The organism is Lactovum odontotermitis, from assembly GCF_054658595.1.
Genome location: NZ_BAAGGQ010000010.1, coordinates 1 through 57,671, shown reverse-complemented (window position 1 = coordinate 57,671; position 57,671 = coordinate 1). Strand labels below are relative to the sequence as shown.

Below are 57,671 nucleotides of genomic sequence, written 5' to 3'. Positions count from 1 at the left end.
CGAGCGACAGCAGCTATGATATCTACGACGCAAGTATCTTTTCATCAAACGGCAACAATTTTCTGATTTATTCGACTCAGCGCTCAGCCGGCCGTGCCAACTGGATTGTCCAGCTGTCTTCTGACGGCTTGAGTGTCGCGGGCACACCAGTTAAGCTGCTCGATTCAGCTGAGATTACTGATTTTTATACAAAACAAGCTTCGAGCCGTGTTGAAAGTCCAGCCTTGACGCAAGCACCAGACGGGACATATGTCATGTTTTACGGCGCAAATGACGCGGACAAGGATACAGGCTATACAGGCTACGCAACAAGCAGCAGTATTGCAGGACCTTATACAGACCATGGGGCAGTGCTGCGCACGATGAATGTCGGCGTGGGCGGCCCGGACGAAATGCAGCTCTTCATGCAGAACGGCGTGCAGCGCATGTACTTCAACGGCTGGGACGGCCCGCATAACAGCTGGCTAAGCTCAACCGGACACGGCCGTTCCGTATACAGCATTGACTTTCATTGGGCAAATGGACATACGCCGATTGTGGAGGCCAATTTAGACTAACGACAACTCATTAATGAAAATTCTTCAAAATTTTATTTTCCCCGAGAGCGAAACTTTCGGCTCCCAAGAAAAATACCTTCGTACATCCGGCGATGTGCGCATATCGGACAAAAAAATGCAGATGGGAGCTTTCTCATCTGCCCTTTTTGATACCTATTACAATGCTTTTTCAATCTCACTTTGGCGTGAAAAGGTTGGTATTAAGCAGTTCAGCTTGACGATATCAGGCCAAGGCCAAGTCTTCATCGAGCTTTGCCAATTTACAGAAGCTAGTGAAAAAACACTTAAAAAGCTTGAAATTTCTCTAACAAATGCGAACCAGCCTGTCTTTGAGCTGAACACTGAAGATTTTGACGGCATAGTTTACCCGAAAGTTACAGCGCAGGAGAAAGCCTCCATTACCGCACTCAGTTGGGAGACAGCTGACAACATTCGCCGTGCAGTCAAACTGGGGGTTTCCATCACGACCTTCAATCGTAAAGACTATGTCATTCCAGCGATTACGCGGATAAATGAGCAGCTCCTCGGCCTCCCATTCTGGCATGAAAGAATTGAATTAGTTGTAGTAGACAATTCCTCGAATCTGACCAAAGAAGAAGCGTCAGGCGTCAAAGTCATTCCAAATGAGAATACCGGCGGCTCCGGCGGCTTCATGCGCGGTTTCCTGCATTACAAGAATGAAACAGACGCAACCCACGTGCTCTTCATGGATGATGACGCTGCACTCGAAATCGAGTCAATCAAGCGGGCCTACCAGATTCTCAGCTTTGCCCGGCAGGAAAACACAGCCGTAGGTGCAGCTCTGTTCTATGACGATGCGCCCGATAACTTTTTAGAGTGCGGCGCATCCCTAGGAAAATACTGGGTCAAAGTCGAATTTCAGAAAGAAGATTCAACAGATGTCGACGTTGTGTTAAAAACCGAGAGAAACTGGGAGAAAAAGACGCCGGATTCCGCCTTTGCGGGTTGGTGGTTCAATGCTTTTCCGATAAAGTCAGTCGAGCACCTGGTGCCGCCCTTCTTCGTGCGGAGCGATGACATGGCCTTTGCGCAGTTCAATGACTTCAATCTCATCTGGGCAAACGGCATCGCAAGTTATGCAGAAGATTTCCAGAAAAAAATGACCGCCCTGACAACCTACCTGGATGCCAGAAACATGCTGCTTTATTACGCTTTGTTCAGCAAAAATATCCTGTCAATCAGCTATTACATTGCCATGAACCGTCTTATCAGCCTGCTGGCGGCGCGTTACGAGCATCATCAGCTCGAGCGCCTGGCACTCAACGATTTTCTGAAAATGACGCCCGAAAAGTGGGTCGAAGCTGCTTCCTTAGCGGAAAAATTGCCGGAAATCAACAATATCCTGAAGAATGAACGGCTCAAACCAATTGACATTGACAGCCCGACATTTGTCAGTCCTGAAGATAAAAAGGAAAGCACGCTAAAAAGCCTGCTGAAAATGATTTTTCTGCCCAGAAAAAACCGCACTGTCAAGAGTGAATTCCTGATGCTGCCGCATTTCAGCCAATTGGCAGGCTCAAAGCGAATTCTGTATTATCTGGGCGACAAAGGTTTCATTGTGACAGTGCGCCCCTGGAAGCTGTTTTCCGGCTTATTCATGCTGGCAATTGACTCGCTGCGGCTGATTTTCGGCTTTGGGCGCGTGCGCAGGCGTTTGCTGGCAAAATTTGACTATCTGACCAGTGAAGAAATGTGGCAGGAAATATTCGGAGGAAATCAGCATGGTAAAAGTTAGTCTGATTATTCCGATTTATAATGTCGAGAAATATTTGGCAGAGTGTCTAAAATCTGTGGCAGAACAGACCTATCAGGATTTGGAAATTCTGCTGGTCAACGACGGCTCAACTGACAATTCCCGTGAAATTGCCTTGCAATTTGCTGCAGAGAATTCCCGTTTTCAGCTGCTTGACAAAGAAAACGGCGGCCTGTCCGATGCGAGGAATTTCGGAATTGAACATTGCCGGGGCGAATATATCATATTTATGGACAGTGATGATGTCATCAGTCCCTATTATGTCGAAAATCTGGCTGCCGCAGCCGCTCAAACGGGTCTGAAGCTGGCCATGTGCAAGATGACGCGGATTCAATCTGAGCTGGGAAATCAGTCTGTTAGTAAAGTTGAATTCATTTCCGGGAGCTTTGAGAAACGCATCAAATCTCTGGGGATGAATCTTGACCATATGCCGAATGATGCGGCTTGGGATAAGATTTACCATCGTTCACTTTTTGGCAAAATTCGCTATCCGAAGGGACAGGTTTTCGAAGACAGCAGCGTCATTTTCCCGTTGATTGATTTAGCGGGTGATTATGCGATTGTGGACAGTCTGGATTATTTTTACCGGCCGAATGCTGCAAGTATCACAGGCCAGCAGCAAATACAGACAAAGAACTTTGATTTGTTTATAAAAAATCAGACACAAATTGACTTTTTGTCGGAAAAGCATCCGGAGGCGCTGGATTTTGGTTTATTAAATGTGCTGAATGCCAATGATTACTGGGCGCAAATCGCAGTCAAGGACAAATCGGCTTTATCTGGGAAGTTTTTTGAGCAGCTTTGGCAGCAGAATAAGGCTTTTTCGAGGCATCTGGGGCTGCGGAGAATCATTTATTCACGTAGAAGCGTTTATCGGCTGCTGATGCTGATTATTTCCCGGGTTTACAGTCACAGTTTTTTGAGAAATTTACTGAAAAGCTTTCTCATGAGAAATTAACGAAAATATAGTAAAATAGGTTTGGAGGTTGTATGAATTTTAATACAAAAAATTATGATTATCTGATTGTGGGCGCGGGGCCTTACGGGGCGATTTTTGCGCATGAGGCGGCGCTGCGGGGCAAGCGGAGTCTGATTATCGAGAAGCGCGCGCATGTCGGCGGCAATATGTATACGCACAAGGAGCACGGCATCAATGTGCATGACTACGGCGCGCATATTTTCCACACGGATAACAAGGCGGTCTGGGACTATGTCAATCAGTTCACCGAGTTTAACGGCTATATCAATCAGGTGGTGGCCAACTACAAGGACGAGCTTTACAATCTGCCTTTTAACATGAATACTTTCTACCAGATGTGGGGCGTGAAGACGCCTGAAGAGGCGGCGGCTAAGATTGAAGAGCAGAGAGTGGCGGCTGGAATCACTGGAACGCCCAAGAACCTGGAAGAGCAGGCCATTTCGCTAATCGGCACGGATATTTATACAAAGCTCATTAAAGGTTATACAGAGAAGCAATGGGGCCGCAAGGCGACCGAGCTGCCGAGCTTTATCATCCGCCGTCTACCGGTGCGTTATATTTTCGACAACAATTACTTCAATCACCGCTATCAGGGTGTGCCGGTTGACGGTTACACAGCGATTTTTGACAAAATGCTGGACTCTGAGCTGATTGATGTCCAAACTGGCGTTGACTTTTTTGGACACAAAGACGAATATTTGGCCGAATTTCCGCGTATTGTCTATACCGGTATGATTGACCAGTTCTTCGACTATCAGTTCGGCGAGCTGGAATATCGCTCGGTCCGCTTTGAGTCAGAGACTTTCGAGTCCGACAACAAGCAGGGCAATGCCGTGATTAACTATACGGACGCCGAGACGCCCTACACGCGTGTGATGGAGTGGCGTCACTTTGACCAGAAGGCTGACGATGGTTACACGATTCTGACAAAGGAGTATCCGCAGGACTGGGACCGCACGAAAGAAGCTTATTATCCGGTCAATGACGAGCATAATTCAGCGATTTTCAGGAAATACAAGGAAGAAGCTGTCAAGCTGGACAAAGTCATCTTCGGCGGGCGTCTGGGCAATTATCAGTATTATGATATGGACCAGGTGTTCAATGCGGCGCTTAAGGCAGTGGCAGCAGAATTTGATAAATAGCAAAAAAATAAGCTCGCGTTGAGCTTATTTTTCTCTGAAAACCAGGAACTTCGCAAAGAGGAAATTCAACACAGTGGAGAAAATCTGCAGCGAGATGGACAGGAGGAAAACCGACGTTTTCAGGCTGACGCCAAGGAGATTGGTCAGCAGATGCGGATGCGTGTCGACCAGGAGCCAATTCAGGAAGACTGCCAGTACCGTCACGAAAATGCGCGTCGCGCTGAAGGCAAATAATTCCCGGGCAATATATTTTGACTTGCTTTTGAAAACAAATGTTCGATTCATGAAATAACCGAAAAGCGTTGTCAGAACTTGCGCAATAATTTCTGAAAGCACACCGCTTTTCAGCAAAGTAAAAGAGCCCATTTTCAGTGAAATGAAAACGAGGGTTGATGCAAGCCCAACCAGCAAGTAACGGGCGGTTTCTGAAAGTGAAAATTTTTGACTTCTCATCGCTAATGATTATTATAACATTAATTTTAGGGGAATCTAAGCGAGATGGTAAATTGCTATGGAAAATTTTCCTGAAAAATTCAGAAAATTTGATATAAAGGAGATAGTGGTGTCCTTCCCAAAAATGTGTTATAATTCTAGTATTATGCAGAAAAAACCAAACCTTGCAATTGTAGTTGTGACGTTCAAACGCCAAGAGCTACTGCAGCTTTTGATGGATTCGATAAGCGCACTGCAGACACATCCAGCGGCTCTGGTCGTGGTGGACAATGAAAACTCCGCAGAGACGAAGCAGATTGTAGATTCGGTCGTCCTGCCTGAAACTGATGTGCATTACGTTCCGATGATGGAGAATACCGGCGGCTCCGGCGGTTTTTCAAAAGGCATGGAGGTTGCTTATGGCCTGGGGACGGACTGGGTCTGGATGATGGACGATGATGTCAAGATTTTTCCGGATTCGATTGAGCGCCTAGCGCCTTGGCTGGACAAGGCCGTTGACAATAATACTTTGGCTGTGCAGATTCGCCGGAAGAATTTTGACGGTTCAGATTTTTACTGGCAGTATGATTTCAGAAATCATCTGGGCATTCCAAATCCGGTGGCGCCTTCAGGTTTCGCAGAGGGTGAAACTTTCAAGAAAATCAACACGATGTGCTTTGAGGGCGGTCTTTTTCACCATGACCTCGTGAAGCAAATCGGCCTGCCTGATAATCGTTTCTTTATTTACTGGGATGACACGATGTACGGTTATTTAGCCAGCAAAGTGACGCAGCCCGTTCTGATTAATGAAACCCTGATGGCGCGGACGCGTCCGCTGGAAAATATCAAAATCGGCCGTATTCGCAAGCTCAATTCAACTTCGGATATGACGCGTTTTTGTATCATGCGCAATCGCGGTCATATGGCGCATTATTTCAAACTTCATGGCGATTACAATCCGGTTATCTTTACATTCGGCACCTTTTTGACTTTTACAAAAGAAGTCATTCGTCTGGTTTTTGTAAAGGAAAAAATGAAGAGCTTTAAGATTTTGCTCAAAGGCATGAAAGAGGCTAAGAAACTGCGTAAGGACAAGACTTGGCAGCCGATGCCGAAACTGTAAAACATGACAGAAAAACTAATTTCAATCATCATTCCGGTCTATAATGCGGAAAAATTCATTCGCCAAACTGCACAGTCTGTCCTGAATCAGACTTATCAGAATCTGGAGCTAATCCTGGTTAACGACGGCTCGAAAGACCAGTCTGGTCAAATCTGTGACGAAATCGGAGCGGCCGATGCGCGCGTGAAAGTCTTTCACTGTGAAAACGGCGGAATTTCCGCGGCGCAGAATAAGGGACTCGACGAAGCGCAGGGAGAATACATCAGCTTCTGCGACAACGATGACCGCTATCATCCGCAGTATCTGGAGATTTTGAGCGGGGCACTGGAGACCACTGGGTCTGATATGGCCAAAGGCCGCTGGCAGCGGCCGGGCTTATCTGAGCTGTCGAATTTGACTTTTGAGAGTTATAACTTTGATTTACAGAAAATGACGAGCTTTACTGAGCCTCTGGCCAAATACCAGACGATTTTTCCTAAACTGCTGAGGAAGCTGAAACATCAGGAAGCTTATTATTTCAATGAGTCAAACTGGTGCAAGCTTTATAAGCGTGAGCTGTTTGAGGGCATTCGTTTTCCTGAAGGGCGCTTTGCACAGGATGTGGCTGTGATTGGACCCATTCTCAGCCGGGTTAAGAGGGTTGCGGATGTTGACTGCGTGCTTTATTATTGGCTCCAGCATGCGGATTCGGTGACGCATCACCGGGATAATTTCAAGTTCCTAGATGATAATATTCAGGCTGGGATTGAGAATTTTGATTTGGCTGTTCAGCTGGGGATTCCGCCTTATCGGACTTACTACTTGCTGGCGGGTGTGATTCGTGATATTCAGAAATTGGACGGGAATCATGAAGATTATATCCGGAACATAAAGAGAAACTATCTGAGAAAAATGCCGCACCGGGCGCATGCAGCTCTTCTTTATAGGTTAAGATTATTTGAGAATGTCTTTTATGACAGAATTTACCATAGGAAAAAATAAATAGATGAATATATTTGAAAATCGTAATTGGATTTTGCTGAAAGGCCTTGTCAAAACTGACTTTAAACTGCGTTATCAGGGTTCGTTTATCGGCTATCTCTGGTCAATTTTGAAGCCGATTCTGCTCTTTCTGGTCATGTACATGGTCTTTGTGCGTTTTCTGCGTCTGGGTGGTCTGGTGCCGCACTTTCCGGTTGCGCTCTTGCTCGGAATTACGCTCTGGAATTTCTTTGGCGAGTCTACTAGCATTGGTATGACAACGATTGTGGCGCGCGGCGATTTGCTTCGAAAGATTAGTTTTCCTAAGCCGATTCTGATTTTGGCCGTGGTTATGAACGCACTGATTAATTTCGGGATTTCCTTGATTGTGGTTATTATTTTCGCGGTCTGGAACGGCGTTCATTTCAGCTGGACGCTTATTGCGGTGATTCCTTTGTCTGTCGAGCTGGTGATGTTTACTCTGGGCGTAGCTTTGCTCTTATCAACCATCTACGTCTACTTTAGAGATTTGGCGCCGGTCTGGGAGGTTGTGATGCAGGCCGGATTTTATGCGACGCCGATTATTTACCCGATTTCTCAGATTACCGATGTGATGCCGGGCTCGGCGGGGCAGACGATTGCTCGTATTGTCATGCTCAACCCGATGGCACAGATTGTCCAGGATTTCCGCTACGTGCTGACTTACAGCAACAACATGAATCCGACGGCCTGGCAGCTGTTCAACCACTGGTACTACGGCTTTATACCGGTTGCGCTGTCGATATTCGTCTTTCTGCTTGGCTTGCATGTCTTTAATAAACGGGCCAAGAAATTTGCGGAGGTGGTTTAATGTCTGAAAATAATATCGCTGTAAGAATTGACCATGTCAGTAAATCTTTCCGCCTGCCGACAGAAAGTTCGACCAGTCTCAGGACCACGCTGATTAATCTGGCGCGCGGTGTCAAAGGTTATAAAGAACAGCATGTTCTAAAAGATGTCAGCTTTACTGTTGAAAAAGGTGATTTTTTCGGGATTGTCGGTCGTAACGGCTCTGGAAAATCAACACTGCTTAAAATTATTTCACAAATTTATGAGCCTGACCAGGGCGCTGTTGAAGTCAACGGAAAACTCGTGAGTTTCATCGAGTTAGGCGTCGGCTTCAATCCGGAATTGACAGGGCGCGAGAATGTTTATCTGAACGGCTCGATGCTAGGTTTTTCTGTAGCTGAGGTTGATGCCATGTACGATGAAATCGTTGAATTTGCCGAGTTGAATGAATTCATGAATCAGAAGCTGAAGAATTACAGCTCAGGCATGCAGGTGCGCTTGGCTTTTTCGGTGGCGATTAAAGCACGCGGCGAGATACTGGTGCTGGATGAGGTCTTGGCCGTTGGTGATGAAGCTTTCCAGCGCAAATGTAACGATTATTTTCTAGAGCGCAAGAAGTCCGGGCAGACGACGATTCTCGTCACCCATGACATGAATGCAATCAAGAAGTATTGTAATAAAGCAATATTGATTGACCAGGGACTCGTCAGAGTATCCGGCGATGTCAATGAAGTGGCCAACCAGTATAGCCTCAACAGTCTGCAGGGAATCACAGCGAATTCGGAAGAAAAAGACGACGCAGAGACAGAAAGTTCTCTGATTACCGGATTGAAAGTTGAGCTGCTTTCAGACGCGAAAATTACGCCGGAGACGCCGGTCAATTTTGAGGTCCACTACAATGTGATGCAGGATATTAAAACCTACATCGCCTTTTCACTGACGGATGCTGACCGTAATATCTGGATTTACAATGATAATTCCCTGGATAATTTAACCGAGGGAACAGGCGAAAAAGTCGCGCGTTACACGTGCTCACTTGACATGGTCAACGAACTCAAGCTCAAACTGCAAGTCTCTGTCAGAAATGACAAGGACCAGATGATTGCCTATGCCAGCGATGAAAAGGTCATTATCATAGCGCGTAACGATTTGGCCGCAGCCAGTGCCAGTGAAAAAGATTCAGCAACAGGTCTGATTCGCAGGAATGGTAATTGGGAGTTTACTGACTGAAAATGGAAGAAAGAAGAACGAACTATCGTCGAAGCAGGTCAAGAACTGAGCAGAATCTGAGTGAAAAGCGTACGGAGAACAGCTCTGTACGAAGGATTTTTTCGCAGAATCAGACTTTTCAAAAGTTGACAGGTGTCAAGCCAGAGTCCATTTTTCTTGTTGTGGCAGTTGTCATGGGCATGATTTTTGCCATTTTTCAGCCGCTTTTTATTGAGCCGGATTCGAGTTTTCATTTTGAGAAATCGTCTTATATTGCAAACACCGTGGTTGACCGCTCGAAAATCGGATTTTTCGGCGAGGACTATGGAAATGTGACCGTAGACCGTGATAGTTACGGCTATACCGGGCCATTGAATATTTCTGACTGGAAAAAGGGTGTCAGCTGGATAAGCAAGACGGCTGAAAAGGGAACCTATTTTAAGCTTTTCTTTCAGACAAAGCTGCCGACGATTGATAAGGACAAGGTACAAGATAACCGCGTTAAAGGTGCGACTTGGCTGAATGATATTTCTCATGATGTGCCTGCGCTCGGCATCATGATTGGTCATGCCCTTTATCCGTCACTCGGCTCAATGGTCATTACTGCAAGAATTCTCAACTTAACTTTCTTCGTTTTATGTCTTTATTTTATTATTAAAAGACTGATTGCTTATAAGCTGCTTTTTGTCTTTGTGAGCCTGAGTCCGACTGTCATCCAGCTGGCAACGAGTTTGAGCTATGATTGTTATGGTTATGTTGCCTTTGCTCTGGCGGCGGCCTGTTTAATCAATACTGCTTTTCACATGAAAAATGACAAGAAACTCAGTTTCAAACAGGCGGGCATTAGCATTCTTTCTCTGGCATTTTCCAGCCTGGCTTTGTATTTTGCCAAGGCAAATTTCCTGCTGCTTTACGTTTTAATTGCTTTGGTTGTTCTCGTGGTTCTTCTGCGTATTCTTGGACTGCGGGCAAGTCCGCAGCAGACGGCTTATCTGGGGATTTCGCTTTTGGTCTTGGGCGGCGTCGGCTCAATCGTTGTTCTGAATAGTAAGCTTTTCGTCTTTTTGCCGAAGCTTTATATGTCTTTGCTTGAGCCTTATTATACGATACTTTCCTCACAGGTCCTATCAGGTACAGCGGTTGCTGGTTTACCTGGCTGGGCGGTACTTGTTCAATTTGCTTTGCTTATTCTGGTACTTTTGTCCCAGCATAAAGAAACGCTGCCGAAATGGTTTGCCTGGTCAGGGATGCTGCTTTTCGTGGTCAATTTGTTCGGGGTTTTATATTCTTATTCACAGATGTCAAAAGAATTTCCCGGAAATATCATTTTGGGCCCTCAAGGCCGTTATTTCACCCCGTTTATTTTACTGCTTGCCCCGTTCTTTACGCTTTTAGCAAAAAAAGTTTCTGTGGCGGCGGGTCATTGGCTGAAACGTCTGGTTATTTTCGGCTCAGTTCTGTTTTTAGTTCTTAATTTTGCTGTGCTGGCCACTCGATTTTATGTGCTTCACCGGCCAATGGACGAATACCGCTCAGGTGTTCAGCATTATATTTTATATGAAGATAAAAAAGATTCTGGAAAATGAGTGAATGATTTAATATGAGAAAGCAAAAGCCGATTAAGAAGTTCGTTGATTTAGCAAAAGAAAAGAAGAAGCAGATTCTTTTGAGCTTTTCTGTTTATTTTGTGGCCTTATGTTCGATTGGAATTGTAAATTATCCCTATATTGATGACACTGTTCGAAGATTGAATGGACGTCCGAATTTCGGGCTGCATTATTCGAGATGGGGAAGCGAGTTTTTCTCATGGCTCTTTCAAGGAACCCGTCATTTGACAGACCAGGGACTCATGCCTTTTATTCTTTCGGCTTTGATACTGACCGCGACAAGTTTTATCATTCAGTCAGCGCTCTTAGGAGAGAAAATAAACTATCTTTCATCACTGGCTTCTGTGATTGTAGGTCTTAATCCCTGGTTTTTAAATGCAGTTGCTTTTAGATTTGACGGGCCTCTTATCTCACTGAGCCTTTTGTCAGCGGTTGTGCCTTTCATCTGGTGGAAAGATAAAACAAGGTTTGGAATCATCAGTGTGTGCGCTGTGTTCCTCATGTACAATTTTTACCAGGCCTCATCCGGAGTTTTCTTCCTTGTCGCTTTCGGTCTGCTGTTCTTAGAGCTGCTGAGGGGGAGAAGCTTAAACAAAGTGCTGCGAAGACTTTTACTGCTCATTGTTTCTTTTATGGCTGCAACATTCTTTTATCTGATTCAGCTGATTTTTCTGCCGGCAACTGCTGGTAAGAATACAGAAATAATGAGAGGCTGGATTGTTGATGACATCTTTACTAACTTGACCAGCTATATTCAAACAGTTCTTTCTGACAGCACAAAACTCTGGAAGTTTCTGATTATTGTTCTGCTGATTCTGTTTGTTTTTTCAATGCGCCGGCAGAGTCGTGTTTCACAGATTAAAACTTTCGGGCTGTGCGGCATTTTCTTGCTGATAAGCTTACTTGCGTCGTTTGGAATTTATAGTTTTTTAGAGAGTCCAATCAGTACCGAAGCGCCGCGTTATAATTACGGCTTTGGCGTCTGGCTTGCAATTCTATGTGTGCTGGTCAGCTCAGATTTGGCATTGAAAACCTTCAGTGCTGTGAAAGCGGCTGTTGTTATTTTCTTTACTTATCAGATTGTTCTCTTTGTCTTTGTTTTCTCGTCAATGCTTCAGCTGCAGAAGGACACTTTTATTTCACAAAGTAATCTTTTACGCTCAAATCTCATGACAGTCTATCTATCAAATGATTCAGTTTATCTGAAAAACGGTTTTTTCAGAGATTCTGAAGTCCTTTTATCAGCCGGGAAAAATTATCCGATTTTGCGTAAAATTGTACCAAGCAATGCCCCCTCTTATTTTCCGAATAAGTTTTGGTTCAAAGAAGTAACAAATATTTCGATTGAAAAAGAAAATGACAAAGAGACTCTAGCACTGACAGATAATCCTAAAAATCTGGCGGTTAGTAACGACAGCTGGGATATTTATAAGTCCGGCAAGAAAATAATTGTCGTGACAAAGTAAGCAAAGGATGAAATTCTTAAGGAAGGCAGATATCATGAATAAAAAGGTTTCAGTAGTGGTTCCCTGTTATAATCACGGAAAATATATTTCTCAATGCCTGCAGAGCCTTTTTTCACAGACCTATCAGAACATTGAACTTTTAGTTTACAACGACGGCTCAACCGATGACTCTGCCGAGATAATTAAGTCGCTGCTGGAAAAAAGCCCTTTTAAAGAAACTTACTTTTTTGATGAGGCCAATCGTGGTGTGAGCGCAATCAAAAATGATGCGCTGGACCGGATTTCTGGAGATTTTTTACTCTTTGTTGACAGTGATAATTGGTTAAACAGCAATCACATTGAAATCTTACTGGCGAAGCTGGAAAGCACAGGCAAAGATATTGCTTACACACAGCTCTGGGACTTTGAAAATCAGCGAGACGTCCTGCAGAGTAATCTGGAGTTTTCTTTGAGGCAAGAGCTTGAAGGAAACCTGATTGATTCTTCGTCACTGATTCGTCAGGCTAAGATAGGCAGGGCCAAATTTGATATGGCTCTGAATAACCGTGCGCTGGAAGATTATGACTTTTGGCTGAATTTGATTCTGGAAAATCAGGCTGCACCTGTATTTGCGGCTGAGACAAAACTGAATTACCGTGTTCATCAGGATTCAAGGTCTGACCGCGGCAACTGGGCTGATTATTATCAGAATTATTTTTATCTCCTTAACAAACATCGGGAAAAATTTCCGGAAGAAATTGATGAGGCGAAGAAGGATAACATTCTGCATTGGATTACGACTTTTGACGAATGCCTGGAAATGCTGCATGAGCGGACTTTTCAAAAAGAGGAGCAGGACAAGCAAATCAAGCTTCTTGAAGAACAAGTCAATTATTATCAGAACTCCTACAGTCGCAGTTTAAAAAATCTAATCAGCATCCCGCTAAGAAAGTTAAGGAAAAATGGCTAAAAATTTACTACTTTATGTTCATTTTAATCGAGAGAACAAGCTGGCTGAACATGTGCTCTACCAGCTTCAGCATATTCGTCCGTTTTTTGATGAAATCTGCCTGATTTCGAATAGTCAATTGTCTAGCGATGACCAGCAGCTCTTGCAGAATCAGCAGCTGATGGAGCGCTTTATTCAGCGTGAAAACAAAGGCTATGATTTCATGGCTTGGAGTGAAGCCATGCTGGCATACGGCTTTGAGGCACTTAAACAGTATGATTCCGTTACTCTGATGAATGACACCTGTTTCGGCCCGATTTTCGATTTGAAAGCGATTCTAGACAAATTTAATGCTGATGAGCAGGTGGACTTCTGGGGCATGACAAATAACCGCGCCCATGTCGTTGACCCGCATGCAGACGGTCATAAAGTTCAACTGCCGGCTCACATTCAAAGCTACTTTATCAGTTTCAAGCAGCAGGTCGTCAAGTCAGAAAGCTTCCGTGATTTTTGGTCAAACATTCAAGTATTAGATGAAGTCGTTGATGTTATTGTCAAATATGAAACAGGCCTGACCAAGCATTTTGAAGATGCGGGCTTCAAGTCTGGCGTGGTTTTTGACACACGCCAGGAAGACTGGTCACAGATGCTGGTGCACGATTTCTCTGTCTTTAACATGTCCTCAATTCTTGAGCATCGCATTCCCTTTCTGAAAATCAAGGCTTTTGCCATAGGTGCTCAGCATCCGAGCACGCCGATTACCGTTGAATACTTGCAGAAATATACAGACTATCCGCTGCATCTCATCGTTGACCACATGACCTGGTACGATTACCCAGATAGGCCGTATATGCTCAATAGCAAGATGATACAGGCTCCTGTGCCGGCTGAACCAAGCGAGCATCCCAAAGTCGGCATTCATTTGCATGTCTACTACAAAGATTTGCTGGTGCACTATCTCGAGCTGTTTGACCGCTATGTCAAAAACTATGACCTCTATATCACGACTGATAGTCAAGAAAGCAAGCAAACCATTGAAGAGCTGTCGAATCATCATCCCTCTATCAAAGAGATTATGGTGGTAGGAAAAAAAGGCCGTGATGTATTGCCCTGGATGAAAATTCATCAAAAGTTGTCAGATTACCCGATTGCCGGCCATTTCCATACAAAGAAATCGGTTGAAAACTGGTGGATTTTAGGTGAAAGCTGGCGGACAGATTTAGAAGAAAATTTGATAGAAACTGCCCAAACTTTATTTGAGGCCTTTAAGCAGGATGAAAAGGTTGGACTCATCATTTCCGATGTACCGGCTTTCCAGCAGAGCTACCACGGACCTCTTTGCACAGAAGAAGAAAAAGTCTGGCCGCTGATGAAGCATCTCTGGGGAATTGTGGATTTTCACTATCGAAAAGGCCTGCAGGAGCAGCCTTCTTATATCATGAGTTACGGCACGATGGTCTGGTATCGTCCAGCAGCCCTGGACAATTTACTGGCAATCAATGTTGAAGCAGAAATTCCGGAAGAACCGCTGCCGGAAAACAGCATTCTCCACGCCTTCGAGCGCCTGCTTGTTTATGTAGCCTGGGGAAACAATTATGACTTCAGGATTGCGCACCGTGCCAGCTACAATGGGTTCTGGAATAACCACTCCACCAACCAGGTACTGAACGACTATCTCACAGCAATAAAAAAAGATGGGGGTGCCAAAGACAATATTATTCGAGTGAGAGAAATTTGGAATATGCTCATTGGCCGATTGCATTATCTGGCAAAATATCATGCCAAGAAGTTGCTTAAACGGCATTAATGTAAAAAGTAAAAAGCACCTTGGGTGCTTTTTTAGAGCTCATAAGATCATAAGAGCCTGAGACGGATTCACAAAATAAAAAACCAACCCTTTTGAGGTTGGCTTTACAAGCGTACTAATTATTTGAAATTAATTAGTAGCCTGAAGTACCATGAATTGGAGTACCTGGTGTTGAAGTAGATGCTGATGCATCAGCAGGGGCAAAGATGTCACCGTTTGAAGTAACACCATCACCAGTCAAGCCTTCAGCAGATTTAGCACCGAATGAAGTACCAGCAGCTGCCAAGTGGAATGCAACGGCATTCAAGCCGCCAGCATTGTGCCATCCAGCATCAATCAGAGAGTTCTGCTCAAAAGCAGAAGTAGTGAAGTTATGTTGGCTGTTGTTAGCGTTGTAAGCTGCGAATACAGGAACTGAACCAGCATCGATGAATGCAACACCTTCGTCAGACCAGCCTTTAGCTACCAATTGACGTGCTTCATATTCTGAAGCTGTGTAGTAGTGAACACCTGCATTCTTGTTGTAAAGACGGATAACTGAAGAACCGCTAGCAGCTGTTGTGCCAAGAGTTCCCTCATAGTTCCAGCCAGTCATAAGCAATGAAGCTGCTTCGAAAGAAGAAACTGTGTAGAAGTGCTCGCCGTTGCCTGGGTTGTACATACGATAAAGAGCAAGACCGCCAGCAGGATTTGCCTGAGCCTTAATATCTTTCAATGCATCAAGTTTAGTAACATCTTTAGTTGTTGCCAAGAATTGACCAACATCACCTTGAGTAGCAGTGTTCAAAGTAACATCAGCAAATGCTGTACCAGTAGAAGCAGCAACACCGCCAAGAGTCAAGGCAGCTACTGCTGCAGCAGTAATTTTTGTAAGTTTCATAAATTGAAACTCCTTTCTTTTATTATGTAGAGCTCTAACACTACAAAGACATTATATCGCGATAAACTTTTTTTGTCAAGGATTTAGTTAAAAATCAATTGAAAAAATCAGCTAAATTTACTCTAGTCTCTTAATTGTCAAAGTACGCCGTTGTTCTAGCATTCTATTTAATAAATTGAATTTCCAGATTATTGGGGGCAGTGACAGTGAAAACTTGTGTTGTGTCATTAAGGCTGTAATTAAGATTTGTCAAATCGAGTGTGAGTTCGTTGAGCTCGATGCCTTCTTTGAGCTTGAATTGTACTGCGCCCAGGTCCCAGGTGTCTGTTTCAGACACAGAGTCTCCCGGAATCGGTACCGCATGGATATATTTAACCAGGAGCGTTCTTTCATAAAAATCACCAGCGTCTGGAGAGGCAATCATGCTTGAGACAACTGTCATATCAGTGACGCCAGCATAGTAATCTTCACCGATTGCTAAATCAGCTTTTGGAATTTCAATAGCTGGGCCGGATTCTGACGTCATGACGGTGAAAGAGTCTCCATCAGGCGAAACGGTGTTGAAAGCATAACCGGCTTCACTGCAGAAGATTTTCTCCATCTTGTCCTTGTAACGGGCAATCAACTGTCTTAGTTCTGCCTGCGGAAGTTGCAGAAGTGTCACAATATGCCGCTTTTGCCCTTCAGCCTTGTGAAAATCTAAGCTTTCAGGAGAAATTGCACAAATGATACGAGTTTGCTCAATTTTATGAGTTCCAAACTCAAGCATGAAACTGTTTTCTTTAAGCAGTTTTAATCCAAGTACCGTTGTGTAGAAATCGACCGTCGCATCACGGTCAGAAACGCGGAAAACCGGCCGCATTTCTTTAATTTGTTCTATTATATTAGTCATATGCCTATTTTATAGGAGGAAGGGGAAAAAAGCAAGAGAAAAATCAAATTTTCGAGCATTTTTGTCATATTGAATGTCAAGAATGCTCATTAAGATTGATAAATAAGAAAAGGAGATAAAAATGTCAAGTATTAGATTGCAAAATAGAAAGGGAAGAATTACGGCTACTGTGCGTCAATCTACGCAAACCGTCGCAGTCAGAACTTTTGATTCAAAGGATGAAGCACTGCTATGGGCGCTGAAAGTAAAAAATAATATTAATTCGGGGAAACTTAACTTAGATTTTGCCGGAAAAGAGGTCTATCTACACGATTTCTTTTCGGATTATCTGGAAATGACGCAAAAATATAGGAACTCTAAGGGAAGTATAAAGTTATATGAGCAGGCGTTAAAACACATGAAAACTTTTTTCGGCAGCGTTTCAGTTTACAAAATTTGCCATAATGATTACCAGAATGTCATTAACTATCTGGGTGAAAAATGGGGGAATGCCTATTTGAACAGATTTAACGGTTATGTCAAAAAAGCGATTGAATATGCTGAAGGTGAAAATTTTCAGCTGAAAGATTTTACGACAGGGACTGTATTTTTGTCCAAAAAGAAGCCGAAAGCAGAGAAAAACAAGTATTTATCTGATGAAAAAGAATGTCGGACATTGTACAGCTATTTGAAAAAGCATCTTGACGACAAGGAGAACGATTTTCTCAATTATTTACTTTATTTTTCGCGGTATGGCCTGCGGCCCAGAGAGCTTTACGGCATGAAATGGAACCATCTGTTTATAAATGAAAAAGGTTTTCCCTATTTTTGGACAAGTTCCTATGATTTGGAGAATCATCAAGAATCGTTGAGGAATAAAACGGAGCTTCGAGACCAAATTCCCATACCCTTGACAGTAGAGGATTATCAGCTTTTGCAGGTCTTAAAATCGAAACAGGAAAAGGCTTACGCACTTTTTCCGAAGCAAAGAAAAAACGAAAATCAGCTCATTTTTGCAAGTCCGAAGTATAAATACGGCCTCCCAACCTCAACCGAAACAATCAATCGCAGATTGAGAGAATGTCTCGGGGCACTCGGCTTGAATACCAATTTGACACTTTATGCCATGCGGCATACAACGGAAAGTATCCTGGCTTCGAAAGTACCAGACACAGCCAGTGCCTACAAAGCGGTTGCCGAGCAATGGGGGCATTCAGAAATTACATTTAAAAACGTTTATTTTCATACTCTGAACCATGATAGAAAAATGATTGAAAAAATTATGCGTGAGGACCTTCGCGAAGATTTTTGGGAGCAAAATGGGAACAAGGTCGGAAAAGTATCTGCTGGAGGGCTTGACTGACTGCTTCAAATTCCTGGCGTTTCAATTTATGAAACTTACAAAAATTACTGCTGCAGCAGTAGCTGCCTTGACTCTTGGCGGTGTTGCTGCTTCTACTGGTACAGCATTTGCTGCAGGTCCTACAATCACCGGTACACAACCTCCAGTACATATCGGAGGAAATGACGCATCAATCGGCCAGAAGTTTTTCACTTCTGACAAGTCAAAACAGGCTGCTTTGAACCATATTGCAGATAATTCTTTGACAGCTGCAACAGATGTAGACCCTATCTCTATTTTCCGTATGTATAATCCAAATACAGGTGAGCACTTCTACACAACTTCTTCTTATGAAGCTGCTTCATTGCTTATCAATTCAGGATGGAACTACGAAGGAACTCTGGGTACTACCTATGTTACAGGTGATACAGCTGTAACTCGTTTGTATAATCCAAACGCAGGTGTTCACTATTATACTTCTTCAGAGTATGAAGCACGTCAACTGATGGATAAGGGCTGGAAGGACGAAGGTGTATCTTTTGTTGATGCTGGTCAATTTAATGTTTATGCTTCTTATAATGCTAACAACAGCCAGCATAACTATACGATGTACTTGGCTGAGGAGAATTCATTGCTTGGTGCTGGCTGGCAGGCTGCCGGCGGTATGGGTAACGTTGGCTTCCACTTAGCAGGTATGGGTGTTCCATTCCCAGCAGCTGATTCAGGCTACTCAGGCAGCGGGACAACTTCAAACGGTTCACCATTAGGTGATACCTCGAACGCTGATACTCCAAGTACTGGAACAGCTCCAAATGAGACAATCATTGGTGATAATGCCAAATAAGCTCTAATGCAGGAAACGAATCTTCTCGGAGGTTCGTTTTTTTTATTTTGGGAACAGAATTGGAACAAATTTTTGTACAGTCAAGATATAAATAAAAGAAAGCGGAGAAATTTTGCTCCCCGCTTTTTTTGTATAATTATTAGCCGAACGATTTATTCTCCGTACCAGGCAATTCCTTCATCACGCCAGCCGGCATTGAGCAGATTCTGCTGCTCGAAAGGTGCAGTCGTGTAGTTGTGCGCGCCAGCCTGTGCATTTGGATTATAAGCACGGTAAAGTGGTGTGTTTCCGCCGGAATGGAAGGTTACACCTTCATATTGCCAGCCGGCCTTAACAAGCTCATCTCTTTCAAATGGAATCAATGTGTAGAAATGGTCACCAGCATTTGGATTATAGAGGCGATAAACTTCGTTTCCGGAATCTGGTGCTGTCCAGCCGATTCCTTCGTATTTCCATCCAGCGCTTACGTCTGAATTTGCCTCAAAGGCGCTCTGGGTGTAGAAGTGCTCGCCGGTATTCGGATTATAAAGCCGGAAGACTGAGCCTGGTCCCCCGATAACGGCAGGGCCTGTTCCGCCGCCAAAGATATTTTTATAATCAATTGAGACGTCCAGCGGTTTAGACTGACTCATATTTTTGAAATACATTCGGCTGGAAAATTGCCAGGCGCCATATTGTGTGTTTTTGAGGTCGTTAAAATACGGCTTGCTTGTCGGATATTGTGCGACCCATAAGTTTTGATAGCCAAGCTTAGCAGGTTCAATATAGCCTTTTTTTATCCAGTTGGCACTGGTGTAGTAACGGATATTTGAGTAACCGACGGAAGCCATTTTGTTGGCAAAGACCTGCACAGCTTCTGTCCAGTCAACTTTGGCTTTATTGACAGCATTACTTTCACAGTCAAGTACCATAACAGTTCCGCTGCCCAAACCATAATAACTGGCTGCATTGACAAACTTTTGCGCTTCCGCCAGGGCACTTTTGTTGGCAGTGTTCTGGTCTTGCGCGTCTCCTAAATTAAGGTAATGGTAAGCAGCGACGTTTAAGCCAGCATTGGCTGCATAATTGATTTCTTGCCGGGCGTAGGGATTGTCATACCAGTCGCCTTCGGTTAATTTGACGATGGCAGTACGTACACCTTGAGCTTGGAGCTGATTGAAATCGGATTGGGTCATCCACTTTTGGTAGCTCGCAACGTCGACAGCATCAACGCGCGGAAGTGAATTGTCATCAGAGTAGATATTAGGTACGCCGTCGGAAGTGATTTCTTCAGCTTGAACCGTCTGTACAGGCATCATACTGAAACCAACTGATAAAATAGAAACTGCAAGCAGCGGCAGAATTTTTTTCTTTTTCATAATCACCTTAGGATACCATATTTACAAAGTTTTGTAAAACGTTATAAGTTATGCTACAATTGGTTCATGGCTGATTTCATTAGGGAACAGGGAATTTCAAAGATTATTTTAACTATATTTTATTTTCTTATCTTTTTGGTTACAGCTGTTTTGGGCATCCGAATCTTGCTGGGCTATTGGCAGTCTTTATTTGGGACAAGCAGCCATAGTTCGTCAGATTATGTCAAACAGGCAATCATCTTGGTGGCTGTGCTTCTTGGGCTTATTGTCGTCGCTAAAATCTGGTCATTTTATAATAGACGGCTGGAAGAGGATAGGGCAATGGAGGCTGAAATGGAAGAGGCTTTCAATTCGGCTGTTCCTGTTAACGTAGAGGAAAACGATTATCAGCCTGAGCAGCGCCTGAGACGCAGTTCTGTTAGGCAAGAGCCTGCTTTTTCAAGAGAAGCGAAAATGCCTGCCGGCGCCGATTTGAAAAATGCTGTGGCGCTTTCTGAGCTTTCTGAAAGAGGAGCATGGAGTGACCAGTCTTTGGAACTCCTAGAAAGCTGGAGTTTAAGCGAGAGTTTGGGCCTGAGGTCATCGGCTTCGTCTGCGCTTTCGCCTATTCAAAGACTGCAGGTTATTGAGTCGCCCAATCTGAAAGTGAAAAGCGAATCTTCTTTTTCTTCATTGTATGAGTCTGAGTCTGAAATCCCCAATATACGGCCGCATGAAATTGATGAACGGCAGCGTGTGCACGACCAGGCAAGGGCTTTTACAGAGTCTGCGCGTAATTCTCAATCAATTTCAGAAGCTGAGAATTTGCGGATTCAGGGAAGTCTGCGCTTTTCTGAGTCTATCAGCCAGGAGCTGCTTATGGCTGAGTCAGAGCGTCGGCAGAGTCAAAGCTATTCTCAGAATGAAAGTTATTCACTCCGTTTAAGTGAGCAGCAGCAGAGTAATTTCTATTCAGAATCATTTTCTGCCAGTCAGCGCATCAGCGAACGAGAGCATATTTTTGTATCGGCTTCACTTTCCCAGTCTTTTGAAATGTATTCTGCTTCGGCTGGAATACCGCCTGTCGAACCACAATTTCCGGAACAGGTACGTGATAATGTGATTTCTGATAGTCAGGAAATTGAGAAAATTTATCATTCTGAGTCTGTTCAGCCAAGTGCCCGCGATGCAGTCGAGACGGCTGAAAAGACTGATTTTGATTCAATCATCAAGAGAATTGAGCAGTTGCTGGATGATGAGTCATAAAGTATATTTTCTAAATTAAAAATAAATCCTATTTTGACTATCCAAAATAGGATTTATTGGTATGACAGAAAAATCAGTCATAATCATCTCCCTCACGTCCGTAATGAGCGACCCAAGGGACAAGCAGCAGCAGAATGAGAGGAATATAATATCTTCCTTGAAAGCCCAAGAGGTCTTTAAAGCCGAATTTATAGGTAAATGTCCAAGTGGCAAGAAGTGCAGCGTTAGTAATGAAAAGTGAAGCAAAGGCAGCGAGAACAGCAAAAAGGAAAAGTTTCCAGTTGGCCCGATTTCTGAGAAAGAACAGATAAATCAAAAGCCAGATAATTCCAATGACAAAACAAATAATGACTGGATAAAGCAGCTGCTGGTTGATAACTTTGACCTTGCCTGAGAAGATTTTGTTCCAGTATTTAATCACATCTTTAGGCTGGATTACATTGTTAAAGATGCTAATAATTGCGTCCCCCGGCCTTTTCAAGATATAAGCAAGGTTTTTATCAGGTTTGAAATTTATAGGATAGCCAACCGTTGAGAAGAACCTTGACCAAATCAGATACAGACTGGTGCCGATGCCTCCAATAAGTCCAGTGTATACGAATTTTTTCCGCAGCACAAGCCGCTCTTTCGGAAGGGCAAAAATCAGGAGAAGCAGCGGAACATAAGCAACTTTCGTAAAAAAGAGTAAGATACCTAAGAAAAACAAAATTCCGGTTTTTATACGGCCGATTGCCTCTCCAGGAGAGCAAAGATTGAAAAGAAAAGCAATGAACAAGCTGGCAGCTGCAATGGTAAAGACGTCGCCGGAAATTGACGAAGCAAGAAGAATTGTGTAAGGGTTAAGCAGCAGCACTGTACCGATTAATTTCCCGCGCGGCAGCAGACAAACGGACAATACTGCCATCAAGATATAAAAAATCAGATTGGCCACCCGCATTGAGATAAAAGTATTAGCAACCGAGGCATTCCCTGACTGAGCAATGGAGAAGCCTATAGCCTGCGGCAGCCAGTTAATTGACGGATATTGCCTTCTGACATAAGTATTAGTTTGACCAGTGACTTTCGGCAGCTTTTTTATTTTACTGAGCCATTTGTCACCGCCTTTTGTGTACAGTTCGGGTAGAATGTATGAAATTAAACGGTCAGCACGGGTGAATTCTGGTAAAGGATGTTTGGAGTCAGCCGTTTCATAATCAAATGAATACTGGCTCGGCAGCTTGATGTAATTTTTAGTTAAAAAAACATTACCCTCAGCTAATGCAACAGAGTTTTCTAAATGCATGCTGGCATCAGGAATAGTGAGCGGCGAGACATTCTTGATATAATAACTCCCCATCATAAAAGAAATAATCACAAAAATAATCACGCAGGCAGATTTTGTGATATTTTTACTATTATTAGTTTTTTCTATGAATGCAGCGAGGAAATCCATTACTAAAATTATACCACAGTCAGGCCGTTTCAGGGAATTTGACGATAATTTTGATAGTTTAATAATACTGAAGAAAAGAAGTGATTCTTTTTCGAAATTTTTAGTCGACAATATTAGATTAAAGTACAAAAAATCCCATTTTGTATGCAAAACAGGATTTATTTTCCAAAATTAACTGATTGATTTAATCAGCATAAGTCAGCAAAAAGTTATTCTTCTTACCTTTCCGGATAACTGTCAACTGGCCGTCAATCTTATCAGAATCACTCACAACAAAGTCCAGACTCTGCTGACGCTCACCGTTAACGTAAATGGCGCCATTCTCAATATCCTCACGCGCCTGCCGCTTAGAAGCCTCAATACCTGAGTTAACTAGCAGTTCAACCATATTCAGGTCTTCATCTGGCTTGACAGCATAGTGAGGAACAGCATGCAGACCTGAAGAAATGGACTCAGCATCCAGTTCCTTAAGATTACCGCCGCCAAAGAGAACATCTGTCACATGCAGTGCATGCTCGAAAGCCTCCTGACCGTGAACCATGGTCACAACTTCCTTGGCCAGAATCTTCTGAGCAGAACGGCTGCCGCGATTCGCATTGAAATCTGCCTCAATCTGCGCAATTTCGTCCAGCGGCAGGAAAGTGAAAATTTTCAGCAGCTTGACAGCATCTTCATCGTCAACATTAAGCCAGAATTGATACATCTGGAAAGGCGTTGTCTTCGTCGGGTCAAGCCAGACGGCATTACCCTCAGATTTGCCGAATTTTTTCCCGGTAGAGTCAGTGATAATAGGCGTGGTAATGATGTGCGCCGTGGTATTGGCCTTGCGTCGAATGAGTTCTACGCCGGCCGTCAGATTTCCCCATTGGTCAGAACCGCCCATCTGCAAGGTCACCCCGTAAAGCTGATTCAGCTCGTAGAAGTCATAGCCCTGCATGATTTGGTATGCAAACTCAGTATAGCTGAGTCCGGTTTCCAGGCGGGATTTCACAGAGTCTTTCGACATCATGTAATTAATCGTAAAGAATTTACCGACATCGCGCAGGAAGTCGATAAAGGTCAGACCGTCAAACCAGTCAAAGTTATTGGTCATTTCGGCACGATTCGGCGCATCAGTGTCAAAGTCTAAGAAGCGCTCAAGCTGGCCGCGGATTTTTTTCAGCCAAGTCTGCACAGTTTCTTTCGACTGAAGCGGACGCTCCGCGTCTTTAAATGACGGGTCACCTACCAGACCAGTTGCGCCGCCGACGACCGCATAAGGTTTATGACCGGCACGCTGGAGATGCATCATCATAATGATTTGCACGAGATTTCCAAGATGGAGGCTGTCAGCAGTCGGATCGAAGCCGATATAGTAGCTGACCATCCCCTCATTAAGTGCTTTGCGCAGTTCGGTTTCGTCAGTCGTCTGATTAATCAGGCCACGGGCTTTGAGTTCATCGAAAATTTCCAATGTTTACATCCTCCTTGTTTTTATGTTTAATCCGCGATTTGCAAACGCGAATTTAGTTTTAATTATAACAGAAAATTCGCAAAAATGCGGATTTTAGGAGAATTGTCAAGGAAGATTTACTGGCTAGCTCAAAAATAAGAGAGTTGTGAAATAATAATGGCGAAAATATTAACAATCTGATATAATTTTAATTGGCCCCTCGGTGATATACTCAAACAACTGCTGTACCAGTCTTGGCTGGTATTCTTATTGCTGTCTTTCGTTATTGGTTCAACAACAAAGACAGATGACAACTCTAGGTAGAGTTGACCCGCAACGCTTAAAAGTGAAAAAAATACCTCAGATACAGGAATATCTGAGGTATTTGCGTACATGGGTGACATGTTCACTTGTTATTATATCAAGAATTTGCGAGAAGTCAAGTTATTAGTTTTTTTACATCTTTCGTTACTGGTTCAACAACAAAGACAGATGATAACTTTAGGTAGAGTTGACCCGCAACACTTGAAAAAGTGAAAACGCACCTGAACAAATCATTTACGTGTATATTATAACAGGAATCATCAGGAAGTCAAATCAGAAAATTGGACAAAATAGAGAAAAATGTAAAATAGTTGACATTTTTCTTAGAAAAATATACAATAATTCTTGGCTAAAACTAATTTAGCCATCGGTAGGTGAGGCTACCACAGGGATACGGGTTGCTGCCGCAAAATCGTGGAGACACGATGAGAGGGCCAACAGTTCATGTCATTAAGGCGTGAAATAGTGCAACAACATCGCCCTGTGAAGCTAAAGCTTGAACGATAACGAGTTAAAGTTCTTTTTGCGACGCATTGATAGAATGATTCACTTGCCTAAGTTCAAGCAGCTAGGCAAGTTTTTATTTTAAGAAGCAAGCCTGCCAAAAAAACAAAAGAAAGGAATGAAAATGATGGAAGAACAAAGCATCAGCGGCCCGGAACCTGACAGTCCGCTGCAGACTAACAGCATGAAAACGCCCTCTCATTTTCATCGCCTTAGTTTATAGTAGTCTAAAGGTTAACGGCTGTACAATCACAATCTACTACAAGAAAAATGAGGTACAGACCATGAAAAAATTATTCACAAAAAATACTGCGACCACAATGAAGACAAGGCAGCAGCAGGAATTCGTGCGCCAAAGATTAGAATTTGCCGCACAAGCAGAAAAAGAAGAATTATTAAAAAAATTACACACAAGCTCAAAAGGCCTTAGCTCAGAGCAAGTCGAAATTTCCCGCAAGCAGTACGGCGAGAACAGCATCGCGCGCGGGAAAAAGATTTCCGCAGCAAAACGTCTCTGCCAGGCATTTATCAATCCTTTCACAGTGCTGCTCGCCCTTCTCGCGCTGGTGTCGGCATTCACAGACATCATTCTGGCGGCTCCGGGAGAGGCGAATCCGACCGCGCTTATCATCATCACGACCATGGTGGTGATTTCAAGCCTGCTGCGCTTCATTCAGGAAATGCGCAGCGGTAATGCGGCGGAAAACCTGCTGAAGATGATTAACACGACCACAAACGTCTATCGCGCGGAGACTGGCAGTCAGGAAATTCCCATTGATGAGGTGGTTGTAGGCGACATGATTCACCTCTCGGCAGGCGACATGATTCCAGCCGACCTGCGCATTATCGAAGCGAAAGACCTCTTTGTCAGCCAGTCTTCCTTGACGGGCGAAAGTGAGCCGGTGGAAAAAACGGCGCTGAGCGCCTTTGGCCAGGAAGGAAATGCATCAGTATTGACTGAGGTGCCGAACCTGGCATTCATGGGCACCAACATCATCAGCGGGACCGCCTTCGGAGTTGTTATTGCGTCAGGTGCGGATACAACCTTCGGGGAATTGGCGCGGCGTATTACGGAGAATTCCTCAAATGCAAAGAAGACCAGCTTTGAAAAAGGCGTCAACTCTGTTTCCTGGGTGCTCATCCGATTTATGCTCATCATGGTACCTTTTGTCTTTTTGCTTAACGGTTTTACCAAAGGTGACTGGATGGAGGCGCTGCTATTTGCACTGGCTGTGGCTGTCGGCCTCACGCCTGAAATGCTGCCGATGATTGTCACGACTTGTCTGGCAAAGGGCGCTGTGGCAATGTCCAAGGAAAAAACCATCATCAAAAATTTGAATTCCATTCAGAATTTAGGCTCGATGAACATTCTTTGTACTGACAAAACCGGCACATTGACTCAGGATAAGGTCGTTCTGATGTATTCGCTGGATGTGCAGGCGCAGGAGGACACGCGTGTGCTCAGGCACGCTTATCTCAACAGCTATTATCAGACAGGGCTGAAGAACCTGATGGATATTGCGATTATCCAGGCGACTGAGGAACAGCTGAACGGTGTATGTGATAAATATACAAAAGTTGATGAAATTCCGTTCGATTTTGAACGCCGGCGCATGAGCGTGGTCGTGCAGAGTGATGATTCAGAAGAAAATTCACAGAAGACACAGCTGATTACCAAAGGCGCTGTGGAAGAAATTCTGGAAATCTGCAGATTTGTTGAATACAGGGGCGATGTTGTCCGCTTGAGCGAAGAAATCAAAGCTTATATTTTAGACAAAGTGGATGAATTGAACAAAAACGGTATGCGCGTGATTGCAGTGGCGCAGAAGACGAATCCTTCGCCGGTCGGAACTTTCTCCGTGCAGGACGAATCCAATATGGTGCTCATGGGCTATCTGGCTTTCCTGGACCCGCCTAAAGAATCCGCAGCGCATGCGATTCAGGCCTTTGACAAATACGGGGTCGCAGTCAAGATTTTGACGGGTGACAATGATAAAGTGACGCGTGCCGTTTGTCGCCAGGTCGGACTTCCTGCAGCTCAAATTTTACTCGGAGTTGATGTCGACAAGCTGAGTGATGAGCAGCTCAGGCAGAAAGCTGATGAAATCAGCGTTTTCGCGAAGCTTTCTCCTCAGCAGAAAGCCCGTATTGTCACAGCCTTGCGGGACGGCGGGAACAGTGTCGGCTATATGGGTGACGGCATTAATGACGCGGCCGCGATGAAGGCCGCTGATGTGGGGATTTCCGTTGACACGGCGGTCGATATTGCCAAAGAGTCGGCTGATGTTATTCTGCTCGAAAAAGACCTGATGGTGCTTGAAAAGGGCATTATTGAGGGGCGAAAAACTTACGCGAACATGATTAAGTACATCAAGATGACCGCGAGCTCGAACTTCGGGAATATGTTCTCTGTCTTGGTTGCCAGTGCTTTCCTGCCTTTTATGCCGATGCTGTCGATTCAGATTCTCCTGCTGAACCTGATTTACGACTTGTCCTGCACAGCGATTCCCTGGGACAATGTCGACGAAGCTTATCTGACGGTGCCTCGCAAGTGGGAGGCTCGCTCTATCAGCAAGTTCATGCTGCGGATTGGGCCTACGAGTTCGGTTTTCGATATTCTGACTTACTGTCTGATGTTTTTTGTGATTTGCCCGGCGGTTTTCGGGCCATTCAGCTCGCTGACGCCTGGCAGTGCGGAATATATCGGATTTATTGCGCTTTTTCACACGGGCTGGTTTGTGGAGTCAATGTGGACGCAGACGCTGGTGATTCATCTGATTCGGACGCCGAAGATTCCTTTTCTGCAGAGTCGGGCTTCGTTGCCGCTGACTTTGCTGACTTTTTTCGGGATTGCTGGGCTGACGGTCATTCCCTTCACGCCTTTCGGCCGCTCAATCGGGCTGAGTGGTCTGCCGCCTGCTTTCTTTCCTTGGCTGGTTTTGCTGGTGGCGCTGTATATGGCGCTTGTCACGGGGGCTAAGAAGGTCTTTATACAAAGATATGGTGAATTATTATAGTAAGAAGTGAAATGCCGCATTGAAGCTGTTGAATATCAGTTAACATACAACACAGGACACTACTAAATATTGTAACAACTTTGATATAATATATTTGTAGAAGAAAAGTGGAGGCAAATAGATGGAGAATTATAAAGATATTATGGGAGTAACCTTTCGGAAAGTGAGGGAATCACGAGATATTTCATTACGTGCTGCATCAAAAGGTGTGCTTTCTAAATCTCAACTTTCTCGATTTGAAAAAAATGAAAGTCAAATTAAGGCAAGTGCATTATTTCAGCTTCTTGAAAACATAGGTGCATCACCCGAAGAATTCTTTTACATTATGCGACAATTCGAGAGTGATAATTTCAGCAGGCTGTTCCATATAATGGGAATCTATGAGCAGGAATCAAACTGGTCAGAATTGAAGAAAATCTATAGTAAGTGCATTAAAAAATATCAAGAGACATTGAATCTTAACTTTCGTATTCAGGCAATTTCAATCAAAGCTATTCTATATGGGCACAAACAGATTGAAAATTTATCGAAAAATGAAACAGAATTTACAATAAAGCTCCTTTACGATAATTTGAACTGGGGATTGCGAGAATTACGGCTATTTAATTGTACTCTTGCATTTCTCCCTTATTCTATCACCACGGAATTGCTGGAAGACATTTTAAAGAGGTCGTCTTACTACAGTAACATTGCAGAAAATCGTCAGATAATTATCATGATATTGAGAGGAGCAACCTGGAATAGTTTGACTCATCGAGATTTTCAGCATGCCCTACAATACAGAGGACATGTAAAAGAAATTGCAGCACTTTACAGCGATTATTTTGCTTGGATGGTCTTAAAACAGTTGGCCTATAGTTATGAAAAGGAGAAGGGGAATTTAGAGAGAGCAAGTCAAGAATTGGAAGAATATGTAGTGATTTTAAAGAATCTTGGCAACAACTATGAAGCCGAATCATGTGAAGAAGAATTGAACAAACTTAAAAAAGAAATAAAAAAATTGCGCAAAAATGGGACAAATTGAATTTGTCCTTTTATTTTTTGTTAGATTTATCGTTGAAGGAATTTCTAAAACGACGATTATGTGTGAAAAACAAATTATTGAACTTCCAACAGGAAGGCCGACATTGGAAATAGTTTCGTATGAGTCTCATATTGATTCAATTTTATCGGCAAATAATCTAGATAAGGCGAATTATTATCTTTCAATGCTTAATATGGAGGTTATCCAATTAGAAGGACACGATGCATCATTCTATGATTTTTTCATGGGGCGTAATATCTGTTCTGTACCTTTAAAACAAACTTTTACTAGTAGGGAGAGTATCCAAACGGCAGCTGAATTGATTAAACACTTGGAAGCATCTTTGAAAAAAGGAGAGTACTGCTATTTGAGTGTGGACACATTTTTTATTAGAGAATATTCGTCCTCAGGCAAGAACCATATTGTCCATTCTCCGTTGATTTCTGGAATGAGTAAAAGCAAAGTGAGACTTTCAGATTTTTTCGATTATAAGCATTACCATTTTGCTTGGATCAGTTTAGAAAGCTTTATTGAAGCCTACTTAGCGGTTCAAAGAGAGATTTATTTGCCCTTGATAGATAAAAACGAAAACTGGATTTTAAAAGTTGAAGATTTAAAAATCGATAGACAATTCCCTCAGATAGATACTCGAAAATTATTTAGTGATTATTTGAGAGGTGACAATAAAAGTGTTACAAAATTAGATGTTTTCCATTATCTAAATCAAAATTTATCCGGGATTTGTAATCCAAAAAATTGGTTGTATCAGAAAAAAATTGTTCACGGTCTTCAGGTTTATAATTGCATAAAAGAACGTATTCAAGCACTCTCCCATTCGGAACAAGAAAGTTTGGATAAAAAGTTAGTGGCAATTCTTTATAAGCATTTTTGCACATATTCTCATTTATCAAGTGTTTTGGAGTTAGATACGGATTGGCTTAATAAGAGTCTATCAAAGTCGAAACAGCTAATGTATCTTGGCCTAAAATCAATGCTGTCAAAGAAGACTTCTCAATATGCAAAAATATTGGAACTTGTCAATGAATTAGAAGAATCAGAGGAAAAATATATTAGGGAGAATCTATTATGAAATTACAGGATTCGGATTTCAATGAAAATAGGATGATTCAATACTCAAAATTCAATAATGTCGTCCAGCGTGATAATAATATTTTAATTTTTAACTCAAAGAGTAAACGCTTCGTAAAAATGACTAAAGAAGATTTTGAAGGTGCTATAGATAGAAAAGATTTACAAGTTCCATTGCTTGAGGCAGGAATCATTGTAGAAAATTACAGAGATGAAAGTGCGGAAATAAATCAGCAGTATTATCAGCGTGTTTATGACTCGACATTACGCTTAACTATCCTTGCCTCTGAGGAATGTAATTTTAGGTGTTCATACTGTTATGAAAAATTTGAACGCGGAAATATGTCTTTGGAAGTATGTGAGGGCCTTATTAAGTGGCTTAGGAAAAACATTAAGAATTATACAGGCTTAGAAGTCTCTTGGTTTGGAGGCGAGCCATTGCTTGGTATTAAACGAATTGAATATTTATCAGCAGAATTCAGAAAAATTTGTAGTCAGGCAAAGCGTCCATATCGTGCTAATATTACCACAAATGGATATTTATTGAACGATAGAATTTTTAAGAGTTTAGTTGACAATAAGGTTAGAAGTTTCACGATAACATTAGATGGAACCGAGATGACGCATGACAAGTACCGTGTGCTTCAAAATGGAGGAAAAACGTTTGAAAGGATTTTGAACAATCTAAGGAATATTAGAGATAATTGTAAAAAGAGGGATATTCAGATTAATATTCGCTGCAACCTTACCCAAGATACATTGGAAGTGGCAGAAGAATATGTACTACTGATGCATAATGAATTCTACAGTGACTGTCGTTTTTCATTCTTCTTTCGTCCTGCGGGAAACTGGGGTGGTAATAGAGTGAAAAAAATTAGCAACAGATTAGTCAATAGCCTTGATGAGTTTTATAGTAGCATTATTGAAGCTACAAAAAAGTATCCGCTCGATTTTTCCGTTAACGCAATGATGCTTATAGACGGAATGTGTAATTCTTCCCGGAATAATTATTACATCATCGGAAGTAATGGTATGGTATACAAATGTACAGTTTTATTTGATAGACCGGAAAATAGAATTGGAATGCTTACCCGTGATGGCAAACTAATTATTAACCAGGAGAAACAAAGTAAATGGACACTAGGAACCGTGGAGAACCGCTTAGAGTCTTGCGGCGATTGCCCCTTTACTTATTCTTGCTTCAATCGAATATGTCCAGCCAAGGGCTGGCTACTCACAATACAAGGAAAATGCGGTTACGAAAGAAGTGCCATAAAAAGTATTCTGTATATGCTTGATAATCAGGATTATTTTGAAAAAATAGGAGAGGGATAAAGAAAATGGAAATGGAAGAAAAACTGCAGCAATGCTTTGAGGATTTGGGCATTTTCCTTGATAATATTCAAGATTTTGATATAGACGAAGATATTGAAGATTCATTGGAGTTTATATCTTTAATCGTTGGAATTGAAGATGCTTTTGAGATAGAAATTCCTGATGAATACTTAAATATGAGTCGATTGAGAAGTGCACAAGACCTTATTAACATGATTGAAGTAGTCTTGAGCGAGAGTGAAATGAAATTAGAAAATGAAAATCATAAAAAGGCATTTTAGATTTTTGAGTTTTTTGAAAGGTACTTCTTTAGTACTCCTTATATCTCTAATATTAGCTAACTCAGTGCAATATCTTTCACAACCCTTGATTTTGAGGATGGCACTTAGTTTGCCTGAACAATTAACAGGGGAAAACTTAATAAAATTCGCTTTGCTTGGTTTTCTTTGCTATTTCTGGATTTATGGTATAGCTTTGCTCAGCAATATGTATATGTCTTATCTAATAAATGAAAGGCTATCAGTTTTAATTTCATCTGAAATACTAAAAAAATTTCTGCAGCATTCGGACATAAAGCGCAGTGATTCGGACAAGATATCGATTTTATCGCAGGACTCAGATGCTTATAGGGAGTCTTGGATTCAACCTCACCTTACTTTAATTATTTGGGGATCAGTTGTAGGTGTGACAATTGCTTATCTGCTGTTTACCAATCTTTTATTGGGAATTTTATTTGCACTAGGTTTGCTGTTAGTGCCAGCGCCGCAAGCGATTTTAAATAATAAAATGCGACAAAGAGGAAAAGAACTTGTTGAAGCACGGACAACAGCGTTGGCAAAAATAATGGATGCTATTCACGGCAGTCAAACTCTTCAGAATAATGGAGCAACAAAGAATATATTTCTGAATATTGTTAGGGCAATTGTAAAAAGAGAAGAAGCACGAACGCGGAATGCCTATTTATATAATATTTCTTACTCATCAAACGGAATCACGGCTTTCTTAGGACAAATAGTGCCTTTAAGTATAGGTTTTATGATGAACATGTATGGTATTCATATTAGCGTTGCTGAGTTAATCTCAATGTATGTTGCTTCAAATCAATTGACAGGGCCAGTTCAGTCAATGCTCTATGCAGTGACACAAATACAGGAGAACATGTCCGTGCGTGAGAAGTTGGAGGTAATTCTAGACGAACCTTCTTCTGAAAGCGGTGAGAAGAATTCGCTTATAATTGATTTGGCGGTTTTAAAGCTTCAGGCAATTTCTAAAGCCTTTGGACAAAAAATAATATTTAAACAGTTAACTTTGAGTTTTGAAATGGGAAAGAAATACCTAATCAAAGGAAAAAGTGGAGCCGGGAAAACGACACTTCTCAGACTAATTAATGGTGAACTTGTTCCAGATAAGGGGGAAATCTTTGCTCTGAATCAAAGTGGTAAAATCTATTCAGATTATTCGAGAAATGTGGGAATCATCACGCAAAATCCGTTCTTATTCAATGATTCTATTCGATTCAATCTGACAATGGGGCAAAGTTTTGATGATAAGGTACTAATTAATGCATTAAATCGTGTTGGACTGACAAGCGAAATAAAAGGCGTTCTGGATTTCAATATAGAAAATAATGGAGAGAATATTTCAGGAGGGCAGAGAGTACGAATCGAAGTAGCGCGCTTCTTGTTACGAAGAAAAGACATTTTACTGGTTGATGAGGTAACTGCAGCACTTGACCCAGAAAACGCTCGAAAGGTAAGAGAATGTATAAACAGTTTACCCTTAATGATTCTGGAAATCGCACATCATATTGATGATGAAATGGAGTACGATGAAGTGATAGATTTTGATGATGTGATTATAAACTAATAAAAAGGGAGAGTGGGTGGGCATCGCAAAAGTGTTTTGGAGAAATACGGAGAACTGGGACTCTAAAGCTAGCTGTAATTTGCTGTATATTCTTCCCTAGCAAAGGGGCTCTTCCGGATTAAGCAAAAAACATAAAGAGAAAGGAGGATAAATTTAATGGAAAAGAAAATTCTTATAAAGCCTGTTAAAGAATTGCCTGAAGAAAACTGGCTTTCATTTTATGCTGAAGCCTCTGGTGGAACTAACGGCAGTTGCGGTTTGGAATGGTAACTTAAATTCTTGATGAGGAAGAACAGCATAATATAAAGGGGAGCCTACATTTTTGTAGGCTTACTCTGTTTTTGACAGAGCGTGAGGTGACAAGATGAAGAATATAATAATTATTGACAGTTATCCTGATACAAAACATCCATGTTTTAAAGATAAATGTTTGAAAACTTATAAATTTAATAATGATAAGAGGAATTTTGAGGAGGTCTGCCAAGATTTAGATGTTAAGTTCCCCCATGGAACAGCGATTGGCGGGATTATTGCAAAAACTTGTAAAGAAATGGATGTTATATATCATTTTTTTGATATCTTCTCCAAAGACAAGCTAAAAATGCTTGATCTCACAAACAAAGCATTGGAATATATAAGTCGGAATTTTCAGGATGGTGTAATAAATTGTAGCTTGGGAACTATTTATTATAATGAAATACTAGAAAGCTTGATAGAGAAGCTATCAAAAAAAATATTGATAATTTCTGCCTTTGATAACGCTGGAGCAATCTCTTATCCAGCTGCATTTGATAGTGTCATAGGAGTAGACACGTCTTTTCGCTGTACAAAAAAAGATGATTTTGTAGTAGTAAAAAATAGTCCGATTGATATTCGTGCGAAGGGTGGGGTTCAACGTGTTCCTTGGGTAAATCCAGAATACACAATCAATCAAGGTTCTTCGTTTGCGTGTGCTTATGTAACGGCGTATGTGGCTCAACACTATTACGGACTTTCAAAAGATAAAGTGATGGAAAAACTTGAAGGAATTGCACGTTTCGTTTATTCATTTGAGGTAGAAAAGGTTACGAGTATAGAGCTAGCAAATAAAAATGTAGCTATAGTTCCATATAATAAAGAAATTCAATCTGCTTTTAACTTTTCTGCGTTTCTTCCCTTTAAGGTTGCTGGATTTTATGATTTTAAATTTTCTGGAAATATTGGCCGGGAACTCATGAGCTTTTATGATGAAGATATAAGAACAATTGTGGAAAACACAGACAGAATTAATTTTGAAAACATAGATGTTTTGGTCATCGGACACCTAAAAGAATTATCACTTCTTACGCATCGGGATCTGAAAAAGGAATTATTAGAAAAATGCTTAAAGTATCATGTTGAGGTGCTTGCCTTTGATTCTATTGATTTTGAAGAATATTCGGAGAAATTTTCTTTAGGGAAACTGAATTTACTCTCAGTGGAAGAACTCACCCCGAAATTTCCTGAAAAATTCGGCAAATTGTTCACCAGCAAAACACCTGTTTTGGGGATTTTTGGCACAAGTAGTAAACAAGGGAAATTCACTCTTCAAATACAACTAAGGGATGCGCTGAAAAAACGCGGTTATGATACAGGGTTCATCGGAACGGAACCAACAAGTAGTTTGTTTAATTTTGATATTACCTATCCGATTGGGTATATGGGAATAGAAAACCAAAATCCTCAAATGATTTTAGAACACTCAAATTATCTGGTAAATATTCTAGATAAAATGAACAAGGATTTAATCGTAGTCGGTTCACAGTCAGGAACAATACCACAAGTTCTATACAATTTGGGGCAATCTACTTTAACTCAACTTGCATTTTTACAGGGAACAAATCCAGATGCTGTAATACTTGCTATAAACTTTGATGATAGTTTTTCATATATTCAAAGAACAATTCTTACGATGAAGAACTTGATAAACTGCTCGGTGATTGGGCTTGCACTTTATCCATTTTGCTTTAAGAATGGTTGGGGAATCATTTCGGACCGAAAAGAAAAAGTGTCAGGTGATGATTGTAAGCAAAAAAAGAAAAAATTAGAAGAAGAATTTGGAATACCGGTAATTGTTCCAGGGGATAAAAAAGAAAATGTAACACTTATCAAAATGGTAGAGAATTTCTTTTCAGGGGAACGGTAAAATGACGTTGTTAAAGGATATGTTTATTCGTAAAGGGGATTTTGAAGTTAAAATCGGAAAAGACTTGCTTTGGGTTCCCTATTGTTCCGTAGGGGAATTGACATGTGCTGATAAAAAAGACACTGTATTAGATGCGCTGATATATTTCATTGAAGCAAACTTCCGGGAAAGTATAGATACTATGAAGCTTTATAAAGAAGGATTAGAGTGGGAGTTTCATAGAAAAGGAGGAGAGCTCATCAAAAATGGTTGTGGTTGTTGTTCATCAGTCGCTTCGTGGGTGTGCAGTACATTGAAAGAGACCTACAAGGAGGTAGGCATAATAATGATTGTACGTCCTACTGGATCCGGGCATGCAATAAATTATGTAAAACAAAATGGCAATTATTATATTTTTGATTTCTTGACTTTTTTGGCTAAATATCCAAAGACATTGAAAGAGACTGGAAAAAAGTCTGATTTTTTTAAGGCAAAATTTATTACAAATTGCTGCATGAAGACGAATAATCTGAATAATTTTTCGCGATTCTATGGAAGAATAATGAGGATAGCAGGCTATGAACAGTTGTTCTTTCAAGTAAGAGAGGAAGCAGTGCCACCATTAGCTATAAAGAGAGAAATGAATCACTTCTGTATTTATTTTCCAAAAGATAAATTAATAACACCACTTGTTGGTAGTTTACAAAAGCAGATGTATTATCAAAAACTAGATATTTCATTTGAAGAGAATAAAATTAGTCGAAGTTATTTCTTTTAACGATGCTGAGTGATGTGGTGGAAAGTAATGAAATGAAAATACAGAGCTGAATATTGATATACGGCTCTGTGTTTTTCGTTAAATCTCAAACAACGGACTTGAGTCAACATGACTCGTGTCAATAATCTGGACAACATGCGTGTCAACGTCATGCTGCTGAAGACTCGTTTCCATGGTCATATGCGCCAGTTCTTTGATATTATTGTGCTGACTGCGGTGCCCCAGGAAAATGCGCTTCGTATGATTGCCGATGACTGTCAGTGCCGCCATCGCGCCGTCTTCATTGGACAAATGGCCTTTGTCGCTGAGAATGCGCTGCTTAGTTCTGAAAGGATAAGGCCCCATGCGCAGCATTTCGATGTCGTGGTTAGACTCCATGATATAAGCGTCCGCGTCGGCAATCGTCCCCGCCATGCGGTCAGAAACATAGCCGGTGTCCGTCAGAATCACGAAAGACTTATTGTCCTTCATAAAGCGGTAAAACTGCGGTGCCACAGCGTCGTGGCTCACCCCGAAACTCTCGATGTCGATGTCGTCAAAAGTCATCATTTTTCCCATGTCGAACATCTTAATCTGCTCCGGATTGACTTTGCCGAGCATATTATCGTCCAGGAGCTTGCGCCAAGTCAGCTCATTGGCATAAACATCCATATGATACCTTCTGGCAAGCACGCCGATACCCTTGATGTGGTCGCTGTGCTCATGGGTGATTAAAAGACTGTCGATATCAGCGGCAGAGCGGCCGATACTTGCGAGCGCTTCCTCGATTTTTTTGGCAGTCAAGCCGGCATCGACCAGAATCTTCTGCTTGTCCGTTTCGATATAAGTCGCATTTCCGGTAGAGCCGGAGGCGAGGATGGCATATTTAAAGCCTGTTGTCATGTTTTTTCAAACCCTTTCTAAATCTAGGCTTAGTCGTTGAAAGCTTTTGCTCAAATTCTTCGTTGAGCAGCGTGTCAGTGACGTCATTTTCGGGGACAATAGGCCTAGTATCTGATATCTCCTGAAAAACCGGCCCGCTCTCAACCACATCCCCAGCAGCAAGCTCATCCTCACTGTCAGAATCATCAAAATCAAAATCATCATAACTCAGCGGCGTATAAGGCAGCACAATCGCGAACTCAGTGCCCTGCCCTTCGACAGATTTGACGCCGATTGTGCCTTTATGAAGTTTGACAATATCATAGGCAATCGCAAGCCCGAGCCCCGTGCCGCCGGCATCGTGCGTACGCGCCTTGTCCACGCGGAAGAAGCGGTCAAAGACCTTGGAGAGGTCACGAGCAGGAATTCCCATGCCCTGGTCAGAAATCTTAATAATCAGCTGCGTGAAAGTCACCTGTAATTTGATGGTTACTGAGCCGCCTTGAGGCGAGTATTTCACTGCATTTGAGAGAATATTGTCAATGACCTGACTCATTTTGCTGATGTCAAATTCGCTCCAGATGGCGTCAGCCGGAAATTCGGTGTTGAAAGTAATCGGCACAGAATCATCCGTCACGGCGATTTGGCGGAAACGGTCAACCAGATGGCTCAGAAAAGCCACGACATTGACCATTTCCTTCTGCAGCGACGTCCGGCCCATGTCCATGCGGGAAAGGTCCAGAATATCTGTAATCATCTGCGTCATGTGCTCCGTCTCCTGCAGCGTAATATCGACAAAATCCTGGGCAATGTCAGGCTGCTGAAGGGCGCCGTCATGCAGCGTTTCAAGATAAGAGCGGATGGTCGTCAGCGGTGTTCTCAGCTCATGACTGACATTCGAAACAAAGGTGCGCTGTTCGCGCTCCAGCTTGTCAGCTTCTGTCACATCATGCAGGACGGCGATAATACCGGAAATCTCACCCGATTCACGGCGGAAGACAGAGAAGTTGATGCGCAGACGAACGTATTCACCGTAGGAATTTTCCGAGTCCACAGAGATGTCAGGCTGGCGCTCCAGCAGGTCGCGAAAGGCGAAATAATTCGCAACATGCAGTGCCTGGGCAATGTTTTTCTTAAGAATCTGCTCGGAGTTCGTGGAAAGCAGATGCAAAGCGGCTGTGTTGGCGAGAATGACTTTTCCTTGCTCGTCGGAGGCCACCACGCCGTCGGTCATGTAGGCGAGAATTCCTGTGAGCTGATTGTGCTGACTTTCCAGGCTGTCATGTGAGCGCTGGATGTGTCTGCGCAGTTCATCGACACGCTGCACCAATTCTACCAGCTCTGCTGTGCTGGGCTCAAGTTTACGGGCAGAGAAGTCACTGCGTGTCACACGGTCAATCGCATGTGTCACGTCTTTGACCGACCGGGAAAAATCAAAGGTAAAGAAGCTGGAGACGATGAGCGAAGCAATCAGGACGAGGAAAAAGGTCTGGAAAAGCTGAGTGCGCGTGTGAAAGAGCTGAAGCAGGAGAAAGAGTATCGCAAAAAGCAGTAGATGAAAAACTACTACTTTGAAAATCAGACTATTTTTTGGCTTATGATTCATTTTCTTGATTGTTCATGTAATAACCGACGCCGCGCCGGGTGCAGATGTACTCAGGACGGCTCGGATTGGTCTCGACTTTCTCGCGCAGGCGGCGCACGGTCACGTCGACAGTACGGACATCGCCGAAGTAGTCATAGCCCCAAACCTCCTCCAGGAGCGCCTCGCGGGTGATGACCTCCGACTGGTGCTGCGCCAGATATAAAATGAGCTCGAACTCGCGGTGAGACAGGTCAAGTGGCTTGTCGTTCTTGTACACGAGGTAGGTGTCTGTATTAATACGGAGCTCGCCGATTGTAATCTCTTTTTTGGCAGGCTGTTCAGTCTTGGCCTGGCTTTCGACCACGGCCCGGCGCAGATTGGCTTTGATGCGGGCCAGCAGCTCGGCGTTGCTGAAAGGTTTGGTCACGTAGTCGTCAGCGCCGACATTGAGGCCCACGACTTTGTCGATTTCGCTGTCTTTGGCAGAAACCATGATAATCGGCACATCACTGGTCTTGCGGATTTCGCGTGCGACCTCGATGCCGTCTTTCTTAGGCAGCATCAAATCAAGCAGAATCAAGTCGGGATGCGTCTCGTTGAACTTCTCAACGGCCTCTTCGCCGTCAAACGCGGTCACGACCTCGTACTGCTCTTTTTCTAAGTTGAATTTGATGATGTTTGAGATGGGCTTCTCGTCATCTACTACTAAGATTTTCGACATACTACTATTATAACAGATTTTTATGTCCAGTTGGTACTATTTTACATAAAAAAGCAAGAAAAAATGCCGTGACACCGGACACACAGAATAAACAAAAATTTGCTATAATTGACCTAATGAAATCTATTTTTATTTCTTTTGAAGGGCCGGAAGGGGCTGGGAAATCGACCGTTCTGTCGCTGATTCAGCCCGAGCTCTCGAAATTCAGAGAGGTTGTTGCGACGCGTGAGCCGGGCGGTGTGCGCATTGCCGAGGATATCCGGAAAATCGTTCTGGGGCGGGAAAACACGGCTTTGGATGCCAAGTCAGAGATGCTCCTGTTTGCGGCGGCGCGGCGCGTGCATCTGCTGGAGAAAATCAAGCCGGCTTTGGATGCCGGAAAAGTTGTGCTGGCCGACCGTTTTATCGATTCGTCGGTGGCCTATCAGGGCTATGCGGGCGGTGTGGCGATTGATGCGGTAAAATGGCTGAACAATTTTGCGACAGATGGCCTGAAGCCTGATTTGACTTTGTATTTCGACATCAAGCCTGAAGTCGGGCTGGCGCGCGTGATGGATGCGGATGAGCGCGAGAAAAACCGCTTGGACCTGGCAACGTTAGACTATCACAGAAAGGTAGCGGCGGGTTACTTGGAGCTTTGCGCAGCAGAGCCGGAGCGTTTTGTCATAATTGATGCGTCTCAAACACCTGAGACTGTTGCAGCATCAGTATTGAGCGCGATTTTTGAGCGTTTTCCAGGTGAATTTGAATGAAAATACAAGAGATTCAGCCTGAGCTGCTGGCGCATTTTAAAAAGTTAGTCAATGAGAATAAACTCTCGCATGCTTACCTTTTTGTAGGCGGATTCGGCAGCTACGACATGGCCATCTGGCTGGCGCAGGCCATTTTCTGCCAGGAGGCTGAAAGACCCTGCGGACACTGCCGTATCTGCCAATTAGTCGCCAAGGATGAATTTACCGACCTGCATATTATACGTCCGGACGGCCAGTCAATCAAAGTTGACCAGATTCGCGAACTCCTGATGACAATTGAGACAACAGGCTTTGAGTCAACAAAAAAAGTCGTAATTATCCGCGATTCGGAAAAAATGGGCGCAAGCGCCGCAAATGCGCTGCTGAAGACCATTGAAGAGCCCGATAGCGAAGTTTATATTTTCCTGCTGACCGAGAATGAAAATCTGCTCTTGCCGACGATTCAGTCACGCACACAGAAAGTCATTTTCACAAGAAACAGCAGCTTTCTATCAGATTTTTTAATAGAACAGGGCATTGAAGCTTCACAGGCTCAGCTGCTTGCTGAAGTCTCTGAATCAACAGATGAGGCGCTGGAAATTGCCCAGTCCGACTGGTTTCAGACAGCTTACCAGCCTCTGCAGAAGTGGGCGCAAGCGGCCCAGTCCTCGCCGGATGATGCACTGCTGGATTCGACAAATTTGACGGCGGCATTAGACACAAAAGCAGAGCAGGAGAAGGCTTTTGAGCTCTTATTGGTACTGTTCAATACTTCGGGCGCAGCAGAATACACAGAAAAAACCTTTAAGGCGCAGCGGATGTGGCGTGCAAATGTGCGCTTCCAGTCGTGCCTGGAAAGCATTTTATTATGATTTATGAAGTTACATTTTCAAATGGTTTTGCCAATCTTTTCGTCAAATCGGACGACATACTGCCGCTTGAAACGGCGGTGATGGTCAGGACAGAGCGGGAAACGACGCACTTTGGGCGTATATTGCGCTGCTTTGCAGATGAAGAGGCGCAGGGCAGCAAACATAAACTTGAAGTTTCCGGTGAGTTCCTGCGTTTTGCCGACGACGAAGATTTTGAAATGCGAGAGGAAGTGCTGCAAAATTCACGGGCGGCCAAAGATGATGTGATTGACATCATAAATGAGGCCGGTCTGGACATGAAAGTTATGACAGTGGCCTACAGCTTTGATTACAGCTTTCTTTTCATCACTTTTGTGGCAGAGAACCGTGTAGATTTTCGTCAATTGCTGCGCGATTTAGCAGCCTTTTTCCAGATTAGAATCGAGTTGCGGCAGATTGGTGCACGAGACGCTGCTCAGCTGGTTGGCGGTTTGGGGCCCTGCGGGCGGCCGCTGTGCTGTTCAGAATTCCTGTATGAATTTCCGTCTGTTTCTATCAAAATGGCCAAGAATCAGCAGATTGCCTTTACGCAAGGAAAATTGAACGGCCTCTGCGGCCGTTTGATGTGCTGCCTTTCCTATGAAGACAGCTTCTACAAAGAAGCGGCAAAGGAATTTCCAGATTTCGGTGAATTCTTGAATGTGCCCGAAGGGCGCGGTCGTGTAATTGGCATGAACATTTTGAGCCGGACGATTAAGCTGAGATTCGATGACTTTGTGCGTGAATACACGCTTGATGAGATTGTAAGTTCAGCGGGCGATCAGTTAAAACGAGGAAAACGCAAGGAGGTGGCGCATGGCCGACCAGAATGAATTGCTGGCAGATTTGACCCAATTTGAAAATGCGCTGGCAGACACTTATGCTGCCATTGGCAAGGTTAAGCAATCATTGACAGATTCAATGTCGGAAAATGCTTGTCTGCGCCTGGAGAATGAAAAACTGCGTGAGCGTTTAGCAGAACTGGAAAAAACTGACAGCGGCAAATCTCCAGCTGCCGCCTCTACTCTTATGAAAGTTTATGAAGAAGGTTTCCATGTTTGTCATGAGTATTACGGCAAAGTGCTGGAAGACGGCGAGACCTGCCTGCTCTGTCAGGAGGTGCTTTTCAGATGAAAACTCAATCAAGCTTCCGCGGAGAAAAATCCGCTGGAACGCTTTTTTTAGTCGGAACGCCGATCGGCAACCTGGGCGACATGACTTTTCGCGCAGTCGAAACCCTGAAGACAGTTGATTTGATTGCGGCTGAGGATACACGCAACACACTGAAACTCCTTAATCATTTTGACATAAAAACGCCTCAGGAGAGCTTTCATGAGCACAATTGGGCGGAGAAGATTCCAAAACTGCTGGATTTTTTGAAATCGGGCAATTCCATCGCGCAGGTGTCTGACGCAGGCTTGCCGTCCATCTCAGATCCGGGGCATGAACTGGTCGTTGCGGCCATCGCGGAGGGGATTGCGGTGGTGGCTCTGCCTGGTGCTTCGGCTGGTATTACTGCGTTGATTGCGAGTGGTTTGCCGCCGCAGCCGCACGTATTCTACGGGTTTCTGCCCCGTAAAAAGCGTGAGCAGATTGAATTTTTTACAGGCAAGATGGGATATCCTGAAACGCAGATTTTTTACGAGTCTCCTTTGCGGCTTACTGGGACTTTGGCGAATATGCTGGAAATTTACGGCGACCGTGAGGTTGCCGTTGTAAGAGAACTGACGAAAATCTATGAAGAATACCGCCGCGGCCTAATTTCAGAGGTTCTGCAGGATTTAATTGAGCGTCCGGCTAAGGGAGAATGCTTAGTCATCGTGTCCGGTGCTTCCACTGAGCAGTCGACTGAATTTGAAGACACTGCGCTGGAAGCTGTTCATAAACTCGTCGCCTCAGGTGACAAGCCAAATAGCGCCATTAAGCAAATCGCTAAAATACGGGGGCTGAACCGGCAGGAATTGTATGCTGAATTTCACCGGCTCGAGCGCTGAAATTGCTAAATTGTCCGGAATAGTTTAAAATACGTATATAGAAGCTAGGGAGCATAAATTTATGAATATCAAAAAAATATTACTATCCGGTATCTTAGGATTCACTGCGTTTGGTTTGCTGAGCGCCTGCAGCAGCTCTTCAAACAGCGGTTCAGATTCTTCGCCAACATCATCTGCCAAAAACATCACTGTGGCAACTTCAGGAACGTCAAATCCCTATGAATACCAGGAAAATGGCAAGATGGTGGGCTTTGAAATTGACGTCTTGAAAAAAATTGATGCCGCGCTGCCGGATTACACTTTCACGACCAAGATTTATAAGGATGATGCCATTTTGCTGGCACTTGACGGCGGACATGCTCAGATGGCCATGAACAATTTCGGCAAAACCGCTGCGCGTGAGGAAAAATACCTTTTCAGCTATCCATTGTCAGAAGGAATTAATGCGCTTTTCAGCCGTGAATCGGACAACATTACTACTGTGGCAGGCTTGGCCGGTAAGAGCACAGAAATCCCGACAGGAACAAACTACGGCGACATCATGGAGAACTGGAATAAAGAGAATCCCGACAAGAAAATCATCATTAACTATTCCGGCAACACACTGCCTGACCGTTTGAAAGAAATTTCAACCGGCAAAATTGATTTCCTCTTTGCCTCCAAATCGGCAGCTGAGAATTTTGTGAAACAGGCCGGTGTAACTGGCGTAGTGGACAGCATTCCGACTGATTTAAACAAATATCCGGAATTCAAGACTTACGAGTATTTCGTTTTCCCGAAAAATGAAAGCAAGCTCCAGAAGGCCGTCAATGCTGAGCTGAAGAAGCTCCAGTCTGACGGAACGCTGAAAACTCTGACGACGAAATATTTCGGCTCTGACCAGACACCAGATGAGAGTCAGTTTAAGTAATCTGTAACTTTTTCGTATCAGGAGATTTACTGGTGAACTTCTTGACTTCGTTCAGAAAAATGATTTGATTCTAGTCTTTTCGACTAGAATTTTTTCTACTGTGTGTGACACAATCTCAACTGCAACGAACAGCAGCTCCATAACACCTTTCCTGAGGAATTTGCATTTCATAGTATTCACCTCCTCGCTTAATCTAAAATTTGGTCAAAGGGGTGTAACACCTAAAAAAATTGAACACAGGGATTTTCCTCCCTTAATTATATATACGTAAAAAATCAGAAAATGTTTCAGCATTATTTAGCTGAAGCATTTTTGTGTTTCCGCTTTCATAATGTTTTTGTTATAATTTCTTTAAGAAAGGAGGGGGTTCATGAGAAAGCAAAAGGAGAAAGCGGCACCCAATAATTTTTCCAAGAAAATAGAGCGTGAAGTAAAGGTTGAGATGAAGTTCCTTCAGCGTATCATTATTATTGTGATGGCGGGGATTTTACCGTTTTTTTACGCGGCAAATGTGCTTTATTCTTTTAATCAGAGTAGTGTGTATAATCATGCGCAGATAAAGCGGGATTTTTCGGAGTTGAGCTCGCTTTTGGCGGGCTCTGAGGAAAGTGCGCGCCGGTATTTGACGGAAGATGATATTGTCGCTGAAAGGGCTTTTGTCAATGATTATTTTGCGGCTAAGCTGAAAGTTTCTCCAGATTTGTTTGTGGGTTATAGTTTGCTAGATAAGAATTTCAGGATGCTTTATACGAATGGACGGATGCCAGTCAAAGAAGATGTGGTGGCGAGGAATTATCTGACTTCCCGGAATTCGTCTCAAAAAAGCAAGATTGATTTCTACTACATCAAAAATGAGCTGTTTTTAATCAAAAGTGTTGAGAATAAGCAAAATTCTGGGCAAATTGGCTACCAGCTGCTGAATTTTCAAATTCCTGAGCTGAAGTCGGATAATCTGAAGCTGGAGCTGCTGGTTGTGAATCAATACGGTGAAAGTATCGTCGGCACGGATGACACATTTCTTACAGGGCATTTGAACAAGGTCGATTTTCCGAATCAAAGTATTTTCTTCCACAACGGTAATCTGATACTGCTGAGGCAGACAGCGCTCCCATACGGGCTCAAAACAGTACAGTACGAATATGTACAAATCATCCAAATCCTGATTCTCTGGTGGTTTCTGCTGGTTCTGATTGTCCTGCTGCTGCTCTGGCGCAAAACGAGGAATGTCACGCAAAAAATCGTCAGTACCTCATCAAAAGAGCTATACGAGCTCAAGCAGCAGATGAGCGAGATTGTGGCCGGCCAGCGGCAATTTATCGAGATGCGCTCAAATGACGAGTACATGGACATTTCCGAGAAAATCAATGAGCTTCTTCGCGAGAAGTCCCGTCTGCAGAAGGAATTTTACGAAGCGAGAATGGACAGCCTCAGGGCTGAGAACAAGAAACTTGAAGCCCAGTTCAATCCGCACTTTCTGTTCAATACACTAGAAACTGTCCGAGTTTCAATTTCCAGTCAGCCCAGGACAGCCGAGGAAATGATTCGTCTGCTGAACAAAATCCTCAGATACTCGATAAAAGGCCTGGACGAGATGACGATGCTTAAAGATGAACTTGAATATATTCAATATTACTTCAGGATTTATGAAATCAGGCATGACCAGTTTTCCTACAGTATATCCGTGGCGCCTGAGCTAAATGAAATCAAACTACCGAAACTCCTGCTCCTGCCAATCATTGAAAACAGCCTGAAATATGGGCTGAGAAACAGAAATGACCTTCGGATTCAGCTGATTGTCCAGAATCTGGATGAAAAATGGATTGAGATTTCAATTGTGGACAACGGCGGCGGATTTGACGAAAAGAAAATTGCCGCAATCCGGGAAATGATTCGTCAACCGGAGGCTTATTCGGACCATCACGGCCTGGTCAGTGCCAGCAGGCGCTTGCGCTATGTTTATCCGCATTCAAGTCTGGATGTAGCAGCGTTCAATGGCGAGTCGGTCGTCATGCTAGAAATCAGCAAGGAGGATTTAGCAAATGTTTAAAACGATTGTTTTAGAAGATGAAAAATTGATTCGCGACTGGATTGTCCTTTACCTTGAAAAAGACAGCGAACTGCAGCTGATTGCATCGGCGGACAACGGCGAGACAGGCAGAGAGCTCATCGAGCGCCTGCAGCCGGACATCCTGGTCAGCGACATCCACATGCCGAAGCTGACGGCTTTTGAGCTTCTCAGAGAATTTCCGCAGAAAAGCTTTGCCACAGTAATCATTTCCGGCTACAATGACTTCGAAAATGCCCAAAAAGCCATTAACCAGGATGTTTGTGCTTTTGTTGAGAAACCGATTGACTCGCTGGCGCTTGATGAGGCAATCAACAAGGCCAAAGAGCGTGTGGCCAAAATCCAGCTGCTTGAAAAATCCAAACGTTATGAGAAAACGGAAAATATCAAGTTTGAGCTGGGAGAACTCAATGCGGATATTCATGCAGAACTCATGAAATATATACGGGAAAACTATCAGAAAAAGATTTATTTCCCGAAGCTGGCGCACGAGCTCGGCTACGGTGAAAGCACGCTTTACCGGATTATCAAGGAGGCGGGAGAAGTTTCCTTTACAGAATTACTTAACCGCTACCGAATACAAAAAAGCATTGAAATTCAATTCTCTCAAAAACACACGCTGGAAGAATTGGCTGAGCGTGTGGGATTTTCCGATGCGAAGTATTTTGTGCGGGTCTTCAAAAAAGTCACGGGCAGCACACCGAAAGATTTCTTTTCCAGAAATTGAGAGAATATTCTCCAAAAATAGAGAAAATTGAGTTTTAAAAGCGCTTTCACCCTGCTATACTTTATTTATCAAAAAGTATAAGGAGTAAATACCAGAATGAAATTTTCAAGAAAAGTGGGCCTGCTCTTAGCCACAGCAATAGTAGGACTGGGAGTATTCGCCGGCTGCTCAAACAACAACAGCAAAGACACAAGCGACTCGAAAAGCAAAGCTTCGGATAAACTCGTCATTTATTCGCCGAACTCAGAAACGCTCATTCAAGCAACGATTCCAGCTTTTGAGAAGAAATATGACATCAAAGTTGAGTTGATTCAGGCAGGAACTGGCGAGCTGTTCAAAAAAATTGAGAGCGAAGCGGGAAATCCGATTGCCGATGTCATTTTCGGCGGTAATTATACGCTTTATGATGAAAATGCGAAGCTTTTCCAGAATTACAAGTCACCTGAAGATAAAAATGTGGATGAAAAGTATCGCAACACCACGGGTTATTCAACTCCGTACACACTGGACGGAAGTGTCCTGATTGTCAATCCGGACTTGACAAAAGGCATGACCATCGAGGGTTATGATGACCTGCTGAATCCGGATTTGAAGGGAAAAATTGCGACGGCTGATCCGACCAATTCTTCGAGTGCCTTTTCACACCTCACCAACATGCTGGTCGATGAGGGCGGCTACAATAGCGACAAAGCATGGAATTATGTGGACAAACTTTTCAAGAATATCGACGGCAAGATCTCGTCTAGCTCAAGTGATGTCTACAAGAAGGTGGCAGACGGCGAGCTGGCGGTCGGACTTTCTTATGAGGATCCGGTGGCTCAGCTTCTCAACGACGGCGCCAAGGTCAAACTCGTTTATATGAAGGAAGGAACGGTCTTCCTGCCTGCCTCTGCAGCAATCGTTAAGAACGCGAAGAATCTTGCCAATGCCAAGAAGTTCATTGACTTTATCATTTCCAAAGACCTTCAGAGCACGCTGGCCAAGGACACCACCAATCGCCCGGTGCGCAACGATGTCGAAATGAGCGCGAACATGAAACCTTTGAGCGACATCAACGTCAAAGAGGAAGATTATGATTATGTAAATAAACATAAAGACGAAATTGTCCAGAAATACAGCGATATCTTCGTTAATTCACAATCTTAAGAAAACAAAGGTTCAATGTTGTTGAAAATGGACAGTATTGAACCTTTTGTTTTATTGTAATGAAAGGTTTATGAAAAAAATGAGTGAAATTATTATAAAAGATGCCGTAAAAAGATACGGAAAAAATACAGTTATCCCTGATTTGTCTTTGTCCATCAAGGATGGCAGTTTGTTCACTTTACTTGGGCCCTCGGGCTGCGGCAAAACAACGCTATTGCGCATGATTGCAGGTTTTAATTCCATCGAAGGGGGGGATTTTTACTTCAATGAGACTCGGATTAATGACCTGGACCCGAGCAAACGCAACATCGGCATGGTCTTCCAGAATTATGCGATTTTTCCGCATTTGACGGTTGAGGACAATGTCAAATTCGGCTTGAAGCAGCGCAAGCTCAGCAAGCAGGAGATTCAGGCGCGGACTGACGAGTATCTCAAACTGATGCAGATTGAAGAGTATCGTGACCGAAAGCCTGAGAATCTGTCCGGCGGTCAGCAGCAGCGTGTGGCGCTTGCGCGTGCCATTGCCATTAATCCGGATGTTCTGCTGATGGATGAGCCGCTGAGTAATCTGGATGCGAAGCTTCGTCTGGAGATGCGTCAGGCAATTCGTGATATTCAGCATCAGATTGGCATTACCACGGTTTATGTCACGCATGACCAGGAGGAAGCCATGGCCATCTCAGACCAGATTGCGGTCATGAACAAGGGGGAGATTCAGCAAATCGGCAGTCCTAAAGAGCTTTATCACCGGCCGAAAAATGAATTCGTGGCGACTTTTATCGGGCGGACGAATATGATTGATGCTGAGCTTGTCACGCGCGATGGCCAGAGCAAATATGTGATTGCCGGCGGGATTGAGATTGTATCAAACAAGCCTGTGGCAGCGGCGGATCAGCCGGTGCGGCTGAGTGTGCGTCCGGAGGATCTGGAAGTTGTTGGTTCTGACACGCCGAATGCTTTTCCTGCGAGGATTGAATACAGCGTGTATTTGGGGATGAACACTGAGTATATCATGTCTATTGGACTTGACCTTAAAGTGCAGGTGAATGAGGAGTCCACGTTTGAGCAGAATCTTGAGAAAGGCGATACGGTCTATCTTCGCGTGAATGTCGATAAAATTAACATTTTCACGGCGGACGGCGCCGTGAACCTCCTTAGTGAAAACGAGGGGGGGCAGTCATGAAGCTGAAGCTTAAATGGAATATCTGGACGACGATTTCGCTTGTGGTTCTGGCGCTCTACCTGGTTTTTCTGGTTTATCCGCTGGGGAATATTCTGAAAATTGCAATTTTTCCGAATGACCGCTTTTCTTTCAGTAATTTCGTCACTTTTTTCTCGAAAAGTTACTATTCGCAGACTTTGTGGAACAGTTTCAAAGTGTCTGTCACTGCAACGGCGATTACGCTGGTTCTGGGCTTGCTGCTGGGCTATCTTTTTTCCATGTACCGTTTCAAGGGAAAGAAGCTTCTTCAGATTCTGATTGTCATAGCCAGCATGTCGGCGCCTTTTGTGGGCGCTTACTCCTGGATTCTGCTGCTTGGGCGCAATGGCGTGATTACCAATTTTCTGACCGACACACTTCATTTTCCGCAATTCAATATTTACGGATTCGCGGGAATTGTTCTGGTCTTCTCGCTGCAGCTCTTTCCACTGGTTTTCCTCTATATTGTCGGCGCATTTTCTTCGATTGATAATTCGCTCCTCGAAGCTTCGGAAAATATGGGGAATGTCGGATTTAAGCGTTTTCTCACGGTGATTTGCCCTTTGCTTCTGCCTACAATTCTGGCCAGTGCCCTGCTTGTGTTCATGCGGGCATTCTCAGACTTCGGTACGCCCATGCTGATTGGGGAGGGCTATCGGACTTTCCCGGTTCTGATTTACACCCAGTTTATCAGCGAAGTCGGAGGCAACGCGTCATTTGCGTCAAGCCTTGCGATTATTGCGATTGTGATTTCGCTCTTTGTCTTCATTGTTCAGAAATATGTGGCCAATAAAAATTCTTTCAGTATGAGTTCGCTCCACTCGGTCGAGCCCAAGACCTCCTCAGGCATTCAGCGCGTGCTGATTTACCTAGTCATGTACGGCGTTGTCGGGATTGCAATTATGCCGCAGATCTACCTGATTTACACCTCATTCAAAAACACCAGCGGCATGATTTTTGTTCCGGGCTATTCGCTGAATAGTTATACAGAGGCTTTTTCCCGCATGGGCAGTGCCATCTGGAACTCCATATACATCCCTCTCATCGCCCTAGCCATTGTCATCGTCCTAGCCTCCCTCATCTCTTACATGGCCGTGAAACAAAAAAACAAAATCACCTCCGGCATTGACATCCTGAGCATGATTCCCTACATCGTTCCCGGGACGGTAATGGGTATATCGTTACTAGCAGCCTTCAGCATGGGAATAGCAGGCAGCGGCGTGCTGGCCATCGTAGGCACCGCAGTCATCATCATCGTTTCCCTAGTCATCCGCCGACTGCCCTATACCATACGCTCCTCCGTAGCCAGCCTGGGGCAAATTCCCAGCTCGATAGAAGAAGCCGCAGAAAACCTAGGCAGCAGCCGTTTCAATACATTTATCAAAATCATGCTGCCCATGATGGCCTCCGGCATCGTCTCAGGCGCCATCCTGAGCTGGATTACCATGCTCTCAGAACTCTCCACCTCAATCCTGCTCTATACCGTCAACACCCGTACCATGCCCGTTGCAGTCTACACCGAAGTTCTCCGCGGAAACTACGGCATCGCAGCTGCGCTTTCAACGATTATGACCGCTCTGACTGTGGCTGCTCTGCTTTTGTTTATGAAGATTACGAAGAGTGATAGGATTACGCTTTGATTTCTCATAATGATGGGTGCTTTTCAAGAAATTCGTCAAGCTGCAAACAAGGTAGGAATCCCGAAAATCGGAGCATAAGCAGTATAAAAAATAAATGATTTTCCAAAGTAAAGATAGAAAAATTGTGTGATTGTACGGTTAGTCAGCGATGAAATGCTTTAGTTCGAAGTTTCTTGTTTTAATTTTTTGACAGTTATGCTAAAATGTTTACCAATACTTTTAAATTCGATAGGGAGAGATGGCAAAACAAATTAAAAATAAAATTGAAGCACAAGGGCTTGAGATTTCTGTTCTCACTCAAAATCAAAACGACTTTATTAGTTTGACGGATATTGCAAAATATCGAAACAAAGAAAGTCCAGCTCTTGTTATCGCTAATTGGTTAAGTAATTATTCAACCATTGATTTTCTTGCTACATGGGAAGAATTAAGTAACCCAAATTTTAAACTCTTGGAATTCCAAGAGTTAAGGAATGAGCGTGGCAGGCTCTCACTTTCACCGAAGCAGTGGATAGAACGTGTCAATGCCACGGGTTTAAAATCTTCCTCTGGACGTTACGGCGGAACATTCGCGCACACAGATATCGCCTTCGAATTTGCATCCTGGGTTTCTCCAGAGTTTAAACTCTACGTCATCAAAGACTACCAACGCCTTAAGCAAAGCGAAAGTTTCCAGAATCAGATTGAATGGAACGTTAAACGCGAACTTGCTAAAGCGACATATTCCTTGCATACTGATGCCGTCAAAAATTTTCTTATCCCCACTCTTACTGCCGCCCAAATAAAGTATGCCTATGCAAATGAAGCAGATATGCTCAATGTTGCACTTTTCGGAATGACAGCCAAACAGTTCAGAGAGAAATATCCGGATAGAACTGGGAATCAGCGTGACAATGCAACGATTGAGCAGAATATAGTGATGGTCAATCTTGAAACAAGCAATGCTTTACTAATTGAACAGGGATTATCACAATCGGAACGGTTGAAAATGCTCAGAAATCTTGCTGTAAAACAATTTGAAACATACTCGAATAATAGGGCTATTCAAAGAATAAAAAATATTTCAGATAATCAAGAGAGACAACTGAAAGGGTGATTCCCGATTCTGAAGAATTTAGGCAAATCACTTATAGTGGTAAAATTCTCTTATTTATAGACAGAACCATTAAAAAAGTACTCAAAAAAATCCAGCAGTGAGTTGCTTGTTTGTTACATGTTTATTGTGATAAAATAGAATAATGAAAAAGTTTTTAAAAATTTTAGCAGTTCTGATTGTGCTGATTCTGGTGCTGGTAGGTGCTTATGTGGCCTACGTCTACCTGCAGTACCACAGGATTCCGGACAATCAGGCCTTGACGGTGAAAAAGAGCGCGGCAAATGACGCGTCTAAACCGGCAGCGGGGAAAACCTACAGCATCGCCACCTACAACATCGGCTACGGCTCCTATCCGCCGGATTATACCTTCTTCATGGACGGCGGCAAGGAGGTCCGGGCGCGCTCGAAAGCGGCTGTCAATGCAGCGATGAAAGAGGACCTGCGTCTTTTGGACAAAATCAATGCTGATTTTGTCAATATTCAGGAGATTGACTGGGACGGTACACGCTCGCAGCACGTTAATGAGCCGAAGGTCTTTCAGGAGCACTTAACACAGTATAATAATGTGTTAGCACAGAACTACGACTCTGCCTGGCTGCAGTATCCAGTGCTGAATCCGATTGGCAAAGCCAAATCAGGCATTATGACTTTCTCTAAGTTCCCGATTACCAGTGCCAGACGTTATAGTCTGCCGATAGAAACCAACTTCAACAAGTTTTTCGACTTAGACCGGGCATTTTCAGTTCAGCGGGTTCCCATGGAAAACGGAAAAGACTTTATGCTCTATAATGTCCATCTTTCCGCCTACACCAAGGACCAATCTGTCCAAAAAGCTCAGCTGGACAAATTGTTCAAATCCATGCAGAAAGAAGTGGATGCTGGGAATTACGTGATTTGCGGCGGAGATTATAATCACGACTTGGTTGGCTGTGCGCGTGAGGAGCTGACTTGGATGAAAACTTTCCCGACCGAGGATTTGACCAAAGGCATGCGCGTGGTGGCGCCGGACCCTGAGAATAATGCACCATCTGTGCGTTCCAACGGCGTGACTCTGGATGACCCGAAGGAAATCACCGGCTGGATAGACGGCTTCCTGGTGTCCAAAAATATTACTGACATTTCGGTAAAAACTGTCGATAATGGTTTCAAGGCGAGTGACCATCAGCCAGTAGTCATGGAATTTCAATTTCAATAAGCTGTCTTTTCAGGCAGCTTTTGCTATACTAGTGATATGAAAATTATCATGATTGGATCACCCGGTGCTGGAAAGTCAACTTTTTCACGGCAATTGGCAAAGTTGACTGAATTTCCAGTGCTGCATCTGGATAAAGTCTGGCACAAAACGGATTATTCAGAAGAGGCGACTGACTACCTGCGCCTTGTGCAGTGCGAGTTTTTAAATCATCATGAAAGCTGCATCATTGACGGAAATTACTCGGCGACCATGGATGCACGTCTACCTGAGGCGGATTTGATTATCTGGATGAAAATAGGGCGTGTCAAAGCGATTCGACGTGTGCTTGGGCGCTCGTTCAGTCAGCGTTTAACAGGACACATGCGTAACGATATGGCCACAAACTTCACTGAGAAATTTGACAAAGAGTACTGGGAATTCATGAAATTCATCTGGAATTTCCCCAAGAAAAATGAGCTTCGAATTGCCAAATTGATTGAGAGTTATGGAAGGAGCGACAAGATTGTGTTTGTGAAAAATCAAAAGGATAAGGAAAAAGTGATCAAATTGCTTAGTTAATCACTCAGACTGTAGATAAACTAGGACCAGCAAAACTCAGGGTACCAAAATTCAGGAAAACTCAAACAATTTCTTGATAAGTGGAGCTTCGGAAATTTTCACAAAAAGCCTGTGCAATAAGGCAAAATGGGAGACTTCGGCTCCCATTTTAGCAATGGAAGCGAAGCTTCGCTTGCGGCCTGCACGGCTTTTTGTGAAAATTTTCGGAGCGGAACGGACTTTGTCTACACTCTGAGTGATTAAATTGCTGAGTTAATCACTTTTTTAGTAAGATGCCAATCAGAATCGTAATAGCCAGGGCAGAATTGAAGAGCATTAGATTGTTGACCTGCAGGATAAAAGTCTCAGATTTTTTCTGTACAGCCAGGAATTTGCGCATATTGTTCAAAATCAGCGGTGCAATGAGCAGCATCAGCAAGGACCAGATGGGCAGGATTCTGAGCAGAATGGATGCTAACACGGCCAAGCCGGCTAACAGGTAAATCAGCCTATAAAGCGTCAGCGCGAGCGGCACTTTCAGGTAATAGGCCAGCGTATAGCGCTCATTGCGCAGGTCTTGCTCGAGGTCACAGATATTGTCCGACAACATAATGTTGAAATTCATGCAGAAGCACATAATGGCCACGAGGACAATCGGCAGCAGCACGGAGAAATCCCAGTCCCAGGTCATTTTCCAGCCGCTGCTGAACTTGATGAAGAAGTAGTGCGCGTCGAAGGAATTGACGTAAATCCCCATGAAAAAGCCGATGGCACCTTCGCAAAGTCCGGCCAGCAGCTCACCTAGAGGAAAGCGCGAGAAAGCGAAAGGGCCGTAAGTATAGAAAACTGCAATGACCAGCGCCACGCCGCCAACGGGCAGAATGGCCAGGTTCGTCAGAAATGCTACCGCGAGCCCGATGAACAAGTCCAGCACCAGCAGGCCGAGACAGATGCCCCAGGCCAGCTTCAGCGGAATTTTTTCGTGCGCAATGATGTTCCAGCTCTTGTACTCAGGGTCGAGGGCTTTTTTGTAATCCATCAGATTGTTCCAGGCTGACACGAAGAGGTTAATCGCCGCCAGACCGATGAAAAAGAGGAGCGAGGGCAGCCAGTGGAAGCTGCCGAAGGTGTATATCGCATATATGACGCCGGCAATCGGTGAGAGGAGGGCGGCCGGCAGAGTTTGGATGCGCGTGAAGTTTAAAAAGGTCTTGAAGTTCATAGGTTAATTTTAGCAAAAAAATCCGAAATAGAGAAGTCTCGAAGTTGTTCGTGAAAAAATGATGAGAAAATAGACAAAAAGCTATGATTTGTAGCGGGAAACTTGAGTGCAGATAAAACAAAAATTGCCAGAAATTAATTGGATTTTCTTTACCATAAAGCACTTCCATGCTATAATTATTCCATGGCAATTCACACGCATACGCCGATGATTTTCAATGCCGGCGTTAATCGAATTAAGTATTCTAAAAACGGCTCCAGCAACGAAAATTGTCCTTTTTGCGACAAGTCGCAGCAGAGCAATATCCACAGAACCCAGGGCGACATGGTCTGGCTGGATAACAAGTTTATGACGATTGAAGAAAGTCAGATGACTGTTCTGATTGAGTCGGCGGAGCATTTGGGCGACATCACGACTTATAGTCAGGCAAAGAACCGGGAGCTTTTCCGCTTTGCGACTTCCTGCTGGCAGGAAATGATTGATTCCGGCAAGTTCGAGTCGGTTCTCATGTTCAAAAACTTCGGTCCGATGTCGGGCGGCAGTCTGCGGCATCCTCACATGCAAATCGTGGGTCTGACGGCTATTGACGGCTACGAAGAGGTGGACGCTTCGAACTTTACCGGCCTGGAGGTGCTCAAGTCGGAAGAGCTCACAGTCACTTTGTCAACTCATCCGGTCATGGGCCTGGCCGAGGCCAATATTATCCTGAAAGAGGGCGCTGCGGACACCGACGCTTTTGCGGATGCCGTGCAGAACGGCGCGAAATACTATATGAACGACTTCATGAACGGCCGCTGTGATTCCTACAATCTGTTCTTCTACCAGATTGACGGGCAGACAATTTGTAAAATCGTGCCGAGATTTCTGACATCCCCCTACTTTATCGGCTACAAAATTCCGCAGGTTTTCACCGATGAGCGGATGCAGGAAATCGTCGAAGAGCTAAGAAAGGTACTTTTGTAAATGGTAAACGTATATCTTTGTCGTCACGGCAAAACGATGTTCAACACGATAGGCCGGGCGCAGGGCTGGTCGGACACACCGCTGACAACTGAAGGCCAGGCAGGCATTCGAGAGCTCGGGCTTGGTTTTGCCGCTGAGGGCATCAAGTTTGACAGGGCTTATTCATCTGATACGGGGCGAACCTTGCAGACCATGCAGATTGTCCTGCGGGAGACTGGCTGTGAGGGGATTCCCTGGACCTTTGACTGGCGCATTCGCGAATGGTGCTTCGGTAGTTTTGACGGCGCTTATGACGGTGAGCTTTTTGGTGGTGTGCTGCCGAGAATTTTTGCTGAGGGAGGCCAGGATGGCCGTTTGCGCAGCACGAAGGAAACCTGTGAAGCTATTTACAGGGTGGATACGGCTGGCTGGGCGGAAACTTGGGAGGAGCTGAGCGGGCGGATTCTTACCGGCTTTCATGATATTGCTGCGGAATCAGAAGCTGCGGGCGCTGAAAATGTCGTGATTATCAGCCATGGTATGACAATTGGTACTTTTGTCGAGCTGCTGGAGCCTGACCGGCCGCGGCCGAGTGGACTGGATAACGGCTCGGTGACGAAGTTGGCTTATGAAAACGGACGTTTTGCGGTCGAGACGATTGGTGATATGTCTTATCGCCGTCTTGGGCAAGAGCGGATGATATAAATAAAACTTAGTTGTGATTAATTTTACAGCTAAGTTTTTTCTTCAGTTGAATTCGCAAAATGTACATTTTCTATTAAAGTGTTTAAAAACTTTTATTGACAGAGTCGAATTCTTTTATTATAATTTAAGCATATTTTAGATTTTCTTTAAGAGAAAAGAGTTAAAGTACTATATGGATAAGAAATGCATGGGCCGCGCGTTCAAAACAATGCGTGAGGAGAGAAACCTCATGATTAAAGAATTATCAGATGAAGTGGTGACAAGCGCAACAATTTCAAGGTTTGAGTCCGGTATCACTTTGCCGAATGTTCTGACATTTATTCGTCTTCTAAAGAATGCGAATATTGCAATGGAAGATTACCTTTCCGTGCTGAATAAAACAGAACACTTGTCGATTCTGCTTGACAGTAATATTGCCGAAGCTTATGAGCGCAGAGACATTGTCTGGCTGGAAAGCTTTTTGCGAGAACTTCAGGCTCGAGATGAAAAAGTGGAAATGCGCGATATTCTGGGGCAGATTTATGTGAAACTCTTTATTTTTGCGCTGGACAAGAGCCGCACGCTTAATGCGCACGAGATTTCGATTATTTACCGCTATTTGAGCTCTATCAAGCGCTGGGGGAAGCTGGAGCTGGCCCTGTTTAGTGCGGCGCTCCCCGTGCTTGACACGGATTATTTGGTAACATCTCTGCAGATGCTCCTTTCTGTTTTCATTCGGGATTATTCGACAAATACTCAGCGCATTTACTATCAGTGCTTGAGTAATTTAATCTGGACTTTTGTTGAGCGCAGAGAATATTATCATGCACGTCATGTCGTTAATTTTTTTGAAAATGAAAGGGTTCCGGACATTTTCATCCGTGAAAAGGTTTATGTTTACTTCCGCATCGCGTTTTTCCATTATGTGACGGATGAGGAAAAGAGCGAGGCCAGTTTAAAGAAAATGACGGGTATCATTGATTCTCTTCAGTTTTTCAACGCCACGTCCTGTGCCTCGTTTCTTGATTATGAGCTGCGCGAAATCTTAGAAAAATTTCCGTTGAATCGGAAAAAATGAAACTTAGTCAAATGCTGACTAAGTTTTGTTATTTTTAAGAAATGATTACGAAAATGTAATCGAAATTCTGGCTGATTTTATGAAATCAGCCTTTTTAAAAGCTTATCCTCTTAATTTTCAAAAAAGTTTAATTACTAAAATGTAATTGTC

Annotated in this window: 50 protein-coding genes and 1 riboswitch (1 of these 51 running past the window's edge); of the genes, 40 read left to right on the top strand and 10 right to left on the bottom strand. The window is 43.5% G+C overall.

Features of this window, described 5'->3' with window-relative positions; translation table 11 throughout:
- The 4 genes in view from ACYQ2E_RS06910 to glf are tightly spaced (at most 32 nt apart) and all read left to right on the top strand, a layout consistent with a single transcriptional unit that may run on beyond the window.
- Positions 1–557, top strand: partial view of a family 43 glycosylhydrolase gene (locus ACYQ2E_RS06910; protein WP_460017338.1) — the final stretch only. 862 nt of this gene lie to the left of the window's left edge; the window shows 557 of its 1,419 coding nt (coding positions 863–1,419); its start codon lies off the left edge, out of view; its stop codon occupies positions 555–557.
- 13 nt (positions 558–570) lie between these two features.
- Positions 571–2,313, top strand: a complete 1,743-nt coding sequence (locus ACYQ2E_RS06905; RefSeq protein WP_460017337.1) for a glycosyltransferase family 2 protein — start codon at positions 571–573, stop codon at positions 2,311–2,313.
- Positions 2,300–3,289 carry a glycosyltransferase family 2 protein gene (locus ACYQ2E_RS06900; RefSeq protein ID WP_460017336.1) on the top strand — a complete coding sequence of 330 codons (990 nt, stop codon included), beginning with the start codon at positions 2,300–2,302 and terminating at the stop codon, positions 3,287–3,289. Before ACYQ2E_RS06905 ends, ACYQ2E_RS06900 begins: the two co-directional genes overlap by 14 nt.
- A 32-nt stretch (positions 3,290–3,321) precedes the next feature.
- Entirely contained in the window at positions 3,322–4,452 is a 1,131-nt protein-coding gene (glf, locus tag ACYQ2E_RS06895) for a UDP-galactopyranose mutase (RefSeq protein ID WP_460017335.1), read from the top strand.
- 24 nt (positions 4,453–4,476) lie between these two features.
- Here glf and ACYQ2E_RS06890 read toward each other — a convergent pair whose 3' ends face one another.
- On the bottom strand, positions 4,477–4,905 hold the full coding sequence (locus tag ACYQ2E_RS06890) for a GtrA family protein (RefSeq protein ID WP_460017334.1): 429 nt from the start codon (positions 4,903–4,905) through the stop codon (positions 4,477–4,479).
- A gap of 145 nt (positions 4,906–5,050) precedes the next feature.
- Here ACYQ2E_RS06890 and ACYQ2E_RS06885 point away from each other — a divergent pair, with 145 nt between their 5' ends.
- From ACYQ2E_RS06885 to ACYQ2E_RS06850, 8 genes are read left to right on the top strand one after another with little or no spacing between them, the layout of a single operon-like run.
- Positions 5,051–6,007 carry a glycosyltransferase gene (locus ACYQ2E_RS06885; protein ID WP_460017333.1) on the top strand — a complete coding sequence of 319 codons (957 nt, stop codon included), beginning with the start codon at positions 5,051–5,053 and terminating at the stop codon, positions 6,005–6,007.
- Between the two features lie 3 nt (positions 6,008–6,010).
- Positions 6,011–6,988: a glycosyltransferase family 2 protein gene (locus tag ACYQ2E_RS06880; RefSeq protein WP_460017332.1), complete on the top strand. Its 978-nt coding sequence runs from the start codon at positions 6,011–6,013 to the stop codon at positions 6,986–6,988.
- Between the two features lie 4 nt (positions 6,989–6,992).
- A complete protein-coding gene (locus tag ACYQ2E_RS06875) occupies positions 6,993–7,817 on the top strand; it encodes an ABC transporter permease (protein ID WP_460017331.1) in 825 nt (274 codons plus the stop codon).
- Complete coding sequence (locus ACYQ2E_RS06870) at positions 7,817–9,025, top strand: ABC transporter ATP-binding protein (RefSeq protein WP_460017330.1); 1,209 nt, start codon at positions 7,817–7,819, stop codon at positions 9,023–9,025. The genes ACYQ2E_RS06875 and ACYQ2E_RS06870 overlap by 1 nt, the downstream gene beginning before the upstream one ends.
- 2 nt (positions 9,026–9,027) lie before the next feature.
- Positions 9,028–10,590: a DUF2142 domain-containing protein gene (locus ACYQ2E_RS06865; protein ID WP_460017329.1), complete on the top strand. Its 1,563-nt coding sequence runs from the start codon at positions 9,028–9,030 to the stop codon at positions 10,588–10,590.
- Positions 10,591–10,604: 14 nt separating this feature from the next.
- Entirely contained in the window at positions 10,605–12,077 is a 1,473-nt protein-coding gene (locus ACYQ2E_RS06860; protein ID WP_460017328.1) for a glucosyltransferase domain-containing protein, read from the top strand.
- Positions 12,078–12,111: 34 nt separating this feature from the next.
- Positions 12,112–13,026, top strand: coding sequence for a glycosyltransferase family 2 protein (locus tag ACYQ2E_RS06855; RefSeq protein ID WP_460017327.1), 915 nt, complete (start codon positions 12,112–12,114; stop codon positions 13,024–13,026).
- Positions 13,019–14,812, top strand: coding sequence for a rhamnan synthesis F family protein (locus tag ACYQ2E_RS06850; RefSeq protein ID WP_460017326.1), 1,794 nt, complete (start codon positions 13,019–13,021; stop codon positions 14,810–14,812). Before ACYQ2E_RS06855 ends, ACYQ2E_RS06850 begins: the two co-directional genes overlap by 8 nt.
- Before the next feature lie 133 nt (positions 14,813–14,945).
- Here ACYQ2E_RS06850 and ACYQ2E_RS06845 read toward each other — a convergent pair whose 3' ends face one another.
- The gene (locus ACYQ2E_RS06845; RefSeq protein WP_460017325.1) at positions 14,946–15,692 is read right to left on the bottom strand and encodes a hypothetical protein; all 747 of its coding nucleotides are present in this window, start codon (positions 15,690–15,692) and stop codon (positions 14,946–14,948) included.
- A 163-nt stretch (positions 15,693–15,855) separates the two neighbouring features.
- Positions 15,856–16,584 (bottom strand): CppA N-terminal domain-containing protein, encoded by a 729-nt coding sequence (locus ACYQ2E_RS06840; RefSeq protein ID WP_460017324.1) that lies wholly within the window; start codon positions 16,582–16,584, stop codon positions 15,856–15,858.
- Between the two features lie 121 nt (positions 16,585–16,705).
- Here ACYQ2E_RS06840 and ACYQ2E_RS06835 point away from each other — a divergent pair, with 121 nt between their 5' ends.
- Both ACYQ2E_RS06835 and ACYQ2E_RS06830 read left to right on the top strand, forming a co-directional pair.
- A complete protein-coding gene (locus ACYQ2E_RS06835; protein WP_460017323.1) occupies positions 16,706–17,926 on the top strand; it encodes a tyrosine-type recombinase/integrase in 1,221 nt (406 codons plus the stop codon).
- On the top strand, positions 17,850–18,749 hold the full coding sequence (locus ACYQ2E_RS06830) for a hypothetical protein (protein WP_460017322.1): 900 nt from the start codon (positions 17,850–17,852) through the stop codon (positions 18,747–18,749). Before ACYQ2E_RS06835 ends, ACYQ2E_RS06830 begins: the two co-directional genes overlap by 77 nt.
- 152 nt (positions 18,750–18,901) lie before the next feature.
- Here the strand turns inward: ACYQ2E_RS06830 and ACYQ2E_RS06825 are convergent, their stop codons facing one another.
- Complete coding sequence (locus tag ACYQ2E_RS06825) at positions 18,902–20,107, bottom strand: GH25 family lysozyme (RefSeq protein ID WP_460017321.1); 1,206 nt, start codon at positions 20,105–20,107, stop codon at positions 18,902–18,904.
- A gap of 66 nt (positions 20,108–20,173) precedes the next feature.
- Between ACYQ2E_RS06825 and ACYQ2E_RS06820 the strand changes: the two genes are divergently transcribed.
- A complete protein-coding gene (locus ACYQ2E_RS06820; protein ID WP_460017320.1) occupies positions 20,174–21,352 on the top strand; it encodes a hypothetical protein in 1,179 nt (392 codons plus the stop codon).
- A gap of 73 nt (positions 21,353–21,425) precedes the next feature.
- Here ACYQ2E_RS06820 and ACYQ2E_RS06815 read toward each other — a convergent pair whose 3' ends face one another.
- The gene (locus ACYQ2E_RS06815) at positions 21,426–22,784 is read right to left on the bottom strand and encodes a DUF2142 domain-containing protein (RefSeq protein ID WP_460017319.1); all 1,359 of its coding nucleotides are present in this window, start codon (positions 22,782–22,784) and stop codon (positions 21,426–21,428) included.
- A 184-nt stretch (positions 22,785–22,968) separates the two neighbouring features.
- Positions 22,969–24,237, bottom strand: a complete 1,269-nt coding sequence (gene tyrS, locus ACYQ2E_RS06810; protein WP_460017318.1) for a tyrosine--tRNA ligase — start codon at positions 24,235–24,237, stop codon at positions 22,969–22,971.
- A 662-nt stretch (positions 24,238–24,899) separates the two neighbouring features.
- Positions 24,900–25,052, top strand: a riboswitch (M-box (ykoK) riboswitch).
- Between the two features lie 276 nt (positions 25,053–25,328).
- Here tyrS and mgtA point away from each other — a divergent pair.
- The 8 genes from mgtA to ACYQ2E_RS06770 all read left to right on the top strand — a co-directional run bounded on the left by mgtA (position 25,329) and on the right by ACYQ2E_RS06770 (position 36,296).
- Positions 25,329–28,061: a magnesium-translocating P-type ATPase gene (gene mgtA / locus ACYQ2E_RS06805; RefSeq protein ID WP_460017317.1), complete on the top strand. Its 2,733-nt coding sequence runs from the start codon at positions 25,329–25,331 to the stop codon at positions 28,059–28,061.
- A gap of 121 nt (positions 28,062–28,182) precedes the next feature.
- Positions 28,183–29,085, top strand: a complete 903-nt coding sequence (locus ACYQ2E_RS06800; RefSeq protein WP_460017316.1) for a helix-turn-helix domain-containing protein — start codon at positions 28,183–28,185, stop codon at positions 29,083–29,085.
- Positions 29,072–30,175 (top strand): hypothetical protein, encoded by a 1,104-nt coding sequence (locus ACYQ2E_RS06795; RefSeq protein ID WP_460017315.1) that lies wholly within the window; start codon positions 29,072–29,074, stop codon positions 30,173–30,175. Before ACYQ2E_RS06800 ends, ACYQ2E_RS06795 begins: the two co-directional genes overlap by 14 nt.
- Positions 30,172–31,509, top strand: coding sequence for a radical SAM protein (locus tag ACYQ2E_RS06790; RefSeq protein ID WP_460017314.1), 1,338 nt, complete (start codon positions 30,172–30,174; stop codon positions 31,507–31,509). The genes ACYQ2E_RS06795 and ACYQ2E_RS06790 overlap by 4 nt, the downstream gene beginning before the upstream one ends.
- A 5-nt stretch (positions 31,510–31,514) precedes the next feature.
- On the top strand, positions 31,515–31,790 hold the full coding sequence (locus ACYQ2E_RS06785; RefSeq protein WP_460017313.1) for an acyl carrier protein: 276 nt from the start codon (positions 31,515–31,517) through the stop codon (positions 31,788–31,790).
- Entirely contained in the window at positions 31,765–33,375 is a 1,611-nt protein-coding gene (locus ACYQ2E_RS06780; RefSeq protein ID WP_460017312.1) for an ATP-binding cassette domain-containing protein, read from the top strand. The genes ACYQ2E_RS06785 and ACYQ2E_RS06780 overlap by 26 nt, the downstream gene beginning before the upstream one ends.
- Before the next feature lie 364 nt (positions 33,376–33,739).
- Positions 33,740–35,539 (top strand): DUF1611 domain-containing protein, encoded by a 1,800-nt coding sequence (locus tag ACYQ2E_RS06775; RefSeq protein WP_460017311.1) that lies wholly within the window; start codon positions 33,740–33,742, stop codon positions 35,537–35,539.
- A gap of 1 nt (position 35,540) precedes the next feature.
- On the top strand, positions 35,541–36,296 hold the full coding sequence (locus ACYQ2E_RS06770) for a transglutaminase-like domain-containing protein (RefSeq protein ID WP_460017310.1): 756 nt from the start codon (positions 35,541–35,543) through the stop codon (positions 36,294–36,296).
- A gap of 78 nt (positions 36,297–36,374) precedes the next feature.
- Here ACYQ2E_RS06770 and ACYQ2E_RS06765 read toward each other — a convergent pair whose 3' ends face one another.
- The 3 genes from ACYQ2E_RS06765 to yycF are packed head-to-tail and all read right to left on the bottom strand — an operon-like array spanning position 36,375 to position 39,463.
- Positions 36,375–37,178 (bottom strand): MBL fold metallo-hydrolase, encoded by an 804-nt coding sequence (locus tag ACYQ2E_RS06765; RefSeq protein WP_460017309.1) that lies wholly within the window; start codon positions 37,176–37,178, stop codon positions 36,375–36,377.
- Positions 37,162–38,763 carry an ATP-binding protein gene (locus ACYQ2E_RS06760; RefSeq protein WP_460017308.1) on the bottom strand — a complete coding sequence of 534 codons (1,602 nt, stop codon included), beginning with the start codon at positions 38,761–38,763 and terminating at the stop codon, positions 37,162–37,164. Before ACYQ2E_RS06760 ends, ACYQ2E_RS06765 begins: the two co-directional genes overlap by 17 nt.
- On the bottom strand, positions 38,753–39,463 hold the full coding sequence (yycF, locus tag ACYQ2E_RS06755) for a response regulator YycF (RefSeq protein WP_460017307.1): 711 nt from the start codon (positions 39,461–39,463) through the stop codon (positions 38,753–38,755). The genes ACYQ2E_RS06760 and yycF overlap by 11 nt, the downstream gene beginning before the upstream one ends.
- Before the next feature lie 116 nt (positions 39,464–39,579).
- On the opposite strand from yycF, the gene tmk reads away from it, so the two are divergent.
- The 14 genes from tmk to ACYQ2E_RS06685 all read left to right on the top strand — a co-directional run bounded on the left by tmk (position 39,580) and on the right by ACYQ2E_RS06685 (position 53,616).
- A complete protein-coding gene (tmk, locus tag ACYQ2E_RS06750) occupies positions 39,580–40,215 on the top strand; it encodes a dTMP kinase (protein ID WP_460017306.1) in 636 nt (211 codons plus the stop codon).
- Positions 40,212–41,066 carry a DNA polymerase III subunit delta' gene (locus ACYQ2E_RS06745; RefSeq protein WP_460017305.1) on the top strand — a complete coding sequence of 285 codons (855 nt, stop codon included), beginning with the start codon at positions 40,212–40,214 and terminating at the stop codon, positions 41,064–41,066. Before tmk ends, ACYQ2E_RS06745 begins: the two co-directional genes overlap by 4 nt.
- Entirely contained in the window at positions 41,063–41,917 is an 855-nt protein-coding gene (locus tag ACYQ2E_RS06740) for a PSP1 domain-containing protein (protein WP_460017304.1), read from the top strand. The genes ACYQ2E_RS06745 and ACYQ2E_RS06740 overlap by 4 nt, the downstream gene beginning before the upstream one ends.
- Positions 41,901–42,218, top strand: a complete 318-nt coding sequence (locus ACYQ2E_RS06735) for a DNA replication initiation control protein YabA (RefSeq protein WP_460017303.1) — start codon at positions 41,901–41,903, stop codon at positions 42,216–42,218. The genes ACYQ2E_RS06740 and ACYQ2E_RS06735 overlap by 17 nt, the downstream gene beginning before the upstream one ends.
- Entirely contained in the window at positions 42,215–43,078 is an 864-nt protein-coding gene (gene rsmI / locus ACYQ2E_RS06730) for a 16S rRNA (cytidine(1402)-2'-O)-methyltransferase (RefSeq protein WP_460017302.1), read from the top strand. Before ACYQ2E_RS06735 ends, rsmI begins: the two co-directional genes overlap by 4 nt.
- 61 nt (positions 43,079–43,139) lie before the next feature.
- A complete protein-coding gene (locus ACYQ2E_RS06725; RefSeq protein WP_460017301.1) occupies positions 43,140–43,988 on the top strand; it encodes a transporter substrate-binding domain-containing protein in 849 nt (282 codons plus the stop codon).
- Between the two features lie 370 nt (positions 43,989–44,358).
- Positions 44,359–46,035 (top strand): sensor histidine kinase, encoded by a 1,677-nt coding sequence (locus tag ACYQ2E_RS06720; protein ID WP_460017300.1) that lies wholly within the window; start codon positions 44,359–44,361, stop codon positions 46,033–46,035.
- Positions 46,028–46,780: a response regulator transcription factor gene (locus ACYQ2E_RS06715; protein ID WP_460017299.1), complete on the top strand. Its 753-nt coding sequence runs from the start codon at positions 46,028–46,030 to the stop codon at positions 46,778–46,780. Before ACYQ2E_RS06720 ends, ACYQ2E_RS06715 begins: the two co-directional genes overlap by 8 nt.
- A 96-nt stretch (positions 46,781–46,876) precedes the next feature.
- Entirely contained in the window at positions 46,877–47,926 is a 1,050-nt protein-coding gene (locus ACYQ2E_RS06710; protein WP_460017298.1) for an ABC transporter substrate-binding protein, read from the top strand.
- A gap of 79 nt (positions 47,927–48,005) precedes the next feature.
- Positions 48,006–49,109, top strand: coding sequence for an ABC transporter ATP-binding protein (locus ACYQ2E_RS06705; RefSeq protein WP_460017297.1), 1,104 nt, complete (start codon positions 48,006–48,008; stop codon positions 49,107–49,109).
- Complete coding sequence (locus ACYQ2E_RS06700) at positions 49,106–50,767, top strand: ABC transporter permease (RefSeq protein WP_460017296.1); 1,662 nt, start codon at positions 49,106–49,108, stop codon at positions 50,765–50,767. Before ACYQ2E_RS06705 ends, ACYQ2E_RS06700 begins: the two co-directional genes overlap by 4 nt.
- Before the next feature lie 238 nt (positions 50,768–51,005).
- Positions 51,006–51,863 carry a KilA-N domain-containing protein gene (locus ACYQ2E_RS06695; protein ID WP_460017295.1) on the top strand — a complete coding sequence of 286 codons (858 nt, stop codon included), beginning with the start codon at positions 51,006–51,008 and terminating at the stop codon, positions 51,861–51,863.
- 142 nt (positions 51,864–52,005) lie between these two features.
- A complete protein-coding gene (locus tag ACYQ2E_RS06690; protein WP_460017294.1) occupies positions 52,006–53,058 on the top strand; it encodes an endonuclease/exonuclease/phosphatase family protein in 1,053 nt (350 codons plus the stop codon).
- Between the two features lie 36 nt (positions 53,059–53,094).
- Entirely contained in the window at positions 53,095–53,616 is a 522-nt protein-coding gene (locus ACYQ2E_RS06685; RefSeq protein WP_460017293.1) for a P-loop NTPase family protein, read from the top strand.
- Between the two features lie 256 nt (positions 53,617–53,872).
- On the opposite strand, the gene ACYQ2E_RS06680 is transcribed toward ACYQ2E_RS06685, so the two are convergent.
- Positions 53,873–54,817 carry a UbiA family prenyltransferase gene (locus tag ACYQ2E_RS06680; protein ID WP_460017292.1) on the bottom strand — a complete coding sequence of 315 codons (945 nt, stop codon included), beginning with the start codon at positions 54,815–54,817 and terminating at the stop codon, positions 53,873–53,875.
- A gap of 183 nt (positions 54,818–55,000) precedes the next feature.
- Here ACYQ2E_RS06680 and ACYQ2E_RS06675 point away from each other — a divergent pair, with 183 nt between their 5' ends.
- The 3 genes from ACYQ2E_RS06675 (at position 55,001) to ACYQ2E_RS06665 (ending at position 57,521) form a co-directional block, all read left to right on the top strand.
- A complete protein-coding gene (locus ACYQ2E_RS06675) occupies positions 55,001–55,780 on the top strand; it encodes a DUF4931 domain-containing protein (RefSeq protein ID WP_460017291.1) in 780 nt (259 codons plus the stop codon).
- Positions 55,781–56,464 carry a histidine phosphatase family protein gene (locus tag ACYQ2E_RS06670; RefSeq protein ID WP_460017290.1) on the top strand — a complete coding sequence of 228 codons (684 nt, stop codon included), beginning with the start codon at positions 55,781–55,783 and terminating at the stop codon, positions 56,462–56,464. It begins immediately after the preceding gene.
- Between the two features lie 172 nt (positions 56,465–56,636).
- Positions 56,637–57,521, top strand: coding sequence for an Rgg/GadR/MutR family transcriptional regulator (locus ACYQ2E_RS06665; RefSeq protein WP_460017289.1), 885 nt, complete (start codon positions 56,637–56,639; stop codon positions 57,519–57,521).
- Positions 57,522–57,671: the final 150 nt, after the last annotated feature.

What these genes read in the sequence shown, in the direction of transcription:
- ACYQ2E_RS06850 (WP_460017326.1), top strand. Translation starts at nt 13,019, where the DNA reads ATGGCTAAAAATTTACTACTTTATGTTCATTTTAATCGAGAGAACAAG.
- ACYQ2E_RS06680 (WP_460017292.1), bottom strand. Translation starts at nt 54,817, where the DNA reads ATGAACTTCAAGACCTTTTTAAACTTCACGCGCATCCAAACTCTGCCG.
- ACYQ2E_RS06725 (WP_460017301.1), top strand. Translation starts at nt 43,140, where the DNA reads ATGAATATCAAAAAAATATTACTATCCGGTATCTTAGGATTCACTGCG.
- mgtA (WP_460017317.1), top strand. Translation starts at nt 25,329, where the DNA reads ATGAAAAAATTATTCACAAAAAATACTGCGACCACAATGAAGACAAGG.
- ACYQ2E_RS06690 (WP_460017294.1), top strand. Translation starts at nt 52,006, where the DNA reads ATGAAAAAGTTTTTAAAAATTTTAGCAGTTCTGATTGTGCTGATTCTG.
- ACYQ2E_RS06760 (WP_460017308.1), bottom strand. Translation starts at nt 38,763, where the DNA reads ATGAATCATAAGCCAAAAAATAGTCTGATTTTCAAAGTAGTAGTTTTT.
- ACYQ2E_RS06720 (WP_460017300.1), top strand. Translation starts at nt 44,359, where the DNA reads ATGAGAAAGCAAAAGGAGAAAGCGGCACCCAATAATTTTTCCAAGAAA.
- ACYQ2E_RS06835 (WP_460017323.1), top strand. Translation starts at nt 16,706, where the DNA reads ATGTCAAGTATTAGATTGCAAAATAGAAAGGGAAGAATTACGGCTACT.
- glf (WP_460017335.1), top strand. Translation starts at nt 3,322, where the DNA reads ATGAATTTTAATACAAAAAATTATGATTATCTGATTGTGGGCGCGGGG.
- ACYQ2E_RS06815 (WP_460017319.1), bottom strand. Translation starts at nt 22,784, where the DNA reads ATGGATTTCCTCGCTGCATTCATAGAAAAAACTAATAATAGTAAAAAT.
- ACYQ2E_RS06860 (WP_460017328.1), top strand. Translation starts at nt 10,605, where the DNA reads ATGAGAAAGCAAAAGCCGATTAAGAAGTTCGTTGATTTAGCAAAAGAA.
- ACYQ2E_RS06875 (WP_460017331.1), top strand. Translation starts at nt 6,993, where the DNA reads ATGAATATATTTGAAAATCGTAATTGGATTTTGCTGAAAGGCCTTGTC.
- ACYQ2E_RS06820 (WP_460017320.1), top strand. Translation starts at nt 20,174, where the DNA reads ATGGCTGATTTCATTAGGGAACAGGGAATTTCAAAGATTATTTTAACT.
- ACYQ2E_RS06870 (WP_460017330.1), top strand. Translation starts at nt 7,817, where the DNA reads ATGTCTGAAAATAATATCGCTGTAAGAATTGACCATGTCAGTAAATCT.
- ACYQ2E_RS06775 (WP_460017311.1), top strand. Translation starts at nt 33,740, where the DNA reads ATGAAGAATATAATAATTATTGACAGTTATCCTGATACAAAACATCCA.
- ACYQ2E_RS06845 (WP_460017325.1), bottom strand. Translation starts at nt 15,692, where the DNA reads ATGAAACTTACAAAAATTACTGCTGCAGCAGTAGCTGCCTTGACTCTT.
- ACYQ2E_RS06865 (WP_460017329.1), top strand. Translation starts at nt 9,028, where the DNA reads ATGGAAGAAAGAAGAACGAACTATCGTCGAAGCAGGTCAAGAACTGAG.
- ACYQ2E_RS06795 (WP_460017315.1), top strand. Translation starts at nt 29,072, where the DNA reads ATGGGACAAATTGAATTTGTCCTTTTATTTTTTGTTAGATTTATCGTT.
- ACYQ2E_RS06880 (WP_460017332.1), top strand. Translation starts at nt 6,011, where the DNA reads ATGACAGAAAAACTAATTTCAATCATCATTCCGGTCTATAATGCGGAA.
- ACYQ2E_RS06840 (WP_460017324.1), bottom strand. Translation starts at nt 16,584, where the DNA reads ATGACTAATATAATAGAACAAATTAAAGAAATGCGGCCGGTTTTCCGC.
- ACYQ2E_RS06745 (WP_460017305.1), top strand. Translation starts at nt 40,212, where the DNA reads ATGAAAATACAAGAGATTCAGCCTGAGCTGCTGGCGCATTTTAAAAAG.
- rsmI (WP_460017302.1), top strand. Translation starts at nt 42,215, where the DNA reads ATGAAAACTCAATCAAGCTTCCGCGGAGAAAAATCCGCTGGAACGCTT.
- ACYQ2E_RS06790 (WP_460017314.1), top strand. Translation starts at nt 30,172, where the DNA reads ATGAAATTACAGGATTCGGATTTCAATGAAAATAGGATGATTCAATAC.
- ACYQ2E_RS06740 (WP_460017304.1), top strand. Translation starts at nt 41,063, where the DNA reads ATGATTTATGAAGTTACATTTTCAAATGGTTTTGCCAATCTTTTCGTC.
- ACYQ2E_RS06855 (WP_460017327.1), top strand. Translation starts at nt 12,112, where the DNA reads ATGAATAAAAAGGTTTCAGTAGTGGTTCCCTGTTATAATCACGGAAAA.
- ACYQ2E_RS06800 (WP_460017316.1), top strand. Translation starts at nt 28,183, where the DNA reads ATGGAGAATTATAAAGATATTATGGGAGTAACCTTTCGGAAAGTGAGG.
- ACYQ2E_RS06670 (WP_460017290.1), top strand. Translation starts at nt 55,781, where the DNA reads ATGGTAAACGTATATCTTTGTCGTCACGGCAAAACGATGTTCAACACG.
- ACYQ2E_RS06905 (WP_460017337.1), top strand. Translation starts at nt 571, where the DNA reads ATGAAAATTCTTCAAAATTTTATTTTCCCCGAGAGCGAAACTTTCGGC.
- ACYQ2E_RS06765 (WP_460017309.1), bottom strand. Translation starts at nt 37,178, where the DNA reads ATGACAACAGGCTTTAAATATGCCATCCTCGCCTCCGGCTCTACCGGA.
- ACYQ2E_RS06900 (WP_460017336.1), top strand. Translation starts at nt 2,300, where the DNA reads ATGGTAAAAGTTAGTCTGATTATTCCGATTTATAATGTCGAGAAATAT.
- ACYQ2E_RS06890 (WP_460017334.1), bottom strand. Translation starts at nt 4,905, where the DNA reads ATGAGAAGTCAAAAATTTTCACTTTCAGAAACCGCCCGTTACTTGCTG.
- ACYQ2E_RS06885 (WP_460017333.1), top strand. Translation starts at nt 5,051, where the DNA reads ATGCAGAAAAAACCAAACCTTGCAATTGTAGTTGTGACGTTCAAACGC.
- ACYQ2E_RS06675 (WP_460017291.1), top strand. Translation starts at nt 55,001, where the DNA reads ATGGCAATTCACACGCATACGCCGATGATTTTCAATGCCGGCGTTAAT.
- tmk (WP_460017306.1), top strand. Translation starts at nt 39,580, where the DNA reads ATGAAATCTATTTTTATTTCTTTTGAAGGGCCGGAAGGGGCTGGGAAA.
- ACYQ2E_RS06825 (WP_460017321.1), bottom strand. Translation starts at nt 20,107, where the DNA reads ATGAAAAAGAAAAAAATTCTGCCGCTGCTTGCAGTTTCTATTTTATCA.
- ACYQ2E_RS06665 (WP_460017289.1), top strand. Translation starts at nt 56,637, where the DNA reads ATGGATAAGAAATGCATGGGCCGCGCGTTCAAAACAATGCGTGAGGAG.
- ACYQ2E_RS06780 (WP_460017312.1), top strand. Translation starts at nt 31,765, where the DNA reads ATGAAAATCATAAAAAGGCATTTTAGATTTTTGAGTTTTTTGAAAGGT.
- ACYQ2E_RS06685 (WP_460017293.1), top strand. Translation starts at nt 53,095, where the DNA reads ATGAAAATTATCATGATTGGATCACCCGGTGCTGGAAAGTCAACTTTT.
- ACYQ2E_RS06785 (WP_460017313.1), top strand. Translation starts at nt 31,515, where the DNA reads ATGGAAATGGAAGAAAAACTGCAGCAATGCTTTGAGGATTTGGGCATT.
- ACYQ2E_RS06695 (WP_460017295.1), top strand. Translation starts at nt 51,006, where the DNA reads ATGGCAAAACAAATTAAAAATAAAATTGAAGCACAAGGGCTTGAGATT.
- ACYQ2E_RS06735 (WP_460017303.1), top strand. Translation starts at nt 41,901, where the DNA reads ATGGCCGACCAGAATGAATTGCTGGCAGATTTGACCCAATTTGAAAAT.
- ACYQ2E_RS06770 (WP_460017310.1), top strand. Translation starts at nt 35,541, where the DNA reads ATGACGTTGTTAAAGGATATGTTTATTCGTAAAGGGGATTTTGAAGTT.
- ACYQ2E_RS06705 (WP_460017297.1), top strand. Translation starts at nt 48,006, where the DNA reads ATGAGTGAAATTATTATAAAAGATGCCGTAAAAAGATACGGAAAAAAT.
- ACYQ2E_RS06715 (WP_460017299.1), top strand. Translation starts at nt 46,028, where the DNA reads ATGTTTAAAACGATTGTTTTAGAAGATGAAAAATTGATTCGCGACTGG.
- yycF (WP_460017307.1), bottom strand. Translation starts at nt 39,463, where the DNA reads ATGTCGAAAATCTTAGTAGTAGATGACGAGAAGCCCATCTCAAACATC.
- ACYQ2E_RS06710 (WP_460017298.1), top strand. Translation starts at nt 46,877, where the DNA reads ATGAAATTTTCAAGAAAAGTGGGCCTGCTCTTAGCCACAGCAATAGTA.
- ACYQ2E_RS06700 (WP_460017296.1), top strand. Translation starts at nt 49,106, where the DNA reads ATGAAGCTGAAGCTTAAATGGAATATCTGGACGACGATTTCGCTTGTG.